This is a genomic window from Methanoculleus oceani (genome assembly GCF_023702065.1).
In the GTDB taxonomy this organism is placed as follows: domain Archaea; phylum Halobacteriota; class Methanomicrobia; order Methanomicrobiales; family Methanoculleaceae; genus Methanoculleus; species Methanoculleus oceani.
Genome location: NZ_QFDM01000002.1, coordinates 1 through 55,898 on the forward strand (window position 1 = coordinate 1; position 55,898 = coordinate 55,898).

Below are 55,898 nucleotides of genomic sequence, written 5' to 3' on the forward strand. Positions count from 1 at the left end.
GTGGACCGTGGGAGAATCGCCATGGGGGGTGGGGACAGGGGAGGGGGGCTCGCCCCCCTCCCCTGAAACCCCTCGCACCCGACGGTGCTCATGCTCCTGCCCTTCGGCCAGTCGCACTCCCCCAGACGCGATATCACCTTGAAAGCCGTGCCAGGGTCTGTGTGACTGAGCGAACACTGTGACTTTGAGCGCTTTCCAACACGGGCAAACAGGAAGGGCGAACAAAAAGGAGATTCAACCCACAAGAAGGGATGTATTACTGTTCCCCTTCCAGCTCTTCCCCGTAGTCCTCTTCTTCCTCATACCCCGATTCATCGTCGTCCTCCGCCGTCATGACGTACCCCGCCACAGCGAGGATAAGCGGCACCCCCACCGGGACGGAAAGCCCCGCCGGGCCGTGAAGGCCGGGGCCGTACTGGGCGACGCAGGAGAGGAGGTAGGCGACGGCACCCCCGGCGGTGAGGAGGGCGAGCGGCCTTCTGATCCCGGCAATCCCGTCATACCGGCGGCAGACGGCGTACCCGGCGGCGGCGAGGAGGAGGGCGGTGCCGAGGACCCAGAGGAGGATCGAGACGGCCGACCGGCCGCCGATGATGCCGGACGCGACGTAGCCAAGGTCGTCGGTGAGGGTGATGAGGTTCGCCCCGAAGCAGGTCTGCTGGTAGCGGAAGAAGGAGCACTGGAGGCCGGCGCCGATGGCGTCGCCGATGACGTAGATGTTCGCCGGGAGGACGAGGGCGGTCGCGAGGAGGGCGGGGAGGAGGGATCTTGTGGGTATGGGCATGCTTTGTCTCCGGGTGTGGGGATGGGCGTTTGGTAGTTCATTGGTTGGCGGGCTGAAGAATACCGCTAGTGCAACCCTGCGACGAACCGGGGTGCCGGAGCGTTCTCTCCGTGACGGGGATGCATGGCTGCCGGGATCGATCAGAGTATGATGCGTCGTCTGAATTCCGTTTCAGGTAAGGGTTCACATTCGGCCTGTCAGGCCCAAAAAAGTGTTTGGGATTAGAAGGTCCTGTCAAGGATGATCTGCTCGGCACCGTCAGACCATTTGCCGACAATCAGGAGCCGGCCGGATGTGCCATCAGCGGGTTCAAAGCTGATCACGTCCCCTACAGAGAAGGTTCCGTTAATCACTCCATCATTGGTATTGTCCACGTCCAGGTGATCATCATCAGGAAGCGTGAAATCAGCATCTGCTGGTTTGACGCCGGCATGCGTGACAGTGATCTCTTGGAGCGTGGGCAGGTCCGAGCCTCCGTTGACGGTTATGACGATGGCGCCGCCGTCCAGTTTAGCCTGCATCGAAACCGTCTTCGTCGTCTGCACGTTCCCGGTCATTCCGAACACGAACGCTGCAATCACCGCAGCGAGGATCACCGTGATGGCGACCATCAGAATAACGCCGATGACCGGCGATACCGCTTCTTCATTCTCTCTGAATTTCATCATACACACCTCTTGACTCCAGCCCCGGATGGGGCTATGGGTCGATGAAACAAACTGATTTTCCATAATATTTATAGATATCGTAGTGATCCGTTCCGGAATGATTTAATATCGTCAGACACGCCTGTTCGAAAGGATCTTTCATAGCATAAACGAGTTGCCGAAAATAACGGACGGACTGGAAATGCCGTTTTGAGGATAATATGAGTTCATCGCTCCCGGTATATATAAACAGGGGCACGACGGCGCTCCCGGGGTGCGGCAGGCGGGCGGGGGTGGGGGAGCGTGCGCGGCACCCGCGGGCTGCTGCCCTGGAGGCCGGAGAGGTGTCTGCGGGCCGCGGCACGGGTGAGCGGAACGGTGCCGTGGATCGGCCGGTCGCCCCCGGGCCGCCGGGCGTTGCAGGACGATGATGAACATCGGTAAGGAGCGAGGAGATGTCCGAGTTCAGGACTTCGCTAATTCTGGCACCCGGCAACGATGCGGTCTCGCGCGACGCCTTAACGTGCGACGTTCCGGTAGGAACGACTGTCCGCAGGATGCGATGGCCCGCAGGGCCGGAGCTTGAGAAACCCGAAGGGTTTCGGACAGGAGTTCGAGAAGCCATCAGGCTTCGAGGAACGGAGCTTGAGAAAACCTGGAGGGTTTTCGAGTTGCGACTGCCGGGACGGTTGTACCGGGCCATCCCCGCACCGGTTGGTCGGGAATTTCCCGCTCCGTCCCCTTCATCCAGCACGATAAATACAGCAAATATTTTATTTTTCAAGTTCCATACTCGTTCCGGGAGTTCACATCATGATCATCCGATTTGAAACGGTCTACGAAGACGGATGCTGGTCTGCTCACGCAATCGGACATAGCATCTTCACCGACGGGAGAGACTTTGAAGAACTCCTCAAAAACATCGCAGAAGCCGTACTTTTGTATTTTGAAGATGAACTCGAACCAGAAGAAGAGATCACAATCCTGACGCAAACAGAGTTACAGGTGCATTCCGTTGCCAAAGCTTCCGGTTGTTAGTAGTTCGGATATCGTCAGGGTTCTTGAGAAACTCGGTTATTCTTTTGTTCATCAACGCGGAAGCCACATCAAAATGGTCAAAGAGACCGACAACAAAAGACACATGATCATCATTCCCCTTCGAAAAGAACAGACGCGACCAACGTTGAACAATATTCTGAACGATATAGCAAACCATAATGATATCACAAAGGAAGACCTTGTTGCTCTATTCCGCTAATTTTTAGATTTTTTTCCTGTAGTGTGAGATTGTGGAGTCCTGACTCCATAATCCGGAGCCGCTACTCCAGGGTCCGGGACAGGAGTTGCCTTTTCAGTGCCGGCAGGTCATGTTCGACCATGTTCCAGACAGCATCCCGGTCGATTCCGAAGTAGTGGTGGATGAGGATGTTTCTCATCCCGATGATGTCCGACCACGGGATACCCGGATTTGCAGTCCTGAATCCCGGAGAGATCCCCCGCACGGCTTCCCCGATGATCTGGAGATGATGGATAACCCAGACCTGTGCCATTTCGTCGTTGTAGAAGTACTCACGGCCCCGGCCTGATACTCTTTCAATCCGGTCGATGGCTTCGATGATATCCAGTACCCGCTCGCGATCGTCTCTCATAGCGGCCGCGCTTCCCGCAAGACCCTTGAGCGGATACGTTCCCGGAGTCCCGCTTCTGTCACGACGTCGACCGGACGATCGAGCAGGAGGGATAGATCCATCGCAAGACCCCCCACGTCGAGAAGACTCCGGTCGGGGTCCAGGTCGATCAGGAGATCGATGTCGCTGTCAGCCCGGGCTTCGTTCCGTGCAACCGACCCAAAAACCCGGACGTTTTTTGCTCCCCTCCGGTGTGCGAGTGAGAGGATCTCGTCCCGTTTCTGGATAAGAAGGGTATAGATGTCGGTTCCCGGGTTCATGTCCTGTAGTAGTTACATTGACGTCGGGTCTATAAATGTTACCCCGGGCCCTGCTCCCGCCACCTCGGCAGCGTCGAGAGGTACTGCCGCACCATCTCCGTTGCCTTCTCGGCCGGTATCCCGAGGTGCGAGGCCATCATCGGGGCGTACTTCCCGACCGCCAGCTCCCTCGTGAGATCGGGTTCGGTGAACCCCCCGTCCCGGTAGCAGTAGGTGCAGTAATCCGTCGAGAGCGAGCCGTCCGCCTCCGTCCCGGCGTCCTCGTCGCGTGCAAGGGGCATCCCGCAGCTCCCGCAGAGGGGAATCTCCCTCCCGGCCCACCTCTTCAGGCATACCAGCTGTTCCCGGGCGAACTCTCCCGCATTTGCGGCGGGGATGCCGAAGAGCTGCGACAGGACCGCGGCGCACTTCTCCGCCATCCCGTCGATGGTGATCCCCGGTTCGGTGAAAGCGCCGTTCCGGTAACAGTTCGCGCAGTAGTCCTTCGAGGGTGCGCCGTCCGCTTCCGTCCCGAAATGCTCCTCTGCGCTCATCGGCATCCCGCAGCTCTGGCACGCCCGTATTCCGCTCGTCTCCATACATATCCTCCGAAACGCTCTGGATAAACGAACGAACCTGACGGTAGATAAATATTTTCAAAATGGCCCCGCGGCGGGAGCCTCCGAAAACCGCCGGCTCCCGCCTTACTCGCCGTGGGGCGGGAACCGGATCGTCATCATGCCGCCGTCGCCGGTCTCGAGCATCGCATCGGGCTGGAGCGCCCGGACGTAGCCGGCGAGGTAGGGCCCGGCCACCCGGACGTCCGCGAAGGTCTCCCGGATCGCCGCTGCCGAGCCCTCGCAGTCGATGGCGATCGTCACGCCCCCGTCGTCGGCTTCAGCGGGCTCGCAGGGGATCCCCCATGTCAGGAGGAGCCCCTCCATCAGGGTGGGGGGGTCGAACCGTTCCTCGGTATGGGCGAGGAGCATCTTTCCGTTCTCTTCGCCGAGCCGCCCGGCGATGGCGGTGACCCGCTCCGTGAGGCCGGAGGGGGCGTCCTCCAGGATTCTCCGCACCAGCGGGCCGGAGACGTCGTGCCGCCGCAGGGACCGGGCTACCTTGATCAACTGCCAGTCCCGGGCAAACGAGATACCGGTGCGCATCTTACCCTCTCAGGATACCGTAGGCCATCACGCAGAGACCGAGGATCACCACGATACGGGAAAAGACCGCCGACCAGGCGATGATGAACGCGTCGGGCGTGAAGATGCTCACGATATCGGCAAACGTGATCCCCACGACCAGCGTGAAAAGCCCGTAGACGAAGAGGAGCAGGGTCGGCTGCCTCACGATCCGGTAGGCGTTGTAGATGACGCCGATCAGGAGCGCCCCTAAAAGAAGCGTCACGATCGCAAGCATCTGCTGCATGGTTTCAATCTGCAATCCATTCATGTTTGTTCCTTGACCTTCCTCACCGAGATGATCGTCTGGATATCCCTCACTCCCGGAAGACCGGAGAGCGGGACGAGCACGCTCCGCTTCAACTCGGATATGTTCTGCACGCGGACCTTCACGAAGAAGTCCCCGGGCTCGAGCACCTCGTAGAGTTCGAGGATGCACGGGAGGTCCCGCATGAACTCCTCGATATCCGGCTTTCCGTCCGGGTGGACCCTGACGTTCAGAAAAGCCACCAGAGTATGCTCGAAACATTTCTGGTTGATGACGATCGTGAACCGTTCGAGGATACCGGCGCCCTTCAGTTTCTCGATCCGTTTGAAGACCGTCGACGGTGCGATGCCCAGCATTGAGCCGAGCTCTGCCATAGACATCCGCCCGTCCCTCTGCAGCTCCCGAAGGATCGCATCATCGATCTCATCCATTCTAACAGTAATTACAAGCACTTGGTTATTAAAATTCCGTATTTGTTTTATATCATGAATTGGTCTTTTTTCATTTCTACTGAATAATGCCAGCTGTATTGGAAATTTGCCGGGATTTTGTCTGACTATGAACAAACGGAAATATCCCCCGGAAACCGGAAATAATCGTCACAGCGTCGCCCGAATCACGAAATATTCTTTCGGCGTCGCCGAAGGATCGTTCCCCCGGGGTTGACGATCCTCACGGGCCCGGGACCTCCCGCCGCCTCCCGGATGGCCGTATCGATGAACTCCCGGGCCGCGGAAAACCCCTCCCGCGCAGGCATTCCCCGGGCAAGGTATGCCGCGAGCGCCGCGGAGAAGCAGCACCCCGATCCGTGCACAGAATAGGGATAGCGCTCGCCGGAGAGGCGCATCTCCCCGTCCCGGTCGACCAGGATGTCGATCGCCGCGCCGCCGGGGAGGTGCCCGCCCTTCACCACCACGGCACGGGGGCCGAGATCGAGGATCCGCCGGCCGGCTTCGGCCATATCCTCGACGGTCGCGACGTTCATCCCGGCAAGCACCTCCGCCTCCGGGATGTTCGGGGTGACGATTGCCGCCCGGGGGACGAGCAGGCCGACGAGATCGGCAACCGCGTCCGCTGCGAGCAGCCGGTGACCCGACGTCGAGACCATCACCGGGTCGATGACGAGCGCGGCCCCCTCCGGCAGGGCCTCCGCGACGGCCCGGACGTTTTCGGCGTTGCCGAGCATCCCGGTCTTCCACGCCCCGATCGAAAAGTCGTCGGCGACCGTCTCTATCTGGGCCCGCACCGCCTCGGCGGGGAGCATCCAGGTCCCCCGCACCTCGCGGGTGTTCTGGGCCGTCACCGCCGTAATGACCGTCAGCCCCCAGACCCCGAGCGCCGTAAACGTCTTTATGTCCGCCTGGATGCCCGCGCCTCCCCCCGAGTCGGAACCGGCGATGGAGCATGCGGCGATCATCTCTGCATCCGTCATTCTTCAATTGTCGGCGCAGATCCGCTTGAATCTTTGCCCGCCACTCCCTTTATCTCATCCCGCACCGACCACTCTTACAATGGATGTAGAAGAGATCAGCCGCCGGCACCTCGCTGCCGGCGCCCCTGACGACGAGATCGTGCGCCTCCTTGCCCGGGACGTGCTCTCCATAAAACACCGCCGCGTGACCCCCGCCTACGCCGAGGCATTCGCCCGGGCGGTCCTCGCCGAAGTGAAGAACTCGACCGGACTTGCCGGCGACCTCTTCGCCTTCGAGCCTTCGGGATCGACCATGGGCGAGTTCGGCGTCGGCTCAAGGGGATCCGGCGACTTCTTCGCCCACCGGCAGCTCGCCCGGATCATCGGCCGGACGGAGGCCGCGGTCGGCGTCGACGAGATGGACGATGCCGGCGCCGTCTGTGCCGGGGGCGACTACATCATCACCACCGTCGACGGGATGCACTCCCGCCTCTCCGACTTCCCCTTCCTCGCAGGGTTCCACGTCACCCGGGCGACGCTCCGGGACGTCTACGTGATGGGCGCAAAGCCCGTCGCGCTCCTCTCCGACATCCACGTCGCCGACGACGGCGACGTCGCGAAGATATTCGACTACACGGCGGGGGTCTCTGCCGTCGGCGAGGCCATGGGCGTCCCGCTCGTCACCGGCTCCACCCTCCGCATCGGCGGGGACATGGTGCTCGGCTCCCGGATGACCGGCTGCGTCGGCGCCGTCGGGGTCGCCCGGCACCTCACGGCCAGAAAACAGATCGCCCCCGGCGACGTCCTCCTCATGACCGAGGGGGCCGGCGGCGGGACGATCGCCACCGCCGCTATCTACTCCGGGTTCCCCGACGTCGTCGAGGAGACGATCAACCTCCACTTCCTCAAGGCCTGCGAGGCGCTCCTCGCGAGCGACGTCCTTGACGGCATCCACGCCATGACCGACGTCACGAACGGCGGGCTCCGGGGCGACGCCTACGAGATGGCGGAGACCGCCGGCTGCCGGATCGTCGTTGTCGAGGACGAACTCCGCACCCTCGTCCAGCCGAACGTCCTCGAGATGCTCGACGCGCTCGAGATCGACTACCTCGGCGTATCCCTCGACGCCCTCCTGGTCGTCGCGCCGCCCGAGGTCGCGCCCGAGATCCGGCGGGTCGTGGAGTCCGCCGGCGTCGCGATGAAAGAGGTCGGCTACGTCGAGGAAGGAGCGCCCGAATCCGTCCTCTCGGTAGGCGGCGAGATCCGGGACTTCACCCCCCGGTTCCGGGAGTCGGCATACACCCCGGTCAAGAAGGTCGTGGACGAAGATAAAAGGGACTTTGAGGAGATGAAGATCGGGGTCGAGCGGGCGGCGGAGGCGGCGCTTGCAAAGAAGCTCCGGATCCTCTCCCGGCTCCGGTCCTCGTGAGGAGAATGGTGTATTCTCTAACACAGCATCTTTGCGACTCTTGTCAGCGGCCTTTGCCCCACCCCGCCCGTGCTCTGGTTTCCTGCAGGGGCATGCCGGTCGGTTGAGAGAGTGTCTGCCCGACGCTATCGGGAGGGCAGGACGGCCGTTACCATAGTGAGGGCTTGCCCTGCCGGAGATTTTTTGGCGATGCGGTCATCAGGGGCAAATTTATATCTCCAGCTCCCGATAGGAGATATTGAACAGCAATGCCCGTCACACAGGATCTGATCCGGGAGAAGCGGTCCAGGATTCTCGCAATAGCCAGGCGGCACGGTGCCAGGAATCTGCGGGTCTTCGGGTCGGTCGCCCGGGACGAGGCGGGCCCGGAGAGCGATCTCGACCTTCTGGTGGAACTGGAGCAGGGCAGGAGCCTCCTCGACCATATTGCGCTCATCCAGGACCTGGAGGAGACCCTTGGGTGCCGGGTGGACGTGGTGACGGAAACGGCGCTCAAGGAGCGGTACAAAAAGCGGATCCTCAAAGAGGCAGTACCGTTATGAGGGACGGGATCGAGCGGCTCCTCGACATCCTGGAAGCAATCGAGGGGATTGAGCGGTATACGGTCCGGGGCAGGGATGCTTTTTTGCAGGACGAACTGGTGCAGGTCTGGATGGTGTATCATCTCCAGATCATTGGGGAAGCAGCCTCACGTCTCCCCTCGAACCTGCGAAACACTTCTCCCGGGGTTCCCTGGAAACAGGTAATCGGTCTTCGAAATATCCTGGTTCACGCATACTTCCGCGTGGACCCTGAGGAGGTCTGGGCGGTCGTGGACCACGATATCCCCGCACTCAGGGCGGAAGTCGTGGCGCTCCTCTCTTTGCTCGGCGGCACAGGAGACGCCGGGTAGAACGCCGCCGCTCCTCCGGTATCCGTTGACGACGGAGGGGAACAGCCCCTTCCCGTCCCCCCTCACGGGCTTTCTGGGTTGACGACCCTCCCCATGAAGAGGATCGTGCCGGAGTCCTTCTCGACGATGAGGAAGACGAACGGGTGGTCCGCACGGAAGATGGGTGCGGCACCCCGCCCGCCTATGACTCCGGTCGCCGCCGCGGCCTCGGTGCCCTCCTCGTTCACGTCGATGAACGCCTTATGGAAAACGCCGGTGACGAAGAGGTCTCTCGTGCCGTCCATCCCCGAGAGGTCGGCGGCATCATTGGCAAACGCCGTGGGCATCCCCATCGCCGCAAGCACTCCCGGAAGAGGATACCCCGTCTCCAGCGTGAACTTCGGGAAAGAGACCCTGACATTCTGCGAGACCAGGGCCTCCCGCAGGCCGGCAAGCCTCTCCGCGTCCAGTGCCTCCTCCGCGGCCGTCAGGTTGTCTTCTCTGGGAAGAAGGACGAGCATCGCGAGTTCGGTCTCGTTCCCGTGCGCGTACGGCATCTCGAGCACCTGGAGGGCCTCGGTCTCTGCGTACGGGTAGACGGCATCCCCGTGCATCATCGGGACAGTCACCGTCGCGTTCGGGGCAACCCGGAACTCCTCATCCGTTGTCTCGTTCACGTCGAACTGTTCGACCCAGGTGCCTTTGAAGTAGATCGCGTTCGTGATCACGAGCCGGGTCAGCGGGTCGATCGAGCCGGGCGGCAGGAGGTCGCGAATCTTCTCTTCGGTCTCTCTCTCCACCCACCTGTTGATCGTCTCCCGCGACCCCCCGGGGTCACTGATGAAGTCGAGGTTCGTGACGTTCGCCCCGTACCAGCGGGTGGCCGTGTCGATGTACGCCGGGAGGAACGGGTAGGTCTCCTCCGCCCAGAGGGCGTTTGCGGTGCGGAGGGTGTAGTTGGCGCTCCCCCGATTGAGGCCGGCATCCAGCCAGGCAAACCCGGCTCTCCGGAGGGTCTTGTTCTCCGGAAGGTGCAGCACCGATGCGATCTCGTCGGCGGTCGTGCCCCGGGCGCCCTCGCAGGTGATCGCGAGGGCTGAGGAGATGCTGTATGGCGAGAAGAAGAGGTTGTCTCCCGCATGCGCCGGCTCGGCCGCGAGGCGCCGGTAGAGGTCGAACGCAAACCGGTTGTTCCCGACCGCCACACTATCGTCGGCTACGGATTCACCGGAGACCGAGGTCGTGTTCAGAGGTGCGGTCCCGCAGACAGCCAGTCCTGCAAGAATGAGCGCCAGAACCAGGATGCCTATTCCGGAGAATATCAGCCCTTTCATCGTTCTCTCCTATGGGTCGTGTCCGGGGAGGGGAGCCCGGTACCTGCGGGATTCCCGCCGTCACCGAGCTCCTTCCGGATAGCCACAGGGATTCTCTCTTCGAGAAGACGATAATACCGGCGAAAGCGTTCGATACCGGTCGAACAGGTTCAAAAACCATAGCGGTCACGTAACCTCTTCACCCGCCGGATCGAGGTGCTGCGCCGCCGCACGTCTGTTCCGCCACCGGGCACAGGCATACGTTATGAGGACGCCCCCGATTACCGCGAGCGCGATCCCGGCAACGAGCAGTTCCACGGGAGCCCCCTCCGGGACCGGGATGCCTCCCCCTCCCGCAAGCGGGGGCACCGGCTCCTCCCGGACCGGCGCGGTCAGGAAGGCCGCGAGGGCACAGACCCCTCCGGCGAGGCTTGCCAGTCCCGCAGCCAGGATAATCCGGATCCGGGCACCGCCGTGCGGCTGCAGGAGGGCCAGCCCCTCCGGCGTGAGCGCGTAGTACACCCAGGCGTGCCCGTCGTCGCCTGCGGCGACAAAACCGGCGTCGGCCAGTCTCTGCAGGTGGTGGTGAACCGTGGACTTTGCCAGGCCGAGGTCGGCCGCAAGTTCCGTGATCGTCATCCTGCGTATATGCAGAGCCTTTAAAATATCAAGCCGGGTCCCTGACGCGAGGACCTCGAACGTATCCTTCGTCAGGACGATATCGGCCGGCTCCATTGGAAAATTGTTCGGGAAAGCGTGATATAACTATTCCGTTATCGTCCACACGGCTTTTCCATGTGGCCGGGTCGTTCGCTTTCTCCTCCGAGTGGAACGGGGGGACACCCCTGCTGCGGCAACCGGCCGGCCGGGCAGTTCGGGGTGCCGGCCTGCCGCAGGGTAGGGCGTAACCTATTCCTCCGGTTTCTTCCCCGCCGCGCAGACGTTATACGCCAGGTACGGCAGTCTCTCCTCAATGATGGGCTCCACCTTCCTTGCGAGGTTGAAGACCGGGTCGGCGAGATTTAAGTGCGCAAACGAGCACCGGCCGACCGAGACGTCCGTAAACCCGGCCTCGCGGAAGAGCCCCGCGATCTCGCTGTTGGTGTAGTAGTGCTCGTCGAAGTGCCCGACACCCACTTTCTTCAGGCCCACCTTCTCCCCCACCTGGTAGGCGATAGGGACGATGCTCGTGAAGACCGTCCGCGAGAGGGTGCAGACGGCGATCCGGCCGCCGGGTTTCAGGACACGGTAGCACTCCCGGAGCATCCCCTCTGCGTCGGGGACGTAGCTGAAGGCGAGCAGGCTCGCGAGTGCGTCGAAGGTGGCGTCCTTAAAGGGGAGGACGTCGGCCGTCCCGACGCAGAACCCGCTCTCCGGACAGCGCTGCCGCCCGTGCCTGACCATCCCGGGGCTGATATCGAGGCCCACCGCCAGGCCGCCCTCCTCGACGTAGCGCTGTACGAAGAGCCCCGTCCCGCACCCGAGGTCGAGGAGGAACCCACCCTTCGGGAGCAGGCTCATCACGTGCTCGGAGATGTGCCCGTGGTAATACTTCCCGCGGCTTCCGTCGTAGCGGTCGTCGTAGATATCCGCGACCTCGTCATAGTGTTGCTGTACTTTCTTCACTGAACACCTCCCGGGCAATCCGGGCAAGAAGTGCATTGATCTGCACGAAATCGTTTGCGTTCTGGCAGAGTTTGAGGTCCGCGTCGGCGAGCGCGACGGCAAGGGCCGGGTGGTTGTACTCGCGCCGGACCACCTGCCGGAGTTCGCCGACGACCTCCCGCGCCGAGAGCCCGTACTCGATCATCAGCGACTCGGCGATCCGGCGTGCGGCGTCGAAGTTGCCGGCCCGAAGGGCGTCGAACGCGGACGCGGCGACGTTCGCGGTCTCCGAGCGCGATACCTCCGCGAGGTCGAGGTCCTTTCCCGACCCGACGGCGATCTGCAGGTACATGATCGCCCGCCGCAGGTCGCCCTGCGCGGCGTGGACGATCAGGTCGAGGTCGTCGGCAGGGCATGCGGCCCCCTCCGCGGCGAGGATCTCCTCGAGGCGGGCGCGGACGACCACGCTATCGAGCGGGGCGAAGAAGAGCGGGAGGCAGCGCGACGCGATGGCGGGTATGATCGCCGACGGCCGGACCGTGACGAAGATGAACCGGCAGGTGGCGCTGTAGCGCTCCATCGTCCGGCGCAGGGCCTGCTGCGCCTCGAACGTCAGGCCGTGCGCGTCCTCAAAGACCATCAACTTGAAGTCGGCGTCGAGCGGGCGCATCGAGGCGTACCACTTCACGATCTGCTTGAAGTTGACGATCAGGCTCCGGTCTTTGCGATAGATCATGCTGAACCGCTCGTCCGTCTCGAGCGCGCTCCTCCCCCTCCCGAGGAGGTCGGCGGCGCTGAAGACGGTCGTGTTCGCCTCCCAGTTCTCACCGTAGAGCCTTCTGGCCAGGCACTCGACGGCAACGGTCTTCCCGGTGCCGTGCGGGCCGGAGATGAGCATATGAGGCACGCTGCCGGAGTCCGCAAACGCCGTAAGGTAGCGGACGACCTCATCCTGCCCGATGATCTCATCGCACCGCTTCGGGCGGTAGACCTCACTCCAGAGCATGGGCCAGTCTCTCTCTCATCTCATCTATTGCCGCCCGGAGAAGATAGGTATTGTCAAGCGAGGCGATCAGATCTTCACCCTCGCCGGGCTCGAGGGACGTGCACGCCGCGGTGATCGCAGGGATGGCACGCGTCACCTCGTCGACGATCGTCAGGGTCGCCGTGCGGGCGGTCCGGGAGAGCGGGTTTAGATCGATCGTGATGACGGTCTTCCCCATCCCCCGGAGCGCCGCGCAGCGGTCCCCGTCCTCGAGCGGCACGAGAACCACGTCGGCGTCCCCGATCCCCTGCGGGAGACAGAGGGCGCGGTCGTGGGAGAGCGGGACGAGCCGTTCCGGCGCACCCGTGAGGACCCGGACGCCGTGCTTCGTAAGAAGCCGGGTGATCTGCGCCATCCGATCCTCCGTCCGGTGGAAGAGGTTCACCTCGACGTCGGCGCCGCTCGCCCGCTGGAGCGCCGCGATCTCCTCCGCCGCAAGCGCAGCCGTATTGCCGTTCACCGATATCACCGCGTGCCGGGCGGACAGAAGCATGGCGGCGGCCGTCCGGGCGGCGAGGGCGGCGCTTCCGGTCGTCTTCTCGCCGATCAGGTAGTCGAACGCCTCCCCGCGCCCGTGGGCGGCAAGCCCCTCCAGGGCGACGACGCCCTCGCGTGCGCACCGGGCCAGCCGCTCGCGGGCGACGAGGGAGTGATAGCGTGGATGGTCTTTTGGAATCATGGTTTCGTCTCGATCAGGTATGCCCCCCGGCGTGCGACCCGGAGGGTGTAGACCTCCCCGAACCGGGAGAGCACCCGCCCGGCATCGTCGCCGCAGGCAAAGACGCCGTTCCCGAGCATCGTCATGCTCGCCGGGACCGTTGCGGCGTCGCAGGCTTCGAGCACCCGCCGCACCTCCGGCGCGATGAGCCCGCTTCTTTCGGCGAACCCCCGCGAGAGGAGGCAGAAGTCGGCGAGGTCGCGCGGGCAGCGGTCGGGAAACGCGGCGGCTATTCGCGCCATCGCCTCCTCCGAGGAGAGAACCGAGGCGGTCGGGAGCGGGCCGAGGCTCACGGCATAGAGGGGCTCTTGTGGGTAGATGCGGGTGATCCCGGCATGGATACCCGGCCCCGTCCGGCAGACCACCCCGCCTGCCCGGCTCGCGGCGACGTCCCCGAGGCCGGACCGATGGATAACCTCGGCCTCGTGGGCGCGGGCGGCGACCTCGTCTTCAGAGAGGCCGAGGTCGAAGAGGTGGTTTGTCGCCGTGAGCGTCGCGAGAAGCGCCGCCGCCGAGAGGCCGAACCCGGCGCCGATGGGAAGCCGGCACTCCGTGGTGACGCCGGCCGTGACCCCCAGCCGTTCGAGGGCGTACTCCACCGGCGGCGACCCGGCGCTCGCGAGATCCTGCCGGACCACCCGGACGTTCGTCTCCGCGGCCCGGACGACCGTCGAGCGCACCCCTTCGTCGATGACCACGCCGGCCCCGACGCTCCCGGTGGTCGAGGGGTCGTCCCCCTCCACGCGCCTGAAGTAGCCGGATATGTGTCCGGGGGAGAAGGCTACAGCAGTCCGGACCATACCGCCGCCGCGACCTCCTCTTTGCTCCCCGCGACGTCGGTGGCCCCGCCGGCGGTTATAATACGGAACGACCCCTCCGCCGCGCCCATCGCCGGGGGGGCGTTCACGACGACCATCCGCACGCCGGCATCAAGCATCGCTCTCGCCCGCTCCTCCTCGTCCCAGCCCAGTTTGAACGCCACCGTCACGGGACGGCAGGCCGCCGTCACCTCGTCGATCACCTTCGGGAGGGGGTCGAGCCGGACGGTCAGGGGCGAACCGCTCGGGATCTTGCCCTCCCGCCGTTCGGGGGCATAGTCCGATATCGCGGCCGCGCTGACGTAGATATCGACCCCCTCGCGGCAGACCGCGAGGACCGCCTCCCGCATCTCCGCGGCGGTCGTGGCGCGGATGTTTCTTACGCAGGGCAACGAGCCGGCGTGCACCACCGTCACCTCGGCGCCGAGCCGGAAGGCCTCGAGCGCGAGCGCCTGCCCCATCCGGCCGGTCGACCGGGTGGTCAGGACCCGCACGTCGTCGAGGGGTTCCGCGCACGCCCCGCTCGTGATCAGGACCTTCTTTCCCGCGAGCGGCCGGCCGGAGACCGCCCGCTCGGCGTGGAGGACGATGACGTCGGTATCGGCGACCTTCGCCTTCCCCTCCTCGACCTTCGGGTCGACGACGTCGATGCCCCAGGAGCGGAGCCGCCGGAGATTCTCTGCGACCCCCGGGTGGCGGTACATGCTCTCGTGCATCGCCGGGGCCGCCACCACCGGCATCCCCCGCCCGAGCGCCGTCGTGGCGAAGGTCGTGACCGTTGTATCGTCGATCCCGCAGGCGATCTTGCCGATGGTGTTCGCCGTGCAGGGAGCGACGAGAAGAAGATCCGCCGCCCCGCCCTCGCCGCAGTAGAGGACGTGCTCCACGAGGCCGGTGATCCGGGTGATCGCCGGCCTTCCTGTCGCGTAGGTCAGGGCGTCGGGGTGGACGATCCCGGCTGCTGCCTCCGTCATCACCGCCTGCACCGTCGCGCCCCGGCGGCGCAGGGCGTGGGCGAGTTTCACCGTCTCCACGGCCGCGATGCTCCCCGTCACGGCAAGCACCACCGTCTTTCCCGAAAGTGTCGTCACGATACCGTCACATCCTGCACCATATGCCACGCGTGCGGGCCGTACTTCTTCACCCGGCGGGAGGTTATCGCCGCCGCAAAGCCTGCTTCCGCCACCCGCTCCCGGATTGCGTCCTCCGCGTCCCCGATGCTGTGGACGTGGAGCACGCTCCCGCTCCGGACGTGGGCGAGGGCGTCGGCGAGCGTCGATTGGGCGTCGAAATGCCCCATCAGGACCCGGTCGTAGACCCCGGAGAGGAGCCCCCGACAGTCCCCGACCTCTGCCGTGACCCGGCCTCGAACGTGGTTTGCCGTAATGTTTCGTTTCAGGTATTCAAAGGCTATTGGATTGATCTCCATCGCGTGGACCCGTGCGCCGCTCCGCGCCGCCGGGATGGAGAAGTAGCCGATCCCGGCGAACATATCGGCAACCTGCTCGCCGGGCCGGACGAGAGCGGCAATCCTTGCCTTCTCCGTACGGTTCCCCTGCGCAAACATCACCCGTGTCGGGTCGAGGACGAAGGTGTAGCCCTGCTCGCGGTGCCGCACCTCGCCGGCGGTGCCGTAGAGGATCTCAACGTCCGGGATGCGCATCGCGCCCCCGAAGTCTCTCACCCTGATGACCCCCCGGGGACGGCACTGCCCCACGATCGCGGCGAGTTCCTCATCCGTCGGCGCGTCGCCGTGGAGCACCGCGATATCCCCGACGAGGTGGTAGCCGCGTCCCCGGTAGGTCTCCCGTTCGGGCAGGTCCGTGTCGGCAAAATACCCCTCCCGGACCGGGACCCAGGCGGTGCCGTCGCGGACGTACGGCCGGCGGGTGCGGTCCACCCACTCCGCGTCCATACAACCGGCGAGGGCGTCCGCCGGCACCTTCCGCGCACGCATGGCAGTCACCCGACGATGACCAGGCGGTCCTGCTCCTCGTCGCGGAGCACCCGGATCGGCTGCCCTTCCACCGGGAACGTCCAGGGCACCGCATTGACCTCCCGCGTCTGGTAGGTCTTCGGGTCCATCAGCCCCACCAGGTTCGGCTGCGTGAAGACGACGAGCGCCGACTCGGCCTCGCGGACGTTCCCGATGAGGCGCTCGACCTCGCCCTCGACGAGGGTCCGCATCGTGCCGTTCTGGAGGTCGAAGACCCGGAGGCGCTGCCCGTCGATATCGCGCACCTCGAAGTAGTTGCCCCGGGATACCGCCACGTCGCCCTTCTGGTAGAACGGCAGCCGAATAGAGTAGGTGATGCGGTAGAGCGCCTTCCCCTCCTTCTCGCCGACCAGCTTCGGGTGGGTCGTAAACCGCCCCCCGAGCGCCCCCGTTATCAACCGGGCGATCGTCTGGCCGAGGTGCTGGGTTCCGACGGTGATATCGACGCCGTCCTTTGAGTCCTCGAGTTCCGATATGAAGGAGAAACGGTCGCCCGACTCCTGGAGAGACTCTTCGGCCTGCTGTGCGATCGTCGTGGCGACCTCGCGCTCGTAGGCGTTTATCTTCCTGCCGGTCGCCCGCACCTGGACGATCCCTTCGTAATAGCCCCCCGAGATGCGGCTGCACCGGTCGCAGGACTCTCTCTGCCAGCGGATCTCGGTCCCGCAGGTCTCCCTGACCGGGACCCCATAAAGGGTCCCTTCCACCTCGACGGTGCAGGCCGTCCTGTTCGACGCGATCTCTTCGGACCGGACGGAGACCTTGAGGTCTTTCGCGTCCTCGTGGATACTGACCGCCGACACCGCCATCTCGGCGATGAAGTCCTCGCGCGGCATCCTGAGGTCCGACCAGGTCCTGCCGCGCTTCTGCGACTCACAGACCGGACAGCAGATGGCGGTCACGTAGGGCACGCAGGAAAGCAGCCGGGTATCCGCGACCCGGCACTGCGGGCAGAGTCCTTCCTCGGCCGGCTGCCCGCAACGGGGGCAGATGCTCGTCTGTATGGTCATGGGTCAGATCCTGAATATCTGGGCATGAGGCACGTCGCCGATCATGATGCAGTCTTCCTCGGCGATCAGCCCCATGGCGATGGCGAGGGCTACGACGCGCTTCCCGATAATATTAACGTTCTCCGCGCTCGCGAGAGCCCCCCTGACCTCTTCCTCGGTGGCACGCTTCGTGCCGTAAAATCCTCCGGTGATGCAGACTTCCACGTCTCCGTGCATCAGGGTGGCGTCTAAGAGCTCGGAGTCGCAGACAGCCACCACCTCACCGGCGCCAGGCATGCGGTGAACTTTCAGGTACATCTCAGATCTCTTGGACGGGAGTCGTCAAAAAGGTGCGCTGTTGTGCTAGAGAAGGGCGATATCCACGCCGTAGGTGCGCGACGGGGTCTCTGCATGGATGCGCCAGGCGTCCTCTTCGGTGATAAGCCCCTCCTCGAGGTACCGGCGCGTGAACCGCGGGACCGACTTCGGCCCGATCACCGCGCCGGGCCTTGAGTTCTCGTCCATGTAATCGCTCTCCATGGTGAATCGCCGCCCCGCCCGCGCAAGCGCGGGGATCTCCTCGTGCCGCGCGATGAAGGAGGGGGTGAGCGGCGTATCGGGCGTCGCGAAGTGCTTGACGACCCGCTCGACCGGGATCCTCGCCCGGCCGGCCATCCCGACGACGTCGGCGCAGGGTCCGCTCTCGGCGTGGAGCTGGACGGCGCAGCCGCACGCGGTCCCGAGTTCGAGCGAATGAAAGAGGACCGCGTTTGAGGCGGCGAGCACCTCCGGCGCGACCTCGTAGTGGGGACGGCCGCTTTTGAGGGCGACGGCCCGGCCTTCCTCGACGTAGCGGGCCGCAAGGTCGAGGCCGGCCATCATCACGGCGGCGGCTTCTTCCAGGCTCATCCGTCCGGCCAGGCGGCTCATCTCCGCCGGGTGGACGCCGAGGACCGGGTAGACGACGAGCCCGGTCTCCCGGACCATCTCCGCCACCCGGAGCGTCGATTCAAAGACCTCCCGGTAGTCCTCGCCCGACGAGGGCTCGACCCCAAGCGACCAGGAGGGCTTCGTGACCAGGAAGATGTGCGTCCCCCCGCTGCGGCGGAAGTCCTTCGCGGCCTCGATCCCCCGGCCGTTTTGCGGGTCGATGTGGATATGGTCGTCAGTGATCGGTATCGCGGGTGGTTTCATGGAACTCGACGATCTCCATCATTGGGTAGTCGTCCTCGAGGTGCATCCGGGCGCGGCAGACGGTCGCCCCGACCCCGGTCGTGATCTCGGCATCGAACATCCGCCCGGCAAGCTCCGAGTAGCCGAACCGGTTCGAGACCATCATGTCGCGGTTCAGCCGGACGCGGATCCCCGTCACGTAGGGCTGCAGCCCGACGGCCTGCTCGATTGCGGCTTCGACGGCAGCGGCCGTCTCGCGGGCGATGGGCGTCCCGACGAACTGGTGGTAGAGGGCGCCGAGCTTGATACCGGCTTCAAACGCCGCTTTCTCGCGGTCGGTGATCATGGTTAGTAGGTTTGTGGGTATGGGAGTAAGAAGGTGCGCCCCGGAGGAGGGCCATGGAGGGATGTGTCCTCCTACCGTCGCAACCGCCTCCCCGCCGCTCACGTCACCTTGATGAAGCCGTGCCGGGGCTCGAGCAGATCCCCGCCGCGTTTCAGCTGCTCGATGGTGTGCTCGACCTTGTCGCGGGAGAAGCCCTGCTGCACCAGGATATCGATGACCTCGTCGACCTTCGCCTGGCCGCCGGAGTCGCCGGAGATGCTCCGGATCGCCTCCTTGACCGACCGGATGATGTCGCGCTGCGACTTCATGACGCCGGTCACGAGCTTATCGATATCGAAACTCCCCGTCTCGGCGTCGTAGGCGACCTGCCGGAGACAGGCGTCCACGATCTTCAAAATCCGGTCGGTGTCCTCCGTATCGACGGTGTTTGAGAGGCGCATCCTGGCGCTCGCCTCCGCAAGCCGGACCAGCGCCTCGAGCTGCCGGGCGGTGACCGGGACGGGCTTGTTCCCGCTCGCGAGGTCCCGGAGCCGCATGTAGTAGGCGATCAGCGCATCCTGGGCCCCGTCGGAGAGGATGGGGAAGCAGGTCCTTTTAGCGTGGGCGATGTACTTCCGGAGAAGCGTCGGATCGATGTCGGGGATGACGGGCGCAAGCGCCCGCTCGATGTACGCCTCGTCGACCTCGGGCAGCGGCGTGTAGGCGTGCTGCTTGATCAGCTCGCCGACGCTGTGTGTCTTGATGATGTGGTGGGCGATCGCCCCGTCGCGCTCGACCTCGGGCTGGTCGGTCATCACGAAGATGAGGTCGAACCGGGAGAGGAGCGACGGGGGCATGTCGATCTGCTCGCCGATCGGGACGAACTGGTCGAACCGCCCGAGTTTCGGGTTCGCCGCCCCGAGGAGCGCGCACCGGGATTTTAAGGTCGCGGTGATGCCGGCTTTGGCCACGCTGATTGATTGCTGCTCCATTGCCTCATGGAGCGCGCTCCGGTCCTCCTTCGCCATCTTGTCCATCTCGTCCACGGCGGCGATCCCCATATCCGCAAGGACCAGCGCACCGGCCTCGAGCGTCCAGCGCCCGTCGCCGAACTCGTCCTTGACCGCCGTCGCCGTCAGCCCCGCGGACGTCGACGACTTGCCGCTCGTGTAGATCCCGCGGGGCGAGAGTTTCACGACGTACCGGAGGATCTGACTCTTTGCTATACCCGGATCGCCGACCAGGAGGACGTGGACGTCGCCGCGGAGGTGGGAGCCGTCCGGCATATCCTTCGCGATGCCGCCGAAGAGCTGGAGCGCGATCGCCTCCTTCACGTCGTCGGTGCCGTAGATCGTCGGCGCAATCGACCGGGCGATCTTCTTGTAGACCAGAGGATCGCGGGCGAGCGCCATGATCTTCGCCTCGTCCTCCTCGGTGATCGAGACCTCCTCGAACTCCTTCTCGGCGATCTCGATCGAGTTGCACTCCAGGTAAATGTCAAAGAGCGTGCTCTTCTGGCCGGAGTTGATCCTCTGCACCGACCGCAGAATGCCGTTCACCACCACACGGTCGCCCGGTGAGACCATCCCGGTGAGGTCGTCGGTGACGTCGATATCGAGTGTCTGGGGCTGTTCGCCGCCCCGGAGGCCTTCGGGGGACTCCTGGATCCGGAGTTTCTGGGCGTCGACGAACCGGCACCGGTTCATCACCAGATCGAGACGGGTCTTGCGCTCGCAGTTCGGGCAGAAGTCGGGCTCGTCGAACCGCCCGTAGCCCTGGGGGACCGGTTCGGTGTTCTTGTTGCAGGAACGGCACCGGAAGACCGCGCTGACGATCCGGGGGCGGACCTCGGTCGTCTTTCTGAGGATCCCCTCGATGCCGATGAACGTGTTGATCTGGTCGGCCCGGATATCCCGGACGTCGGTCTTCTGCGGCAGGTTCGTGAATCGGATGTTGATCTGATCCGGGTCCTGGCCGTCTTTCAGTTTGAGGAGTTTGTTCTGGACGATCGCGTCCCGGATGTCCCCGAGGACCTTGCCCGGGCTCCGCAGGAGCTCGAACGCGAGCTTGTTGTTCAGGATCTTTCTAAAATCGATGGTGAGCGACCGCTTATGAGGGTACTCGCGGGAGAGTTCGGCGAGTTCCCGCTTGAACTGCTTCTTTAAGAACTTCGTCCACTCACCGACGTTGTCGGTGACTTCGACGGTTACCTCTTCGGTCACGGCAAAATCCTCATCGGTGCTGCTCCGCGGCGAGGACGAACCGGGCGAGCAGCGCTTCCATCTGGATATCGCTGCTTGCTCCTTCCGAGAGGCGGAAATCGGTCTCGCCGAGGGCGTCGATCAGTCTCACTTTGAGCGTCCGGTCGATGTCGCGCCGGACCAGTGTGCGGTAGCACTGGTTGATCAGCTCGTTCGGGGCGATGCCCCGGCCGCGGATCAGTTCGGAGAGCGCCTGTTCGGCCTCATCGAACCTCCCCGCAATCGAGAGGTCGAGGAGCTCGTCGATCTCGTCCGGGCGGGCCGTCGCGGTGATCTCGTAGACCGTCCCCTCGTCGATATCGGGCCGGAGGATGGCGGCGCCCTGCAGGGCGTTGATCGCCTTCCTCATATCCCCGGAGGCGACGTAGACGATGGCGTCGAGCGCTCCCTGTGTGATCGTGAGGCCTTCGGCCGCGGCAATCCTCCTGACCTCCTCGATGACCGCCTCCGCATCGAGCGGCCTGAACCGGTAGATAGCGCACCTGCTCTGGATGGGGTCGATGATCTTCGATGAGTAGTTGCACGAGAGGATGAACCGGCAGGTCCGGGCGTAGGTCTCCATCGTCCTCCGGAGGGCGGCCTGCGCGTCCGTGGTGAGTGCGTCCGCCTCGTCGAGGAAGAGGATCTTGAACGTCGCGCCGGCAAGCGGCGACGTCCGGGCGAACTCCTTGATCTGGTTTCTGACAACGTCGATGCCGCGCTCGTCGGAGGCGTTCATCTCGCGGAAGTTCATCTGCCAGGAGTCGCCGAAGAACTCCCGCGCGAGCGCCACGGCGGCGGTCGTCTTCCCGATCCCCGCGCTGCCCGTGAAGAGGAGGTGCGGCAGGTTGCCGGTCTTCACGTAGGATTGGAGGCGCACCACGATATCCTTCTGTCCGACCATCTCATCGAGTCTTCTGGGCCGATACTTCTCTATCCAGATGGTGTGGTTGCCTTCCATTTGCATAAGTATTGGTGCTCGTGCATCGTAAAAGCATCGACATCCCTTCCGGTGATCCTTTTTAGAGGGTTGGGGGTGAATAGATAGGTACGGATACGTTATGGAAATGCCGGGATTTCGCATGGAATTGCGGTCGGGACTCCTGCCCTGGCATCTCCTCGCCCCCCTCCTCTAACGGACGGATTTATGGAACCTGCAGAACGGGTATTTGCGCGGGACTTCTCCGCCGCGCGGCATACGGTGGACTCCGGGGACGGCTCATACGTGGTGACGCCCGGCGGCGCCTGGTGCCGCCGTCTCTTCATCGTCGGCGCTCTCACCGAGAAGAGGGGGGGCGGCGACGTCATGCAGGCCCGGATAGCCGACCCCACCGGCACCTTCAGGATCACGGCGGACTGGCAGAGCCCGGACGCGGTCGAGACCCTCGGCTACATCGAACCGCCCGCGTTCGTCGCCGTCACCGGCCGGGCGACGCTCACCGGAACCGGTGAGAGAGCCTCCGCAACGGTGGACGCCGAGGCGATCAACGTGGTGGACCGCACCGTCCGCGACCTCTGGGTGCTCGCGACCGCCGGCGCGACGCTTGACCGGCTTGATACGCTCAGGGACGGCGGCGACGAACGGGCCGCGGCCGCCCTCCGGCTCTACGGGATCACGGAAGAGGATCTCCGCGAGATGGCCGGGATGGTGCGGATGGCGCTTGCAAGCGTCCGCCCGGATATCTCCCCCGGTGATATCGCGCCCCTCGTCGGCCGCGACCTCCTTCTTTCCGCGCTCGAGGAGGGGGGCGACGCCCGGGGCATCGGGTTCGAGGACGCCGTCGCCGCCGGGGTGCGGTCCGGCCTCTCCGCCCGGGACGCACGCACTGCACTCGAGGAACTCCTCGCCGCAGGGGAATGTTACCAGCCCGCATCGGGCATGATCAAACTGATCTGACACGATATGCACCTTCATTTCATCGAGAACGGCCCGGCCCTCCTGGTCGAACAGGACCGGCGCGTGCTGGTCGTCGCCGACCTGCACATGGGCATCGAATCGGGCCTCGAACGTCACGGCGTCCACATCTCGAGCCGGAGCGCCGCCCGGACCGACCGGGTGATCGCCTGCATCGAGGAGACGGGACCCGACCTCCTCCTCCTCCTCGGGGACGTCAAGCACAACGTTCCGGTCACGAGCAGGCAGGAGTACCGGGAACTCCCCGGCGTCCTCGAGGCGTTTAGGGGCCGCGTGCCGATAGCCGTCGCCCCGGGCAACCACGACGGGGGCATCGGGCGGTTCCTCGAGCCCGGTGAACTCCTGCCCCCCGATGGTGCGCTCATCGACGGCGTCGGCTACCTTCACGGCCACACCCATCCCGCCCCCGAACTCTTCGGCCACCTCATCGTCCTCGGCCATCACCACCCGGTCGTCTCGCTCGTGGACACCGTCGGGTGCGCCGCACGCGCCCGGCCGGCCTACCTCTACTCGGGGCTCGAGGGGCCGTGCGGAGCAGAGACGCCGCCGGGGGACCGCACCCGGCTCCTCTTCGTCCCGGCCTTCAACGAGTTCGCGGGCGGGATCGATATCGGGCGACTGCGGGCGAGCGGGCTTGGCCCCCTCTCCCGGTGCATAGACATGAAGTTCGCGGAGGTGTATCTGGCAGATGGCACGTACGTCGGCTCCCCGGCCACGCTCTGTCCCGCAGACGGCAACAGCTGACCTCCTCGATCCGAGGGTGCGGGAGGTCGTCCGGAGACGCGGGTTCGCCGGACTCTCGGAGGCCCAGGAGCAGGCCATCCCGCGGCTCCTTGCGGGGGAGAACCTGATCCTGGTGGCGCCGACCGGGACGGGAAAGACCGAGAGCGCGATGCTCCCGGTCTTCGACCGGCTCCTCGAGACCACCGGCGCGGGGTTCAAGGCTCTCTACATCACCCCACTCCGGTCCTTAAACCGGGACATCCTCGCGCGGATGGAATGGTGGTGCCGGGAGCTTTCGCTCTCGGTCGGGGTCCGGCACGGGGACACCCCGCAGAACGAGCGGCGGAAACAGGCACTGAACGCGCCCGACCTGCTCATCACGACGCCCGAGTCGCTGCAGGCGCTCTTCATGGGCAAGCGCCTCCGCGAACACCTCAAGAACGTCAGGTACGTCGTCATCGACGAGATCCACGAACTCGCCGACAGCAAGCGGGGCGCGCAGCTCGCGGTTGCGCTCGAACGTCTGGCTGAATACGCGGGGGAGTTCCAGCGGATCGGCCTCTCGGCGACCGTCGGGAACCCGGACGATATCGGCCGGTTCCTCTGCGGGGCCCGGCCGTTCTCGCTCGTGGAGGTGCCGGTCGCAAGTCACCTCGAGATCGGCGTCCGGTTTGCCGGGGAGGACTTCGCCGCCCAGACACGGGCCGTCGGGCGGTGCCTGGACTCGCCCGGGTCCACCCTCGTCTTCGTCAACACCCGGGTGACCGCAGAGGCCCTCGGGCACCAGCTCTATTCCCGCGGGGACGTCGAGGTCCACCACGGCTCGCTCTCCCGGGACGTCAGGGTCGATGCCGAGGAGCGGTTCAGGAAGGGCGAGGTCCGGACACTTATCGCGACGTCGTCGATGGAACTCGGGATCGACATCGGCCACATCGAGCACGTCGTCCAGTTCGGCTCCCCCCGGCAGGTCTCGCGCCTGGTGCAGCGGGTCGGCCGGGCCGGCCACCACCTCGACGCCGTCTCGCGCGGGACCGTTCTTGCGACAGGGTTTGACGATCTCCTGGAGTCGCTCGTGATCGCCCGGCGGGCGAAGGCGAACGAGTGCGAGCGGATCGTCCCGCCCGCCGGGGCCGCCGACGTGCTCGCGAACCAGGTGGCGGCGATCGCGGTCGAGTACGGGGAGATCGAGGTCTCCCGCGTCCGGGAGACGATCGAGCGGTCGGGCGTCTTTGCCGGGTGCGGGCGGCTCCTCGACGATGTCTGCCGCCAGATGGCGGAGCACCGGCTGATCCGGATCGACGGGTCCCGGATCGTCCGGACGGGACGTGCCCGGCGCTACCTCATCGAGAACCTCTCGATGATCCACGACGAGCGGAAGATGGAGATCTTTGATATGGTCTCGCGCCGCACCGTCGGGACGCTCGACGAGTCGTTCGTCCTCGGGTGGATGCACACCGGCGCGGTCTTCATCACGAAGGGCCAGCTCTGGCGGGTGCTCGAGATCGAGGGCGGCAGGATCACCGTCGAGCCGGCGACCCGGGCGAAGGGGGAGGTCCCGTCGTGGGAAGGAGAGCAGATCCCGGTGCCGTTCGCCGTCGCCCGCGAGGTCGGGGCGCTCCGGCGGACCCGGGCGTTCGGCCGCTACTCGGACGTCCCCGAGGCGATCGCCTACGCGGAGCGGTTCATCGCGCGGATGGACGAAGGGAACTACCCGGTCCCCTCGGACCGCCTCATCACCCTCGAGAACGCGGACGAGGGCGTGGTCTGCAACGTCTGCGGCGGGCACAAGGCGAACGAGGCGCTGGCCCGGGCGCTCTCGGTCCTCCTCTCGGCCCGCTACGGGACGACCGTCGGGATCGAGGTCGGCGCTTACCGGTTCCTCCTGCGCCTGCCCGAGGAGGTCCGCTCACTCGAGGTGCAGGAGACCCTCGCGGCGCTCGAACCCGCGCACCTTCCCGGGGTCCTGAAACTCGCGCTGAAACGGACGGCGCTCTTCAAGTGGAAACTCGTGCAGGTGGCGAAGAAGTTCGGCGCCATCGACGCGGACGCCGACTACGAGCGGTTCAGCATCCACCGGCTCATCGACCTCTTCGACGAGACCGTCATCGCGGCCGAGGCCTACCGGGAGCTCTTCAGTAACTCGATGGACGTGGACGCGGCGCAGGAGATCCTCACTGCCGTCCGCGACGGCCGCATCGCCGTCGCTGCGGGAAGGCTGAGCCCGCTCGGGAGCGAGGGGCTCTCGTCGTCGCGGGACATGATCCCGCCGCCGATGGTCGACCAGGCGGTGATCGGGACGCTGATGCGGCGCCTCGAGAAGGAGGACGTCGTCCTCTTCTGCATGCACTGCCGGAAGTGGAAGAGCCGGACCGTCGTGGAGCGTGTCCCTGATAAGCCGCAATGCCCCCTCTGCAGCGCCCGTCTCATCGCGGCGCTGAAACCCTGGGACGAGCAGCTCATCCCGGCGGTGAAGAAGAAGAACAAGTCCGAGGAGGAGCGGGCGATCGAGGTCCGGTTCCTCCGGAACGCAAACATCGTCCTCTCCAGCGGGAAGAAGGCGGTGACCGCCCTCGCCGCGAAGGGCGTCGGCCCGGAGGCGGCGTCCCGGATCCTCGCGACCCTGACCGAAGGGGACGCCTTCTACCGGGAGGTCCTGAAGGCCGAGCGGAACTATGTGAAGACGCATCGGTATTGGTAGGGTTTTATTCAGGCGGGAATTCTGAGAACGGCACGTTTACGAGGCGATTTTTGGGCGTGGTAGTGTGAAGGGGGTCCCGGGGTTTTAGACAAGCCCCGTACAGTGGACCGTGGGGATATCGCCACTGGGGGAGGGGCTGACGGGGAGGGGGGAGCATCCCCCCTCCCCTGTCTCTACCTTGTACGCGGGCATCTGTAACCCCCACCCCGCCCGGCCTCCGGCCTCCTCCTCCGCACCTGCGGTGCTCAAACTCCCGCCGTCCGCTACGCTCCCGGCAGTCGTTCCCCGCCCCTTGGGGCGGGGGCAGTGCGTGGCGATATGCGACCGGCCGAAGGTGCGACGTTCCTCAGGAACGGAGCTTGAGCACTGTCAAGTGCGGGGGCAGGAGCATGAGCACCGGAGGTGCGATGGCGAGGTTCCGCAGGAACCGAGATTAAGCGCCGCAGCACGAGCGCGATCAGATCCGAGCAACAAGCCTTCTTCTGTCCTGAAGAAATCGGCGGGCTTATGCAACCCAGATTACCCGTGCCAGGCGAACTGTTGCCACTCGAAAACGCTTCGCGTTTTCTCAGGCTCCGGCCCTGCGGCCCGTCGCCCGGCAAAAAGAACGTAACAGAAAAAAGGGTTACATTATGGTTTCGAGCCGCTGCTCCAGGAAATCGAGTCCTCTCTTGATGTCCTCGATATTCTTGCCGCCGGTCAGGATGATCTTACCCGAACTGAAGAGAAGGGCGACGATCTTCGGGTCCTCGATGCGGTAGACGAGCCCCGGGAACTGCTCGGGCTCATACTCGATGTTCTCGAGGTTAAGGGTGATGACCACCTTGTTTAAGTTGATGTACCTGCCCATGTCGTACGAACAGACGATGTTCGTGATCGCGACCTGCGGCTCGCCGTAGGTATCGACGCCGGCATCCCGCAGCGACTGCATGATGATCTCGAGGCCGTCATGCAGGTCCTGCTTGTTCCTGATACCGGTGAGCACCACTTTTCCCGAGGAGAATATCAGGGATGCGATCTTGGGTTTCTCGATGCGGTAGACCGCGCCGGGGAACCGCTTCGTATTCAGTTCACAGTTTTTTATTTTATCCGATACGTTTTCGAGGTCGATCGAGTCTGCAATCACCCCGGAGGCAACGATGTTCTCAATTTTCAGTGACTCGTATCCCTTCTCATCCATTGATATGAGTATTATTTTTTGGACCATAATACTAATGGGTAATCTTTATGGCTATTCCGGATACGGAGCGCCCTTCAACTTCGTGAATGCTTTAAACCATAAACGCGCAACTTTTTATTGACCACGTTATGGCAGACGATGAACAAAAACCAGCGTCCTATGAAGACCTCTGCGCCAATTTCACGATAGACGTCCCTGAATACTATAACTTCGGCTTCGACGTGATCGACGCATGGGCGAAGAAGGACCGGAACAAGCTGGCGATGATCTGGGTGGACCAGGAGGGGAACGAGAAGAAATACACCTTCTTCGACCTCATGCGCCTCTCAAATCAGGCCGTCAATATGTGCATTAAATACGGCATCAAGAAGGGCGACCGGGTCATGCTGATGCTCCCCCGGACACCCGAGTGGTGGGTCTTCACCATCGCCCTCATCAAACTCGGCGCGGTCTACTGTCCCGCAACGACGATGCTGACCTCCAAAGACCTGAAGTACCGCATCCAGGCGGCCGACATCAGGATGATCGTCACCATGGCCGAGCACGCGGACAAGGTCGAGGAGATCCGGGAAGAGTGCCCCACGCTCGCGGTCCGGCTCATGATCGACGGCGTGAAGGACGGGTGGGTCAGTTACCCCGTCGAGCTCGACTACCCCGCGCCCTGCTCGCACAAACTGGTGAACCTCCCCGGCATGTATCGGACCAAAGCGACGGACCCGCTGCTGATCTTCTTCACCTCCGGCACCACCGGCGAGCCGAAGATGGTGGTCCACGACCACTCCTACCCGCTCGGGCACATCGTCACCGCACAGCTGTGGCACGACCTGCGCCCCAATGACCTGCACCTGACGCTCTCCGATACCGGCTGGGGGAAGAGCGCGTGGGGAAAACTCTACGGCCAGTGGATCATCGGGGCGTGCATCTTCGTCTACGACATCCGGGGCCGGTTCCACGCAACCGAGATCCTCCCGCTGCTGGAGAAGTACGGGGTCACGACGTTCTGCTGCCCCCCGACCATCTACCGGATGCTCATCCTCGCCGATCTCGACAAGTTCGATCTCGCCGACATGCGCCACTGCTGCAGCGCCGGTGAAGCCCTCAACCCCGAGGTGATCCGGGCATGGCAGGAGGGAACCGGGAGGACGATCTACGAAGGCTACGGCCAGACCGAGACGGTGCTCTGCATCGGGACGCTTCCCGGCATGGAGCCCAAGCCCGGCTCCATGGGGAGGCCCATGCCGGGCTGGCATATCGAGCTCCACGACGACGACGGGAAGGTGGTCGGCGTCGGCGAGGAAGGGCGCATCGCCATCAAACTCGATCCCCGGCCGGTCGGGCTCTTCTCCGGCTACCTGGACAACGAAGAGGAGAACCGCAAGGTCTTTTCAGACGGGTTCTATTACACCGGCGACAAGGCATACATGGACGAGGACGGCTACTTCTGGTTCATCGGCCGCGACGACGACGTCATCAAGTCGTCCGGCTACCGGATCGGGCCGTTCGAGGTGGAGAGCGCCCTCATGGAGCACCCCTCCGTGCAGGAGGCGGCGGTCGTCGGGTCGCCCGACGTGCTCCGCGGGCTGGTCGTCAAGGCCTTCATCGTCTTAAAACCCGGCTACCGGCCCACGGAGTCCCTGGTCAAGGACATCCAGAAGCAGGTCAAGCGGGTGACGGCACCCTACAAGTACCCACGCGTGATCGAGTTCGTGGAGTCGCTCCCGAAGACCATCTCCGGCAAGATCAGGCGGCACGAGCTCCGTGAACTGGAGATGAAGCGGTTTATGGACAACAACTCCCGGGACTCCCCTGCCATCGGGGAGGGCGGGGAGTAATTACCTTTATTTTGTTGGAGATGCTACAGTATTAGGCGCGAGGAACGCCGTGACACGTCAACGGCGGAGGTTCGCCACACATTCGTGCGAGGGTTGCCAAGCCAGGTCAAAGGCGCTGGGTTCAGGGCCCAGTCTCGTAGGAGTTCGAGCGTTCGAATCGCTCCCCTCGCATTTTCTGTTCGTTCTGTTGTTCCAAAAAAAGAGGTAGAGTTATTTGACCCTGCCGAACTCCTGGCTCACGTCTGCTGCGGACTGGAAGGTCTTGTCCTGGAACATCTCGAGGACCTGGATCACCGCGTCGGGTGCGTTGTTCTTCCGTGCGTGGCTGATCAGATCCTGCTTGCCGGCCGGGTAGTCCATGCCGCCGAGGAATTTCTGGAATGCGGATGCGCTCAGCTCCTCAACGGAGGCCGCCTGGGCCGCAGATGCCATTCCGCCTTTAACTGAAGGTCTCTCTTCTGCCATGGTTCTCACCACCATTTCAACTGCATCCCGCATGCGGGACACACGGTCGCCCCATAGCTCTAGTTGAATAAAAATTTTGCTGTCGTTTGGGGCGAAAATACGCGCTATCTGACGAGGGAAGGGTCCGGATCAGAGGTGGTGCCGGCTGCATAGGGCAAGCGGGACGGCCTCTTCCCCGGCAGTGCGCCGGGGAAGGAAATTCCCTGGCTCGTTCATCCGGTCGATGACAGTCGCGTATCGGCCCTGTTCTGCCGCGTGCGGTAACGTTGCTGCAACACGGGCGGTGGGACCGGTAACGGGAGCGTGCGCGCCGGACAATCAGAGGTGAGGTTCCCTTGAACCCCGACTCTCGAAAAAGGTGGGATATTCGGAATACTGTTCTTCCGGGTAAGCGTTTAATACCGCTGGTAATCGCTTCTGGGTCTCGGAGGCCGGGCCTCGTCGATCTTTAAGGTGCGGCCTTCAAATACGGTGTTGTTCAGGGCTTCCTTTGCTGCCTCAGCCTCTTCGGGGCTGGACATCTCGACAAACCCGAATCCTTTGCGCTCGATAACTCTGACGTCACTTACCGTCCCGTACTGGCTAAATAAGTCTTTCAACTGCTCCTCATTTACCGAGTAGGTGAGGTTACCGACGTACAGCTTGCTGCTTTCCATTCAAAGATCCTCTTCACACATGTACGCTCAAACTTTAATTACCCTTCGGAAGGAAAACCGGACGGCAGTTTGAAGGCAACTCCCCCGGTGCAGGCACACACCTGCCGGTCGGGTTGCACGTTCAAGGAGATTGTTTAACGCCCCCGATCCCGGATCCCGGCAGGTTCTCCCGTAGGACAGCGGAGCCCCTGTCAGGGGTATCCGGCACCGGGCATGATACCCTTCCGACCGGAAGAAGACTCCCTGTGCTCCCGGAGCATCCCTTCCCCGCACCCGTCACCGTCCGTCATACCGGCGGGGTTTTGGAGGTGAGTCCCGCTTCAGGTCCGGCAGACGCCTTCGAGCAGATCCCCGGTCTCGATACCCCGGCAGCGCCCGGAGCATCCTGCGATTCCCGGGCTCTTCTCGCCGGATCCCGGTTGTGCCGAGGTTCACGGGACAGATACTTTAATGGTGGCTTGGATCATTGGTATACACCTCTAGTAAATCTTCGGGCGGACTGCACCGCCGCCTGTTACGGAGTTGATTAACTGACGAATACACGAGGATCACAGAACAACGAAAGTGAAGAGATCGTACGCGTACGATTACCGAAGAAGAGAAACCGGGAGATATTCGCCCGGGCCGACCTGATGCTCGGGGCAAACCACATCCGTGTCCGCTGCGAGGACGGCGTGACGCGCACGGGAAGGATCAAGGGCAAGATCAAGAAGCGGCTCTGGATACGCGAAGGAGATCTCCTGATCGTTGTTCCCTGGAGTTTCCAGGACGAGAAGTGCGATATCATCTACCGCTACATCAGGCCCCAGGTAGACTGGCTCAAGAAGCACAACTATCTCAGCCAATAATCCCCGCATTTCTACGCCACGGTTGAGCTACCGTCGCCGGCCTCCGGCAGAACGGAGGTGGGCACAATCCGGGATTCACCCTTCCCGGCGATACTTATTTCTGCGAATCCCGGTTGACGGCGTCCGTCAGGTTTGCCGCGAGATCGGTATGCACCAGTACGAACGTTCTGCTCACCGATGCCGTCACGCTCGCCGTTATCTGCATGGTGAGCATGATGAGCCGCAGGGCGTCCTGAACCGTTCCCCCCTCCCACATCCCCCGGATGCACTGGTTGGCGGTCTGCTTCGTGATATCGTTTCCCAGCACCACAAAGTTGCTTGCCCCGCCCCTTCGCGTCACCCGCAGCCGGGAATCGACGACCTCGGCGATTGCATAACTTCCTACCGTAGCGTACAGCCTCTTCCTCGCGATGGCCGGCCCCTCCGTCTCCGTCACCTCACCGATGAGCACCCCGCCCTGTTGCGAGACCTTGGCTTTATCGTCCCGGACCCGGATTGTCACGCCGATCTCGTCCGCACGTTCCTTCAGGTCGTTGTCGGAAGCAATCGAACCGCTGTAGAGTTCGCGTTCCAGCTCTTCGATGCAGGAATCGTCCCCCCCAAAGGCGATCTCCCGCATATCTCCCGCCATCACGGCGCCCTGTTTTCCGATGAATGCTATCACGAGAGTCATACGCTGAGCCCCCAATCCCGGCATGCAACGGGAAGTTGCGCTCACCCCACTCTCCCGCACCCCGTATCAATCTGTTGATGCCCCTCCGGATAGCCGTCCCATCCGCCGGCTTTGCCGGAAGACGGTCCCCGGGAACCCTTCCGGCAGGCGGTCGGGGCACACGGCGGGTGAAAAACATTCATGCTTTGCCGGGGATGCGTGATGATCTGTTACGCACGTATATATACCCCGATTCAGGGTCGATATAATTATCCTGATTTAAGTATATTATGTTTAAAGGTGCATAAAAATGTCCAGAATCCGTTATATCCTATTTAGAATCCTCGGAATTTAATATTTTACCCTAATATCATTTTTTAGTAAAGAATAAATTGATATACTAAAATGAGAAACTATTCTCCCATGGCTGAAATCTTCTCGCAAGAAGTCGGGATAATGCAGGATGGACTCGCCATCCAGATCCCGATATTCTACAAACTGATGGCGAGCATGCTGACCGTTGCAGTCATCCCTATCTTCATGCTGGGGATCGTCTCGGCAGGGGATACCGGGAGCGTCATCGCCACGCTTGGTCTGCAGAACAGCATCATTGTCCTGACCCTGCTCACGCTCTCCGTGATCCTGATGTGGAGTTTCTATCTCGCAAAGAGCATCACGACCCCCATCGAGCAACTCTCAAAGGTTGCTACCAGCGTAAGCCAGGGCGACCTCACAAACACCGAGATCACGGTGATAAGCAACGATGAGATCGGCGAACTCGCAGTCGCGTTCAACCGCCTGATCAACTCCTACAGGATCCTCGATACCCTTGCAAAGGACGACGCCGAGTAGGAGAAACGGCCGGAGGAGACGCTCTCTTCCCACAAAAAGATGCGGTTAGGCAGGAATCCGGATGATGGACACATTACCAGAGGGAAAGGTCATAGGAGAGATGCAGGCACCGCTCCAGTGGATCTTCTCCCACACGTCCCGCTTTGACGGGGCGGTGCGGATCACGATGCAGGACGGAGAGGGATTCCTGCTGGTGCGGAAAGGAGAACCTCTCGCTGCACACTTCAGACACCCGCTGAAATCTCTGAGCGGGCCGTCGGCATTGAAATACTTCGGCAGTCAGCCTATCCTCGACTTCGGCCTCTGGAAGTACGAGCCCGACGAGATGCAGGAGGCCTTCGCCGTATCGGTAAAGATGCAGGCCCTCCTGCGGCCCGACTGTGAACCTCCCGTGGCCGACCCGCCCGCGGAGAGCGCCAGGCACGGTCCTGTGGCCGGGACCGCGGAGGAGAAGGAAGAGAACTCTCACGACACCCCCTCCGGACAGGAGTCCGATCGGCTCAGGGCGGTGCTGCAGCACCCGGGGGTGACTGCAGTCGCCTGCTTCGCAGACGGCCTCTGCATCTCTTCGGCCGGGGATATCGATGCCGACTATACCGTCGCCTTCGCCGAAGACCTGGTCCGGTGGTCGCTCGCCCTGCAATCGGTCACGCCGGCTTCCGGGGCATTCGTACAGATGACAATCTTTTATCGTGGCGGAAACGTCATCGTCACTCCCTATGGGGACGAGTATCTCTGTATCTTTACCCGGCCGGAGGTACAGTTCGGCCAGGTACGGCGGATGATCCGGGAGATCCAGAGCGGAGCCTGAGCAGATCCCCTGCAGGTTCCATCCCGGATATCGAGCCGCATTGCCTGAACGGACGGTTTTCTGCCGTTCCAATGGTTAGAACAACTCTTTTATAATAGTTGCTCCATTCACCCGCCGTCACAGGAGGTGACATGATGGCAGAAGCGAGGCTTAAGGTGAATCCGGCGACGGTCGAGAAGTACCTGGCCGGAGTGGATTACCCGGCGAAGAGGCAGGACCTGATCGACCGGGCAAGGATGAACGATGCGGACAGGGATGTCATGGATACCCTCGACAGCCTGCCCGACCAGACCTACCACTCGCCCATAGACGTCAGCAAGGCGATGGCCGGGTCCGCGATCGGGTCGCGGCCGAGTTCGTCGTCCGGTGAGGGGGCCGGCCTTGCAACCGGACGGAAGGAGACACGGGGAGGCGGGGAGGCATCGGTCGGCAGAACCACAGCCGTCAGCGCGGCTGAAGTGCAGAAATACCTCCGCGGCATGGACTATCCCGCAGGCATAAGCGAGGTCGTCACCCAGGCGCAGAAGAACAATGCACCCGGGGATGTGCTCGATATCCTGAACAGGATCCGGGACCGGGAGTTCCGTTCCGCCGCCGACGTGAGCAAAGCCCTCGGCGAGGTTATGCAGGCGGCACGGACGGGCAGGTAGGAGTCCCGTTCGGTAACGGATGCGAAATGTGATCGATCCCGTCGAAGCGACCCGTTGGTATGACCGAAGAGAAGAAGAGGGCGAGGCGTGGTCTCGCATCCACCGACGAAGAGACCCGCAAGCGCGTCGCGAAGGCCGGCGGGACGGCGCCGCACGCAAAACGGGGACTCCAGGCCGCTTCCCGCGAGACCCGGCGGCGGGTCGCGCGTGCCGGGGGCAGGGCTCCGCACGAGGCGAGAGGGCTCCAGGCCGCAAGTGCTGAAACCCGGCAGCGGGTCTCCCGCAAAGGCGGCCGGTCTTCAGCCGGTCCGAAGCGCTCCCCGTAAGCCGGGAGCCCCCGGCGCTTCACGCTCTCTTCTCTGTTGACGGAACGAGAAACTCACTCGCTCCATTCCCCGGCTTCTCCCGGCACCTGCGGCTTCCAGGCCGGCGCCCGGGGTTTCGCCGCTGCTGGAATCCGGGCATACTCCGCCCCGGCGCCCTTCAGGAGTAACGGGTAGTACCGGGCGACGTACTCCTTCACCATCCGGCAGGACGAGAACCGGGGGCCGTTGCTCTTGATCGACTCTTTCATCATCTTCACCCAGCCGTAGGGAATATCGTCGACGGAGCGGTCGTAGTAGAGCGGGACGACCTCCTTCTCCAGGAGGTCGTAGATCGCCGCGGCATCGACGGCATTCCTCCCGTCGCAGGCGGCCGTTTCGTCCCCGAACGCCCAGCCGTTTCTGCCGTTGTAGCCTTCGGTCCACCATCCGTCGAGGATGGAGAGATTCAGCACTCCGTTCAGCGCCGCCTTCATGCCGCTCGTGCCGCTCGCTTCCATCGGGGGCAGCGGATTGTTTAACCAGACGTCGACGCCGTGCACCAGGTACTGGGCCACCTGGTCGTTGTAGTCCTCGATGAACGCGACCCTCCCTCCGAACCCGGGGTCCTGCGTGTAGCGGTAGATCTGCTGGAGCACCCGCTTTCCCTCGTTATCGGACGGGTGAGCCTTGCCGGCGAAGATGATCTGGACGGGGCACCAGGGGTTGTTCAAGATGCGCTTCAACCGTTCCAGGTCCTCGAAGATGAGATGCGCCCGCTTGTAGGTCGAGAACCGCCGGGCAAACCCGATCGTCAGGACGGAGGGGTTGAGAAACGCCCCCTCGGCAGCGGGGTTTGGCGCCCCGCCGCGATGCGCCGCCCACTTGATCCGCTCCCGCTCCCGGATCCGGTTGAGGAGTTTCGCCTTCAGCCAGAGATGGAGTTGCCAGAGTTCGGCGTCCGGGACCTCGTCGATGAGTTCCCATACCACCGGGTCGTCGTGATCCGAGAGCCAGTCGGGAGAGGTCGGCCCGATATGCCGGTCATAGAGCGCCTTCATCCGGGTGTTCAGCCAGGTCGGGACGTGGACGCCGTTCGTGACGTAGTCGATGGGCACCGCCGTCTGGGGCCCGGGCCACAGGCACTTCCACATATCGCAGGCGACGGCCCCGTTTGCGCGCGAGACGCCGTTGTGATGTGCCGACGCACGCAGGGCGAACGCGGTCATGTTAAAGCCCGAGGCGGGGCTCTCCGGGTGGACCCCGAGCTGCAGGAACCGGAGCCGGTCGATGCCGAGCGCCCGGTAGTAAGGCGCGAAGTAGCGGTCGATGAGGTCGACGGGGAAGACGTCGTGCCCTGCAGGGACGGGCGTATGCGTGGTGAAGACGGACGTTGCCTGCACTTCTTCGAGTGCCGCCTCGAAATCCATCCCCCGCTCGACACGCTCCCGGACCCGCTCGAGCAGCGCGAACGCCGGGTGGCCTTCGTTCAGGTGCACCGCGGCGTATTCGATGCCGAGTGCGTGGAGCACCTTCCTTCCGCCGATGCCGAGCACGATCTCCTGCCGGAGGCGCTGCTCCAGGTCACCCGTATAGAGCCGGGAGGATATGCCCCTGTTCTCCGGGTCGTTGCAGGGGATATCCGTATCCAGGAGGTAGAGCGGGATCCTGCCGACCTGGACCTTCCGGACGGCGACGTAGATGGGCGGGTCGATATGCGGGACCCGGATCACCAGGTCTTCGCCGTCCGAATCGAGCACCCGGGTGACGGGCGCCGCATCGCGGTCGAGCGGTTCGGTGATGTCCTCCTGCCAGCCGTCGTGGTTGATCTGCTGGTGCAGGTAGCCCTGCGAGTACAGGAACCCGACGGCGACCATCGGAAGACCGAGGTCGCTCGACTCTTTCAGGTGGTCGCCGGCAAGGAATCCGAGCCCGCCCGCGTAGATGGGGAGCGAGTGGTGGAGCCCGTACTCCGCCGAGAAGTAGGCGACCGTCAGCGCAGGACGGCCGGCGTACTCCCCGGAGAACCAGGTCCCGGTGGCGCTCATGTACTTCCTGAACCGGCGCATGACGATGTCGTAGCGGTGGCAGTAGGCGGGATCTTCCGCCGCGCGGTTCAGGAACTCGACCGGAATCTCGCGGAGCATCCGGATCGGATTGTGGATGCTTGCTTTCCAGGCCTGATGGTTCAATTGCTTGAAGAGTATCCGGGCCTCCGGGTTCCAGCTCCACCAGAGGTTGTATGCCAGGTCGACGAGCCCGGAGATCCGCTCCGGGATGTGGCCGAACTGATCGTGTATGGAATTCTCCATGAATCCTGTCCCCTTTTGGATGGTATACTGTCCATGTTTATTATTATATATGTTTGCATATTTTTGTAATAGGGTCGGAAAATGGAAAATAATGGGGGATATATGGTTTTTTGAGAGTGGCGGGGATCAGAACGGCCGCCCCGGCGTACGGCGTGCCGGGTGTCTGCGGGATACCTGAAAGAGGATGGAGGGGCGAGGTTTAATTCCCTGCTGGTCGCTCCGATCTTACCTGTTACATACAATGTGCACGGATTTCCACTGGATATCGCGATTGGGGGTGGGGCTGACGGGGAGGGGGGAGCATCCCCCCTCCCCTGTCTCTATCTCATACCTACCCCTCGTCCCCCGCCCGAAGACCTACGGTCTTCTCAAGCTCCGGACGTCCCGTCCGTCGCACCCCGCCCGGCCTCCGGCCTCCTCCTCCGCACCTGACGGTGCTCATGCGCCGGCCCTCTATGGCCCGTCGCACTCCGCACCTGCGGTGCTCAAATTCCCGCCGTCCGCTACGCTCCCGGCAGTCGTTCCCCGCCCCTGAGGGCGGGGGCAGTGCGTGGCGATTCTCCCACGGTCCAGTGTGTCGGACTTTTTTCATTGTCTCTTGGCTGGTGTATCTTAGCGGTAATCGAAACCCATTTTTCGACCCTGCGCTCACCCCCTCCCATAAATCCCCGTCACCTCGGCAAACTCCCGCATGGCCCCTTCCCCCACCTGCTCCGGCCGGAGCCGCCACTCCCAGTTCCCCTCCGTCGTGCCCGGCCGGTTCATCCGTGCCTCCTCCCCGAGGCCGAGGACGTCCTGCATCGGGATGATGGCGGTATCGGCAGGGGAGAGCATCGCGAGACGCATGAGGATCCGGTGTATCTCTTCCGCGCTCACCGGCCCCCCGATGTAGTGGAACAGGAGGTCCTTCTGGTCGCCGGGGACCTCGTGCTCGAACCACCCCCGGACCGTGTTGTTGTCGTGCGTCCCCGTGTATGTGACGCAACCCTTTGCGATGTTGTGGGGCGCGTGAGGGTTCCTCGCGATGTCGCCGGAGAACCCGAAGGTCAGGATCTTCATCCCGGGGAACCCGAAGTGGCCCATCATCTCGTGAACGTCGGAGGTGATGTAGCCGAGATCCTCGGCAATGATCGGGAGGCACGACCTGCCCCGCGCGAGCAGGGTGAAGAGGTCCCGGCCGGGTGCATCGACCCAGCGCCCGTTCCGTGCGGTCTCCTCGCCGGCAGGCACCTCCCAGAACTGCACGAACCCCCGGAAGTGGTCGAGGCGCAGCCGGTCGACGAGGGCGAGGGTGCGGTCGATCCGGCTCTCCCACCATCGGAACCCCTGCTCCCGGTGCGCATCCCAGTTGTAGACCGGGTTCCCCCAGAGCTGCCCGGTCTCGCTGAACATATCCGGGGGGACGCCTGAGACAGCGGCCGGTTTCTTCTGCTCGTCAAGTTTGAAGAGCCCCGGGTTTGCCCAGAGGTCGACGCTGTCGTAGGTGAGATAGATCGGGATATCCCCGATGATCTGGAGGTGGCGCATGCGGCAGTGATTCTTGAGCACCCCCCACTGGTGGTCGAAGACGTACTGGAGGAACTTCTCCCGGAAGATCCGGTCGGCAAGCTCCGCGCCGTGCTTGTGCAGCGCCTCCTCGTGCCGGTCCCGGATACCGGACGGCCAGTCGCCCCAGACCCTCCCCGAAAACCGCTCCTTGAGGGCCACGAAGATGGCGTAGTCGTCGAGCCAGGAGACGTTGTCGGCAGCGAAGTCCTTATAGCGGAAGTCCGGACCGCGCTCCTTGAACCGCTCGAACGCCTTATCAAAGAGGCCGTTCTTGTAGTCCAGGACCGCCTGGTAGTCCACCCGGTCCTCGGGGAAGCCGGGATGGTCCACGATATCCTCCGGAGCGAGGAAGCCGTCTGCGACCATCTGCTCGGGGCTGATGAGCCAGGTGTTGCCCGCAAACGCCGATATGCTCTGGTAGGGCGAGTTGCCGAACGCCGGGCATGTCGGGTTGAGGGGAAGGATCTGCCAGAAGCGCTGTCCGGTCTCGGCAAGGAGATCCACGAACCGGTGCGCCGCCGGGCCAAGGTCGCCGATGCCGTACGCCGACGGCAGGGACGTGATGTGGAGGAGAACTCCGCTGCTCCGCCGGTTCATGCTTCGCTCCTCCTTACGTCACCCTCACGCCGATACATGCCGCCGCCCTCTCAAAGGCTTCCGCCCACCGTTGTGCATCCCCATCACCCCGGCCAGCACGCTCCCGCATCCCGGCATAGCGCCCTCGCATCCCGATGCAGAGGTTCTGGCTCTCCCATACAGTGAGCGCCAGCCCAAATACTTTCGCACACCGGACGGTGCGGATGATCTCCTCGAGCGGCGCCGGGTCGCAGGATCGGGCCGCCGCTTCCCTGAGAGAGAGCGTAATCCGCCTGCTCGCCGCCTCCCCGAGGGCCGCAAGATCGGGTGCAAGGTCCCGGGCTCTCATCGCCTCTGCGAGCGCGAAAAAGCGGTCCGGGTCGGGGCACCCCGCTCCGAGCATCGCGAGCAGCCGCTCGGTGCAGGCATGCGCCAGAAGATGGGCGGCGGCTCCCGGGGCGGGGATCCCGAGATCATCGAGCGCGTCGATCAGCGCCGCCGCGTCACGGTAGACCGCGCAGACGGCCTCTCCCATCCCGGGCGCGATCCGGCGGGCGATCGCCCACCGCTCCTCGTCGGAGAGGTCGGGTGCCGTGTAGACCCGTTCAAAGGCCCCGGCTGCGGCACCTGCCGGATCAGGACCCGTCACCTCTTCCCACACCGCCCGGAGCGCCGCATCGCCGCCGGGTTCGCGCACGGAAAAGACGATCCGGTCCATCCCGGCAAAGAGCGCGACCGCATCGAAGAGCGCCTCTTCCCCTGTCACCCGGGACCGCACCCCGACGGTCCCGAGGACGCGGCGCCGGCCGGCGGCGTCCGACCGGTAGCGCCAGTCTCCGCGGGCGGCGTACATCCCCGATGCGGCCGCAGGGGGTTCGAGGTCGAAGAGGGCATAGAGGGCGGCCCCTGCCCCGATCCGGTCGAGGTCGACCGCCGCCGGCCGGGCCAGGGCCTCGTAGACCTCCGCGCCGGTCGCGTATCGTGGGTCGTTTACCGGGGCGCGGCGGAGGATATCGATGAACGCCGGCTCGATATCGAGGCCGAGCGTCTGCAGGGCAAGGTCCATCGCCCGCTTTGCGTGCCGCATCACCTGGACGCTCCCCGGCTCCGTGAGGTCGTCGAAGAACCAGCCGCAGCTCGTCTGCATCAGCATCGCCTGGTGCTCGATCTCGAGAAATGCAAGCACCCGTCGCCGATCATCGGGGGAGAGATCGCGGCGGGCGTGCCGTGCAAAGAAGCCCGTCACGGCCTCGTCGAACCACCGGGAAAGGACGAGGGCGACGGCGTCGTCCCGTGCCTCCGCGGGGTCGCGGACGAGTGCCCCGAGCGCTTCCGCGGACCGGGGAGAGAGAGCATCGCGGACCATGACGATCGCCTCCCGGAGCGGTCCGCGCCATGCCTGCGACCACCCGGGATGCGCCCCGCCGTGGCACCCGCACTCCCGCCGCCAGCGCCCGAGGCCGTGGGTGCAGCTCCAGGACGTCCTCTCCCGGACGGCGACCTCATGCGTGGGCGGGTGAGCGTCGAGGTACTCGGGGTAGACCGTGAGACGGACGTCACGGCGCGCCTCGAGGGTCTCGAGGCAGTACGCGAGCGCCATCTCCCCGAACTCACGGTGATGGCCGTAGGTCTCTCCATCGGTTGCGATATGCACGAGTTCCGGGCGCTCTCTTTCCCGGGAGAACGCGTCGAGCAGCCGTCCGGCAAACCGCCGCCCGTCGGAGAGCAGGTCCCCGAACGCAACGTCGCGGGCAATTGTCCCGTCGTAGAAGAAGACGGCGATGCTCCGGCCGGAGGGGAGGCGGCAGAGGTACGGCATCGTCGTATCTACCCGGCCGCCGGAGACGTCCGTCCAGTCCTCCGCCCCGATTGACCTCACCCTCCCCGCCTGGTGGGGCGCGAGGATCGTGAACCGGATCCCCGCCCCGGCCACCAGGTCCAGGGACTCGAGATCGACCGCCGTCTCCGGGAGCCACATCCCTTCGGGCTCCCGGCCGAAGCGTGCCGTAAAGTCGCGGACCCCCCAGGCGACCTGGATTTGCTTATCCCGCCGGGTCGCGAGCGGCATGATGAGATGGTTGTAGCAGCAGGCGATCGCAGAACCGTGGCCGGCGTAGCGCTCCCGGCTCTCCCGGTCGGCCTCGACGACCGCGCCGTAGACCTCCGGGCGGTGCCGCTCGAGCCAGGCAAGAAGCGTCGGTGCGGCCGTGAAACTGATCCGTGAGTAGGTGTTCACGACCTCCTCGATCAACCCGTCCGCATCGAGGATGCGTGCGGCGGTGTTCGGCCCGTAACACTCCGCGGTCACCCGTTCGTTCCAGTCGTGGTACGGCGCGGCAGACCGCTGGACCCCGACGTCGCCGAGCCAGGGGTTCTCCCTCGAGGGCTGGTAGAAGTGGCCGTGGATGCAGACGGCTCGGTCCACGGTCACGCCCCCTCGGGAGCGAAGATGACCGTGCCGAGCGGGGGCAGGGTGAGCGGGAGGGACCACGACCGGCCGTGCACCAAAACCCGCTCCGCCTCCACCCCCCCGAGGTTCCCGACACCGCTCCCGCCGTACTCGACCGCATCGCTGTTGAGCACCTCCTTCCAGAACCCGCCGAACGGGACGCCGACCCGGTAGCCGTAGCGCGGCACCGGGGTGCAGTTGCAGACGACGAGGACGACGTCGTCGGCCGAGAGCCCCCGCCGCAGGTAACTGACGATGCTCTTCTCCACGTCCGAGAAGTCGACCCACTCGAACCCCTCCGGATCGGCGTCCCGCTCGTGGAGGGCGGGCACGCGCCGGTAGAGGTGGTTTAAGTCGGTGACCCACTGGAGGATTCCCCGGTGAGGAGGATACTGCAGGAGGTCCCATTCAAGCCCGGCATCGTGGCTCCACTCAGACCACTGCCCGAACTCTCCGCCCATGAAGAGGAGTTTCTTGCCCGGGTGCGTGAACATGTATCCGTAGAGGAGACGGAGGTTTGCCCGTTTCCGCCACTCGTCGCCGGGCATCTTTCCCGCGAGCGAACTCTTCTCGTGGACGACCTCGTCGTGCGAGAGGGGGAGGATGTAGCGCTCCCGGAACGCGTACCATATGCTGAACGTCAGGAGATCGGGCCGGTACTTCCGAAAGACCGGGTCGAGCACGAAGTAGTCCAGGGTATCGTGCATCCAGCCCATGTTCCACTTCAGGTCGAACCCGAGCCCCCCGGTCGCAGTCGGGGCGGTCACCCCCGGCCAGGAGGTCGCTTCCTCGGCGATGACGAGCACGTCCGGGAAGTTCGCGTGGACCGTGTCGTTCACCTTCCGGAGGAACCCTATCGCCTCGAGGTTCTCCCTCCCGCCGTAGACGTTCGGTATCCACTCCCCGGCGCTTCGCGCGTAGTCCAGGTAGAGCATCGAGGAGACCGCATCCACCCGCAGGCCGTCCGCGTGGTAGCGTTCAAGCCAGAAGACAGCGCTGCTCAGGAGGAACGACCGGACCTCGTCCCTCGCGAGATTGAAGATGTAACTCTTCCACTCGGGGTGGTAGCGCTGGCCGGGGAGGGCGTGCTCGTAGAGGTGCGTGCCGTCGAAGTAGGAGAGCCCGTAGCCGTCGGAGGGGAAGTGGGACGGCACCCAGTCGAGGAGCACCCCGATCCCGCGCTGGTGGAGGTGGTCGACGAGGTGCATGAAGTCCTGCGGGGTGCCGTACCTGCTCGTCGGGGCAAAGTAGCCGAGCGACTGGTAGCCCCAGGAGGCATAGAGCGGATGCTCCATGACGGGAAGGAACTCGACGTGGGTGAACCCGGCTTCAAGCAGGTAATCGGCGAGTTCGGTCGCCAGCTCCCGGTAGTTCAGGGACCGGTTCTCCTCCTCCGGCACCTTCCGCCACGAACCCGGGTGGACCTCGTAGACGGATATGGGTGAGTCCGGCGTGTTCTCCTCTTCCCGGCAGCGCATCCACCCCCGGTCCCGCCAGGTATAGGCGAGGTCCCAGATGACGGACGCGGTCTTTGGCGGGATCTCCCAGAAGTATGCGAACGGGTCGCCCTTATCTACGGAATAGCTGTTATACCTGCTTTTGATGTGGTACTTGTAGAGCATCCCGTGGCCGATATCCGGGATAAACCCCTCCCAGATGCCTGAATCGTCGCTCCGTGCGTGGAGCGGGTCCAGGCCTCTCTCCCACCCGTTGAAGTCCCCGATGACCGAAACTTCCGCGGCATTCGGGGCCCAGACCGCAAACAACGTCCCCCGCGCACCATCGGCAACAGCGGGGTGCGACCCCAGTCTGTCGTGCAGGCGGGAATGGTTCCCCTGCCTGAAGAGATAGACGTCGTAGTCGGTGATGAGGCTCCCCGTTCTCGTGATGTCGGGTAGCACCTGCTGCATGGTCTCGTCCTCCTTGTTGGATATCATCGCAGGCCGCCGGAGAGAAGTCTCCTGTAGACGCCAAGCGTCCTCTCCGTGACGACACCCCACCTGAACTTCTCCATCACTTTCCTGCGCCCGGCCTTCCCGAGTTTCTGCATGTAGGCCGGGTCGTCGATGAGGTGGCAGATCCCCCAGGCGATCGAGTCCGGCCGGACGGGGACCTTGATACCGTTTACGTAGTTGTCGACGTTCTCGGAGAGCCCCCCCACGTCGGTCGCGACGACGCAGCGCTCCGCGCTCCAGGCCTCCGTGAGGACGAGCCCGAACGGTTCGTTTCGGCTCGGGATGGCGACGAGGTCGCAGGCGTTCAGGAGCCGGATGTGGTCCGCGTCGGAGACGTAGCCGAGGAACTGCATGGGAAGGCCGTGCGCCATCCCCTCCAGGTAACCGCGCATATCCCCGGTGCCGGCGAAGAGGAACTGCACGTCCCAGCGTTTGGCGAGGATCTCGGGTATGGCCTGGACCAGGAGGTCGGGTCCTTTCTGGTAGGTGAGGCGCCCGACGAAGAGGACGACGGGCGCGAGCGGATGGATACCGTAGCGTTTCTTCACCTCGCCCGGGTCGAGTCGGGTACGGTAGGCGTCGGGGTCGATCCCGTTCGGGATGACGGTGACCTTCCATTCAGGGACGTTGTAGAGCCACATAACCTCGGTCTTCGTCGAGTTCGAGACGGTCGTGACCGCTTTTGCGATATAGCCCCCGTACCATTCTTTGCCCGATATCTCCTGGAACTCCCACCAGCCGCCGAAGTTCCCCCCGTGCCGCCCGTATTCGGTGGAGTGAAAGGAGAGGACGGTGTTTCGGTCGCGAAGGGCGTGCAGCGCCTCGACGAGGTGCCAGTCGTGGAAGTGGAGGACGTCGAACGCCGGGGCGTCATGGGCGCGGAACGCGTCCACGAGCATGTTGCTCATGGTCCTGCAGTACTCGATGATGTTATCGCCGAAAGGCAGGCAGTAATGGTAGTGGACGTTGTCGAACACCGCATCTCCCGGCTCTCCCCGCGTGAAGAAGTGAACTTCGTGCCCCTTCCGGGCGAGGTGCTCGGCGAGATGGGTCGCCGCCGGCGCAAGGCCGCCCACCTTGAACGTGGAGTGGAGCGACTCCCAGCAGAAGAATGCTAGCTTAAGCGTTTCCATAGTTTGTTGATCCTCTTCTGAATCATCGTTCGAAGTCTCGTGCGGTCGGAGATACCCCAGATCTTCTCCGCCAGTTGCGTATCGCCGATGACCTGGGCGATCCAGCGGTTGAAGTCCTCCCGCTCCACGTGGTACCGGATGACATCGTCCGGGGCAAACTCGAGCATATTTGCGAGTTCCTGCAGGCTGTGGGCGGCGTACCCGGCCGGCCGGTCATATGACGAGAAGTAGAACGCCTTATCCGGGGGGACGCACCGGAGCGAGAGAGCGGCCTTGGGCGACCGGGCGATGGTTGCAGACCGTTCCTCGGCGTGCGAGAGGATCCGCATAAATGAGGCGAAGTAGTCGTAGGTCGCCTGGTGGCTGACGGCGTGAAGCGGTTTTCCGCACGAGGGCGAGCGCATGGCCATCCGGCGGATATGCTCGGTCTCGAGAAGGCAGCGCCAGACCTCCGGGTCCGCGACCAGACCTCCGGCTTCCTCGAGGGCCTCGATGGCGGATTGCTGCATGATAGTCCTCTGCCGGGCAGGGCCGGCGGGCTCCCCGATCTCTTCGTGCGGTGGGAGCCGGGCGGCGTCTGAGGGGCGTATCGTCTCTATCCCCTCCGCGGCGAGGGCGGACGGGAGCGCCCGCAGGAACTCGAGGATGCCCGCCTCGGGGCCGATGAAGTCCCCGAAGATGCGGTAGTCGAGGAAGAGCACGATGCAGTCGCCTGGGGATACGGAGAGCCACCCTGCATACTGGTCGGCCATGAGCGGCCATTTGTCCCATCCCCGCCACGGAAACCGCACGGCAATGTCGTCGGAGAGATCGCAGTGGGCGACGAGGACCGGAAGGCCCCGGTAGGTGTAGGTGTGGTTCGGGTCCCTCTCAAGAGCGGGGCCCTCGCCCCCCTCGATGATCGCCGCCTCGATTCCGGCCCCGGCAAGCGCCTCTGCGGTGGCGGGGGTGATGGGGCAGTCGGTATGTGCAAACGTGGCCGGCTGGACCGAGAAATGCTCCTTCATCAGGTTCCGGTGCATGAGGAGTTCGTCCGTGAACTCCGTGAGGTCGGCAAACTGCCCGGCAACGCTGTGGTAGTAAGTCTGGGCGAGGACCTCGACGTTCCGGTGGGTTGCCGCGTGGGAGAGGAGTTCGAGCATCTCCGGGTACCATGCATCAAGGCGTTCCACCACCGTTCCGGAGATGCTGAAGGCGCACGTAAACCCCTCATCGAGGAGATCGAGGAGGAGCTCCGTCGTCGGCCGGAAGGAGCGGTCGATGACCGCTCCCAGGTCTTCCTTCGCGTCCGGGTTAAAGTAACTCTCTTTTACGTTTCTCTTTCCCTTTACCAGATCAGGTAAAAACCCGGGATTGAGATAGCAGGGATAGTGAATATCGAATCCCAGACAGACCTTTGGTGGATTTGAGCCCTCGCCCGTCATCGGTGGTAGATGGCCGTTTCCGTATATAAATGTCGCCAACCCGGATTACCTGCCGATCTCCCGCCTCCTTCCGGGCTCCGATACCCTGGAAGTGGGGCGGGTACTCTTCCCGGGACGAATCGGAGCGGCCGCGTGCCTGCCGATGTCGCATTGTCCCCCGGACACCATCAAATGGCCGGGTAATGGAGACCTGCGTGAGCACTGACGAGTTTGTCGTGAGGCACGGATCTCCACGAAGGCGATCCCCCACCTGCCCCTTTCCGGGATCTTCGGCGTGGCGTCTTCGAGCCCGGGTGAAGAACTCCCCCGGACCACAACATTCTAAAGAGACCTCCGAGGATTACCTTCCGGGAGTTGGCCGCATGGATTACTTGGAAGAGTTTCCCGTTCTCGTCATCGACGACGAACTGCACTCGGATACCGCAGAAGGCCGGGCTTCGCGGGAGATCGTGAAAGAACTAAAGAAGGATAATTTTCCCGTCATCGAGGCGCTGACCGCCCGCGACGGGGTCCACGCCTTCCTCTCGCACCCCCACGCGAGCTGCATCGTCATCGACTGGGAACTCACCCCGGAGGCCGCGGACGGCATGCTCACCGCGCAAGATGTCATCACTCTCATCCGGGAGAGGAACCCGAACGTCCCGATATTCTTAAACACCGAGAAGCTGGCGATCTCCGCCATACCCCTCTCCGTCATATCCCGGATCGACGGCTACATCTGGAAGCTCGAGGACACCCCCGGCTTCATCGCCGGCCACATCAAGCGGGCGGCAAAGAACTACCTCGCCGACGTCCTCCCGCCGTTCTTCCAGGGACTGATGGACTACGTCGACGAGTACCGCTACTCCTGGCACACGCCGGGGCACATGGGCGGCGTCGCGTTCCTCAAGAGCGCCGCAGGCCGGATATTCTACAACTTCTTCGGCGAGAACGCTCTCAGGGCCGACCTCTCGGCCTCGGTGCCGGAACTCGGCTCGCTCCTGGAGCACTCCGGCGTCGTCGGAGAGGCGGAACGGAAGGCCGCGGAGGTCTTCGGGGCCGACCGGACCTACTTCGTCACCGGCGGCACGTCGGCCGCGAACAAGATCGTCTGGCTTTCGACCGTCACCAGTGGCGACGTCGTCCTCGTGGACCGGAACTGCCATAAATCCGTGATGCACGCGATCATCATGACCGGGGCCGTCCCCGTCTACCTCATACCGGCCCGGAACGAGTACGGGATCATCGGGCCCATCCGCAGCCGCGAGTTCCGTCCCGAGGTGATCGGGGAGAAGGTCCGGGACTGTCCGCTCGTGGAGGACCCGGCAGCGCAGACGGTCAGGATGGCCGTGATCACGAACTCCACGTACGACGGGATCTGCTACAGCGCAGAGAGGATCGAGGAGCACCTGCGGGGCGTGACCCCGTACATCCACTTCGACGAGGCATGGTTCGGCTACGCCGGATTCCACCCCCTCTATGCCGGGCGGTTCGGAATGCACGCGACTGACGAGGTCGGCCCGACGGTCTTTGCCACCCAGTCGACCCATAAGGTCCTCGCCGCCTTCTCGCAGGGCTCGATGCTCCACGTCAGGCAGGGCCGGGGGCCCGTCGACCACCCGCGGTTCAACGAAGCGTTCATGATGCTCACCTCCACCTCGCCCCAGTACACCATCATAGCGTCCCTCGACGTCGCCACCAGGATGATGGCCGGGCACTCGGGGAAGTTCCTCATCGAGGAGGCGATCGAGGAGGCGATAGTCTTTAGAAAGAAGATGGTGACGGTGGCCGAGGAGATCCGGGCCGGTCCCTTCCCCGGCGAGGACTACTGGTGGTTCGCCGTCTGGCAGCCCGACTGCATCATGGATGCGGAGGCGGAGAAGCCGCTCGGGGAGGCGGACGACCTGCTGCTCCGGGACCACGCGGGCTGCTGGCTCTTGAACCCTCACGATACGTGGCACGGCTTCGACGGCATCGAGGAGGGCTACGCCATGCTCGACCCGATCAAGGTGACCATCCTCACCCCCGGGATCGGGCCGGGCGGAAGCATGGAGGAACGGGGGATACCGGCGGCCGTCGTCACGAAGTACCTCCGGGAGAGCGGGATCGTCGTCGAGAAGACAGGGTACTACTCGTTCCTGATCCTCTTCACGCTCGGGATCACCAGGGGCAAGTCCGGGACGCTGCTCGCGGAACTCTTCCGGTTCAAGGCCCTCTACGACGGCAACAGCCCGCTCGAGGAGGTCTTCCCCGACCTGGTGCGGAAGCATCCTGCCCGGTATGCGGGACGGGGGCTCGCCGACCTCTGCCGGGAGATGCACGGCTACCTGCGGGACGGGTCGATCACAGACGTCGTCCGGAAGGTCTACGCGACGCTGCCGGAACCGGCGATGACGCCGGCGGAGGCCTATCGCCGCCTGGTGCGCGGCGAGGTGACGCCGGTGCCCGCGAGCGAGCTTGAGGGGAGGACGGTCGCGGTGATGGTCGTCCCCTACCCGCCCGGGATCCCGGTCATCATGCCGGGGGAGCGGTGCGGTCCGGCCTCGCGGGCGATCGTCGATTACCTCGTCTCCTCGCAGGAGTTCGATACCCTCTTTCCAGGGTTTGAGAACGAGATGCACGGGGTGGACGTCGTGACGAGGGATAGGCGGCGGGTTTACTACGTCTACTGTGTTGAGGAGTGACGGCCGGCGATCACCCGCGCACCCTGCCGCGGGCGAGCGAGGCGAAGATGCCCACGGTGCAGAGGGCGGCAGAGATGACGAACACCGCCTGGAGGCTTGTCATGAAGGGCTCCTGGACTTCCGGCCCGATCCGGGTGGTGCCGATGAAGAGGGCGAACGTGACCGTGGCAACGCCGAGCGAGAACATCATCCCCGTCGTCCGCATGGTGGCGAGCATCCCGGAGGCGAGGCCGTAGAGGGACCGGTCGACCGAACTCATGATGGCGTTCGTGTTCGGGGAGGAGAAGAGGGCGAACCCGAACCCGAGGAGGACGAGGCATGCGATGATGTACGCCATCGGGGTGGTTGGGGAAAGAAGCGTGAGGAGGGCGAGGCCGATGGCGGTGAGCCCCATCCCTGCCGAGGCGATGTACCGGGGCTCGACCCGGTCGGAGAGTCTTCCGGCCGGGGTGGCAAAGAGCGCCTGGACGACCGGCTGCGTGATCAGGACGAGCCCCGCGGTGCCTGGGTCGAGCCCCCGGACCACCTGGAGGTAGAGGGAGAGGAGGAACCCGACGGCAAACGTCGCGCCGTAATTGATCAGGGCGGCGAGGTTGGAGAAGGCAAACGCCCGGTTCGACGAAAGAAGCCCCACGTTCAGGACCGGGCTCGGTGTCCGGGTCTCCCAGGCGTAGAAGACCACCGAGAGCGCCACGCCGGCAATGATTGCTGCAACGCCGATGGGGTCGGGGATGTTTGAGAACCCATACATCACGGCAAAGAGCATCGCGCCGTAGAAGACCGACCCGACGATATCGAACCGTTCTCCGCATGCATCGGCCCACTCCCCGGCAAGGTGGCGTCGGATCATGAAGACGATGTAGATGCCGAGCGGGATGTTGGTGAGGAAGATGCTCCTCCAGGTGAGGAACTCGGTGAGGAAGCCGCCGAGCAGCGGCCCGATGGAGAGGCCGATATAGACGGCGGTGACGTTGATCCCGAGCGCCCGCCCGCGCTCCTCGGGAGGGAAGACCGACGTGATCATGGCGATGCCGGTGCCGTAGATCATGGCGCTCCCCACACCCTCGAGGAACCGGAAGAGGATGAGCATGAGCCCCGACGTCGCGAGCGCGGAGAGCAGGGCCGATGCGGTGAAGACGACCACACCGATGGTGAAGACGAGTTTGCGCCCGTAGATGTCGGCGCACCGTCCGAGCGGGACGAGGAAGATCGCGGTCGCGAGGAGGTATGACGAGGCCACGAGGCTGAGCGAAACGGCGTCCAGGCCAAACTCGGCGGCGATGGATGGGAGCGCGATGTTCACCGCCGAGCCCATGAACGGGGTAAGGAACGCGGCGAGGGTGGCGATGATGAGGACGGTCCGGCGCTCGACGACATCGGGAGTGGGCATGGGGTTTCCTATCTGTTGTACTGGGATTGGGGGCGGTGGAGGAAAAAGGGTTGTGATACGGCGCGTTCCTGGGCCCGGTTGTTAAGTGGCTTGCCTTTTGAATTCGTGCTCTGGGAAGGGCATTAGCCGGGTGCAGATGCGAATGTGGCGATCATTGGCCTGACTGACGGAGATGCGGGAGCTCTCCGGCAGAGGCATTTTGGGTGACCTCCATGGTAGGGCAAGCATTTTTGATGGAGAAATAGTCGGATAGGCAGAAGTTGCCACAAATCCCGATCTAGTGGACCGTGGGAATATCGCCACTGGGGGCGGGGCTGACGGGGAGGGGGCATGCCCCCTCCCCTGTCTCTACCTTATACTCAGACATCCGTAACCCCCACTCCGCCCGCGCTCCGCGCTCCTCATTCGCACCTTCGGTGCTCGAACTCCTGCCGTTCCGGCAGTCGTTCCCCGCCCCCGGGGGCGGGGGCAGTGCGTGGCGATATGCGACTGGCCGAAGGGCAGGAGCAGGAGAAGAGCTTAGACATTGGACTGGTAATGGACGGAACGTCCGGAGCACGAGCCCTGGAGGTGCGCAGTCCGATGGAACTCCGTTGATGGCTGGTCTGAACACCAAACAGCGTTAAGCGGTCTCGTATCAAACCCGGGCACCATCAGCCCCGGGCCAACCCCGAAAAAAGTAATTATTCTTCCTTTAACATCGCGTTGATCGCTGCCGCCGCACGCTTCGCCGAGCCCATCGCCTCGATAACCGTCGCTGCGCCGGTGGCGATATCCCCGCCGGCGTAAACGTGGTGGATGGACGTCCGGCCGTTCTCGTCGACGGCGACGTTGCCCTTCCGCCCGCGCTCGAGCCCCGGGATCAGGGAGACGAGGAGCGGGTTCGGGCTCGTGCCGATCGCCTGGATAACCATGTCCACGTCGAGGGTGAACTCGCTCCCCTCGATCGGCTCCGGGGATGCGCGGCCGCTTGCATCGATGCCGCAGAGGGACATCTTCACGCACTCGATCCCTGTGACGCACTGCTCGCCGAGGATCCGGGTCGGGTTCGTGCAGGTGAAGAACTCGATCCCTTCCTCCTTTGCATGCAGAACCTCGGCCTTCCGTGCCGGCATCTCCTCCTCGCCCCGCCGGTAGATCAGGGAGACCTTCGCACCCAGGCGGCGCGCCACCCTTGCGGAGTCCATCGCGACGTTGCCGCCGCCGATGACTGCCACGCGGGCTCCGTGCAGGACCGGCGTATCGAACTCCGGAAACGCGTCGGCGTGCATCAGGTTCACCCTCGTGAGGAACTCGTTCGCCGAGTAGACGCCGTTTAAGTTCTCCCCGGGAATGCCCATGAACGCGGGAAGCCCCGCCCCGGTCGCGAGGAAGACCGCATCGTAGCCGAGGAGTTCGTCCGTGCCGACGCTCCTCCCCACGAGATGGTTCTTCTTTAACCGGGCACCGAGAGCGAGCACCTGGTCGATCTCCGCCCTGACGACCTCCTTTGGAAGCCTGAACGCGGGGATGCCGTAGGTCAGGACACCGCCGGCCTCGTGGAGCGACTCGAAGATCGTGACGGCGTGGCCGGCACGGGCGAGCTCGGCCGCAGCCGTCAGTCCCGCCGGGCCGGACCCCACGACCGCCACCCGCTTCCCGGTCGACTTCGCCGTCTCGGGCAACTCGGGGTCGTTCTCCCGCTCCCAGTCGGCCACGAACCTCTCGAGCGCGCCGATCCGGATCGGGGTCTCCTTGTTGCCGAGGATGCAGACGCCCTCGCACTGCGTCTCCTGCGGGCAGACCCGCCCGCAGATGGCCGGAAGCATGTTCTGCTCCTTGAGCGCCCGTGCGGCCGCGGGGAAGTTGCCTTCCGCGACCTCCCGGACGAATGCCGGAATATCGATGCAGACCGGGCAACCCTTCACGCAGAGCGGCTTTTTGCACTGCAGGCACCGTTCCGCCTCGGCGATCGCCTCTGCGGGGGAGAGGCCGGTATCGACCTCCTTGAAGTCGCGGACCCGAACGTCGGCCGGCCGGTCACTCATGGTGGTGGCCCCCTTCGCTGCACCGGCACCGGTGCTCCGCAAACCGCTCGAGCGAGGCCTTCTCCTGTCCGGTGTAGATCCGCTGCCGCTGCATCAGTTCGGCAAAGTCGACCTGATGGGCGTCGAACTCGGGGCCGTCGACGCAGGCGAACTTCGTCTCCCCGGCGACGGTCACCCGGCAGGAGCCGCACATCCCCGTCCCGTCGACCATGATCGGGTTGAGGCTCACGTAGGTCTTCACGCCGTAGGGGACCGTCGCGCCGGAGGTCACCTTCATCATGATGGCGGGGCCGACGATCCAGACCCGGTCGATCGTCTGCTCCTCGAGCAGTTTCTTCAGGACGTCGGCTGCAAACCCGTGGACGCCCTTGCTCCCGTCGTCGGTCGTGATATGGAGTTCGTCGCAGGTCTCACGCATCTCGTCCTCGAGGATGAGGAGATCGGCGTTCCGGGCCCCGATGATGCCGATGACGCGGTTGCCCGCACTTTTCAGTTCCTTTGCGATGAGGGGCGTGCTTGCGATCCCGACACCGCCGCCGATGACGCAGCAGGTCCCGTAGTTCTCGATCTCGCTCGGCTTTCCGAGCGGTCCCACGACGTCCTTGATGCTGTCGCCTGCATGGAGCGTCGCAAGCTCCTCGGTCGTCTTCCCGACGGTCATGAAGATCACCCGGACGGCGTCTCCCCTGACCGCGGAGATGGTGAGCGGTATCCGCTCGCCCGCGTCGTGCAGGCGCAGGATGACAAACTGGCCCGCCCGTGCGTGCTGCGCCACCTGCGGCGCACGTATCCAGTATTCGTAAACCCGGTCGGCGAGTCTGGTCGCTGATTCTATCTTATACAACCGCTTCACTCCTGATGATGTTGGTCGTCTCAACGTCAAAATACATCTAACGCTTCGTACATATTGTGACTCCTGCCTCTTTACTGCAGCTACTCGACCTTGAACACTACCCCGGGGCCGACGTACCAGGAATGGATCCGGAGTAAAAAACGCGAACGATTATCCATTAATCCATCATATGGATAGGTATGCGGAGCCAGGTAATCTGGGGGATTGCCCTGACCGCCATCGGCGCGGCGATCACGGCCATAGCGATCTTGGTGCTCCCGTTCCTCCTCATATACGGCGTCCCGCTCATCGCGATCGGCCTCGCGCTGATCATCTGGAAGGGGCGCGAGGAGACCATCGAAGCAATCAAGGAGTGAACAATGATACTGACGACGACTGAAGAAGTGCCGGGTTACGCCGTGGGAGAGGTCCTCGGCGTGGTCTTCGGCAACACGGTACGGACGAAGAACGTGGGAAAAGACGTCATGGCCGGGCTAAAGAGTCTCGTCGGCGGCGAACTCGAGGAGTACACCTCAATGCTCGCCGACGCCCGGACCGAGGCATACAACAGAATGGTCAACGCCGCGCGCGACCTCGGGGCCGATGCCGTGGTGAACATCCGGTTCGCGACGTCCCAGACGATGTCGACCGCGGCGGAACTACTCGCCTACGGGACGGCGGTGAAGCTCGTTCCGAGGAAGTAAGGGTTTTTTTGGATTAGCGGCAGGGGATCCTGCCTTTCTTTTTTGATTGGGGCTCGCGTGGCTGGTTAAGTCTTTCGAAGGCACGTGATGCGCAGTGGGCGTGGTCTCTCCTTTGAATGGAACTCCTAAGTTAGACTGTGGGATATCAACTTTGCAATGAGTGACTATTGAAACTTTAGAACGGTGAAAAGCCCCGTACACTGGACCGTGGTGGATATCGCCACTGGGGGAGGGGCTGACGGGGAGTGCGAACGAGAGCGAGCTTGAGCACCGATAGGTGCGAGGGGGGGCGTGCCCCCCTCCCCTGTCCCTAACGCGTAGAGATCCACACTCCTCGTAGCCCCCACCCCGCCCGGCCTTCGGCCTCCTCCTCCGCACCTTCGGTGCTTAAACTCCTGCCGTTCCGGCAGTCGTTCCCGGCCCCCTGGGGCGGGGGCAGTGCGTGGCGATAGCCGCTGGAAATCCGTCACGGGTTTATGCAACTGACGAAAGTTTGAGTGTCGCAGACGCGAAAGATACGTTCTGCGACGCTAAGTTTGAGCGCCGCAAAGAGCGAGCCCGGAGGGATCGAAGCCCCCCGGTCTCACCTAAAACTTCTGCGTCTTCCTCACCCGCACCGCAACCCCGCGCTTCGACCGGAGCATCTCGTCCGCTCCCATCATCGCCCGCCCGGTGGCGATCGCGAGCGGCCCTTCCACCAGCACCTCGTCGCCCTCCCGTATCCGGGGGTCGCAGCCCGTGATCCCCGGGGCGAGGACATCGCCCTGCGGCACGAACGCGTCGATCCTGACCCGGTACCCCTCCGGTATCATCCGCCACCCATCGAACGTCGGGCGGAAGAGCCCGGTCCCGGGGTCGATGCTGAAGAGCTGCTGCTTCCCCCGGAGCACCGCCATCTGCATGCTTCTGCCCCGGATCTGGAGCCCTTTCGTGTTGATATCCGTCGCGAACTGCCAGGAGACCGTGCCCCGGATGGTGTCGGTCTGCACCCGCCGCTCGCCTGCAAGAGCGTCGTTGAGCGCCCGGAGCGAGCCCGGCGACGTCGGGTGCCCCTGGCAGGTCACCTCGAGGTCGAACCCGCAGGCCTCCGCCGCCATCTCCGCGACGGTGAGCGCTCCGCCCTCGAGGTGGGCGATCACCCTGCGGTAGGGGTGCGCGGCGAAGTAGCGTGCCAGAATGTCGGCGATGAAGGCGCACTCCTCGCGGTCCCAGTAGCCGGTCACCGGCACGTCGTAGTGGCCCGCCGGATAGACCCGCTCGAGTTCCCGGGGCACGAGGCCGAGCGGCGAGGTGACGATCAGTTCGTGCGCCCGCCGGTCCACCGTGTTCACAAAGAGCCGGTGGCTCCGGGAGAGCGAATAGGGCTTCCTCGCCGAGCAGGGGAGGAGGACCGCGACGTCGGTCCGGGTCGGGATGAACCGCTCGATCACCCGATCGGCGAACCGCCGGATCTCTGAGCGGTTCTGCGACTCGGCGGTGGTGGCAAGCATCGGCACCGCACGCGCCACCGGGAGGAAGCGCTCCATAAGAGCGTAGTTCCGGTCGAGGAACCGGAGGATGCCCACCTGTGCGGCGTCCGCGCGGCACCGGGACTCCATCAGCTCCCGGAGCCTTCCGGCCTCGATGTAGTGCCGCACAAGGGCGATCTCGCGGTCCAGTGCCAGGCGGTTGTGCCGCTTGAGGTCGCCGTCCCGGCAGCCTTCGCACCCGCAGACCCCGGTCTCCATCAGCGAGGCGGGGAACTCTCCCTCCGGCAGACAGAACCTCTTCTGCGCGGAGGCAAGGTCGACGGCCCGGTAATCGAAGAGGTCGAATCCCGAGTAGACGAGGAGGCAGGCGGTCGAGGGGAGCGCCGAGGCCGGGGCGTACCACGCGGTGTCCGGCGGGATGCTCTCTTTTAAGGTGGCAAGCCACGTCGCGTAGCTCCGGGGGTTTTTGAGTGTCGTATGCCAGTTTGCGACCAGGGCGCAGTCGCCGGATTCCGCCTTCGGCGGGGCGAGCGGGTGGATCGTCACCGGCTGCCCCTCCCCAGGAGAGAAGTAATTGCTGACGAATGCGGGGTCCGCGGAGAGCGGGACGTTCGAGAGAGGCCGCTCGCGGAGTGCCGGGAAGAGGGTGTCCGTATCGAGCGCGGCCGGGAGGGATACGCTCCTCTCTTCGTGCTCGTAGGTTCCTATCCGCGCAAGGCCGTCGCGCTTCCCCGCCTCATACCTGCTCACGGCACACCTCCGCATCCGGGACCTCTTCGAGGACGAGGCGCGTCCACTCTTCGCCGCACCGGACGGCAAAGCGGCTCTCCGGGTGCGCTTCCATCAGGGCCCGGATCCCGGCGCATCCCGACCGGACCATATCGTCGTCCCACTCCGGGACCTCGCTCTGGCCTACCGGGAAGGTCTCCGCAAGTTCCACGGGGTAGGGGCCGAAGGGAGGCTTGAAGTTCAGCACCGTATCGAACCCGGGGACCTGCCGCCCGTCGAACGAGACCAGCACCCGTTCCCCGAGGGAAATGCGGGGTATAACCTCGTGGAACCGGAGCACCTCCGTTCTCCGGCAGGTCTCCG

At 64.2% G+C, this 55,898-nt stretch carries 55 protein-coding genes and 1 tRNA gene (1 of these 56 running past the window's edge); 18 read left to right on the forward strand and 38 right to left on the reverse strand.

What is annotated here, in order from left to right; genetic code table 11:
• Positions 1–256: 256 nt before the first annotated feature.
• Positions 257–784: a hypothetical protein gene (locus DIC75_RS05170; protein ID WP_250986969.1), complete on the reverse strand. Its 528-nt coding sequence runs from the start codon at positions 782–784 to the stop codon at positions 257–259.
• Between the two features lie 221 nt (positions 785–1,005).
• A complete protein-coding gene (locus tag DIC75_RS05175; protein ID WP_250986970.1) occupies positions 1,006–1,452 on the reverse strand; it encodes a type IV pilin domain-containing protein in 447 nt (148 codons plus the stop codon).
• A gap of 792 nt (positions 1,453–2,244) precedes the next feature.
• Here DIC75_RS05175 and DIC75_RS05180 point away from each other — a divergent pair.
• Positions 2,245–2,469, forward strand: coding sequence for a type II toxin-antitoxin system HicB family antitoxin (locus DIC75_RS05180; protein WP_250986971.1), 225 nt, complete (start codon positions 2,245–2,247; stop codon positions 2,467–2,469).
• Positions 2,447–2,689 carry a type II toxin-antitoxin system HicA family toxin gene (locus DIC75_RS12335; protein ID WP_352151555.1) on the forward strand — a complete coding sequence of 81 codons (243 nt, stop codon included), beginning with the start codon at positions 2,447–2,449 and terminating at the stop codon, positions 2,687–2,689. The genes DIC75_RS05180 and DIC75_RS12335 overlap by 23 nt, the downstream gene beginning before the upstream one ends.
• A 61-nt stretch (positions 2,690–2,750) precedes the next feature.
• Here DIC75_RS12335 and DIC75_RS05185 read toward each other — a convergent pair whose 3' ends face one another.
• From DIC75_RS05185 to thiD, 7 genes are all read right to left on the reverse strand, one after another.
• Positions 2,751–3,080: a HepT-like ribonuclease domain-containing protein gene (locus DIC75_RS05185; RefSeq protein WP_250986972.1), complete on the reverse strand. Its 330-nt coding sequence runs from the start codon at positions 3,078–3,080 to the stop codon at positions 2,751–2,753.
• Complete coding sequence (locus DIC75_RS05190) at positions 3,077–3,379, reverse strand: nucleotidyltransferase family protein (protein ID WP_250986973.1); 303 nt, start codon at positions 3,377–3,379, stop codon at positions 3,077–3,079. The genes DIC75_RS05185 and DIC75_RS05190 overlap by 4 nt, the downstream gene beginning before the upstream one ends.
• 38 nt (positions 3,380–3,417) lie before the next feature.
• A complete protein-coding gene (locus DIC75_RS05195; protein WP_250986974.1) occupies positions 3,418–3,957 on the reverse strand; it encodes a zinc ribbon domain-containing protein in 540 nt (179 codons plus the stop codon).
• Positions 3,958–4,062: 105 nt separating this feature from the next.
• The gene (locus DIC75_RS05200) at positions 4,063–4,521 is read right to left on the reverse strand and encodes a hypothetical protein (protein WP_250986975.1); all 459 of its coding nucleotides are present in this window, start codon (positions 4,519–4,521) and stop codon (positions 4,063–4,065) included.
• A 1-nt stretch (position 4,522) separates the two neighbouring features.
• Entirely contained in the window at positions 4,523–4,810 is a 288-nt protein-coding gene (locus DIC75_RS05205; RefSeq protein WP_250986976.1) for a hypothetical protein, read from the reverse strand.
• Positions 4,807–5,238, reverse strand: coding sequence for an Lrp/AsnC family transcriptional regulator (locus DIC75_RS05210; protein WP_250986977.1), 432 nt, complete (start codon positions 5,236–5,238; stop codon positions 4,807–4,809). Before DIC75_RS05210 ends, DIC75_RS05205 begins: the two co-directional genes overlap by 4 nt.
• A 185-nt stretch (positions 5,239–5,423) precedes the next feature.
• Positions 5,424–6,239, reverse strand: a complete 816-nt coding sequence (thiD, locus tag DIC75_RS05215) for a bifunctional hydroxymethylpyrimidine kinase/phosphomethylpyrimidine kinase (protein ID WP_250986978.1) — start codon at positions 6,237–6,239, stop codon at positions 5,424–5,426.
• A 79-nt stretch (positions 6,240–6,318) separates the two neighbouring features.
• Between thiD and DIC75_RS05220 the strand changes: the two genes are divergently transcribed.
• The 3 genes from DIC75_RS05220 (at position 6,319) to DIC75_RS05230 (ending at position 8,539) form a co-directional block, all read left to right on the forward strand.
• Positions 6,319–7,647 carry an AIR synthase-related protein gene (locus DIC75_RS05220; protein WP_250986979.1) on the forward strand — a complete coding sequence of 443 codons (1,329 nt, stop codon included), beginning with the start codon at positions 6,319–6,321 and terminating at the stop codon, positions 7,645–7,647.
• A 248-nt stretch (positions 7,648–7,895) separates the two neighbouring features.
• The gene (locus tag DIC75_RS05225) at positions 7,896–8,189 is read left to right on the forward strand and encodes a nucleotidyltransferase family protein (RefSeq protein WP_250986980.1); all 294 of its coding nucleotides are present in this window, start codon (positions 7,896–7,898) and stop codon (positions 8,187–8,189) included.
• Positions 8,186–8,539, forward strand: a complete 354-nt coding sequence (locus DIC75_RS05230; protein ID WP_250986981.1) for a HepT-like ribonuclease domain-containing protein — start codon at positions 8,186–8,188, stop codon at positions 8,537–8,539. The genes DIC75_RS05225 and DIC75_RS05230 overlap by 4 nt, the downstream gene beginning before the upstream one ends.
• Positions 8,540–8,601: 62 nt before the next feature.
• Here DIC75_RS05230 and DIC75_RS05235 read toward each other — a convergent pair whose 3' ends face one another.
• The 14 genes from DIC75_RS05235 to DIC75_RS05300 all read right to left on the reverse strand — a co-directional run bounded on the left by DIC75_RS05235 (position 8,602) and on the right by DIC75_RS05300 (position 21,701).
• Positions 8,602–9,852 carry a serpin family protein gene (locus DIC75_RS05235; RefSeq protein ID WP_250986982.1) on the reverse strand — a complete coding sequence of 417 codons (1,251 nt, stop codon included), beginning with the start codon at positions 9,850–9,852 and terminating at the stop codon, positions 8,602–8,604.
• Between the two features lie 165 nt (positions 9,853–10,017).
• Entirely contained in the window at positions 10,018–10,566 is a 549-nt protein-coding gene (locus DIC75_RS05240) for a winged helix-turn-helix domain-containing protein (RefSeq protein ID WP_250986983.1), read from the reverse strand.
• Positions 10,567–10,740: 174 nt separating this feature from the next.
• On the reverse strand, positions 10,741–11,457 hold the full coding sequence (locus tag DIC75_RS05245) for a class I SAM-dependent methyltransferase (RefSeq protein WP_250986984.1): 717 nt from the start codon (positions 11,455–11,457) through the stop codon (positions 10,741–10,743).
• Positions 11,432–12,442: an AAA family ATPase gene (locus DIC75_RS05250; protein ID WP_250986985.1), complete on the reverse strand. Its 1,011-nt coding sequence runs from the start codon at positions 12,440–12,442 to the stop codon at positions 11,432–11,434. Before DIC75_RS05250 ends, DIC75_RS05245 begins: the two co-directional genes overlap by 26 nt.
• Positions 12,429–13,160, reverse strand: coding sequence for a 4-phosphopantoate--beta-alanine ligase (locus tag DIC75_RS05255; RefSeq protein WP_250986986.1), 732 nt, complete (start codon positions 13,158–13,160; stop codon positions 12,429–12,431). The genes DIC75_RS05250 and DIC75_RS05255 overlap by 14 nt, the downstream gene beginning before the upstream one ends.
• The gene (locus DIC75_RS05260; RefSeq protein WP_250986987.1) at positions 13,157–13,999 is read right to left on the reverse strand and encodes a pantoate kinase; all 843 of its coding nucleotides are present in this window, start codon (positions 13,997–13,999) and stop codon (positions 13,157–13,159) included. Before DIC75_RS05260 ends, DIC75_RS05255 begins: the two co-directional genes overlap by 4 nt.
• A complete protein-coding gene (gene coaBC, locus DIC75_RS05265) occupies positions 13,981–15,108 on the reverse strand; it encodes a bifunctional phosphopantothenoylcysteine decarboxylase/phosphopantothenate--cysteine ligase CoaBC (protein WP_250986988.1) in 1,128 nt (375 codons plus the stop codon). Before coaBC ends, DIC75_RS05260 begins: the two co-directional genes overlap by 19 nt.
• Entirely contained in the window at positions 15,105–15,974 is an 870-nt protein-coding gene (locus DIC75_RS05270) for a class I SAM-dependent methyltransferase (protein ID WP_250986989.1), read from the reverse strand. The genes coaBC and DIC75_RS05270 overlap by 4 nt, the downstream gene beginning before the upstream one ends.
• Positions 15,975–15,979: 5 nt before the next feature.
• The gene (locus tag DIC75_RS05275; RefSeq protein WP_250986990.1) at positions 15,980–17,023 is read right to left on the reverse strand and encodes a 60S ribosomal export protein NMD3; all 1,044 of its coding nucleotides are present in this window, start codon (positions 17,021–17,023) and stop codon (positions 15,980–15,982) included.
• 3 nt (positions 17,024–17,026) lie between these two features.
• The gene (locus tag DIC75_RS05280) at positions 17,027–17,320 is read right to left on the reverse strand and encodes a DUF424 domain-containing protein (protein ID WP_250986991.1); all 294 of its coding nucleotides are present in this window, start codon (positions 17,318–17,320) and stop codon (positions 17,027–17,029) included.
• 45 nt (positions 17,321–17,365) lie between these two features.
• Positions 17,366–18,196: a TatD family hydrolase gene (locus DIC75_RS05285; RefSeq protein ID WP_250986992.1), complete on the reverse strand. Its 831-nt coding sequence runs from the start codon at positions 18,194–18,196 to the stop codon at positions 17,366–17,368.
• Positions 18,168–18,521 (reverse strand): dihydroneopterin aldolase family protein, encoded by a 354-nt coding sequence (locus DIC75_RS05290; protein WP_250986993.1) that lies wholly within the window; start codon positions 18,519–18,521, stop codon positions 18,168–18,170. Before DIC75_RS05290 ends, DIC75_RS05285 begins: the two co-directional genes overlap by 29 nt.
• Before the next feature lie 98 nt (positions 18,522–18,619).
• Complete coding sequence (locus tag DIC75_RS05295) at positions 18,620–20,722, reverse strand: minichromosome maintenance protein MCM (protein ID WP_250986994.1); 2,103 nt, start codon at positions 20,720–20,722, stop codon at positions 18,620–18,622.
• 10 nt (positions 20,723–20,732) lie between these two features.
• Positions 20,733–21,701: a replication factor C small subunit gene (locus tag DIC75_RS05300; protein WP_250986995.1), complete on the reverse strand. Its 969-nt coding sequence runs from the start codon at positions 21,699–21,701 to the stop codon at positions 20,733–20,735.
• Positions 21,702–21,887: 186 nt separating this feature from the next.
• Here DIC75_RS05300 and DIC75_RS05305 point away from each other — a divergent pair, with 186 nt between their 5' ends.
• Genes DIC75_RS05305 through DIC75_RS05315 form a run of 3 tightly spaced genes read left to right on the forward strand, consistent with a single transcriptional unit; the run spans position 21,888 to position 26,076 of the window.
• The gene (locus DIC75_RS05305) at positions 21,888–22,637 is read left to right on the forward strand and encodes a hypothetical protein (RefSeq protein ID WP_250986996.1); all 750 of its coding nucleotides are present in this window, start codon (positions 21,888–21,890) and stop codon (positions 22,635–22,637) included.
• Between the two features lie 6 nt (positions 22,638–22,643).
• Positions 22,644–23,399 carry a metallophosphoesterase gene (locus tag DIC75_RS05310; RefSeq protein ID WP_250986997.1) on the forward strand — a complete coding sequence of 252 codons (756 nt, stop codon included), beginning with the start codon at positions 22,644–22,646 and terminating at the stop codon, positions 23,397–23,399.
• Positions 23,344–26,076: a DEAD/DEAH box helicase gene (locus DIC75_RS05315; protein ID WP_250986998.1), complete on the forward strand. Its 2,733-nt coding sequence runs from the start codon at positions 23,344–23,346 to the stop codon at positions 26,074–26,076. Before DIC75_RS05310 ends, DIC75_RS05315 begins: the two co-directional genes overlap by 56 nt.
• Before the next feature lie 625 nt (positions 26,077–26,701).
• Here the strand turns inward: DIC75_RS05315 and DIC75_RS05320 are convergent.
• A complete protein-coding gene (locus DIC75_RS05320; RefSeq protein ID WP_250986999.1) occupies positions 26,702–27,256 on the reverse strand; it encodes a TATA-box-binding protein in 555 nt (184 codons plus the stop codon).
• 128 nt (positions 27,257–27,384) lie between these two features.
• Between DIC75_RS05320 and DIC75_RS05325 the strand changes: the two genes are divergently transcribed.
• The gene (locus tag DIC75_RS05325; protein WP_250987000.1) at positions 27,385–29,088 is read left to right on the forward strand and encodes an AMP-binding protein; all 1,704 of its coding nucleotides are present in this window, start codon (positions 27,385–27,387) and stop codon (positions 29,086–29,088) included.
• An 86-nt stretch (positions 29,089–29,174) separates the two neighbouring features.
• Positions 29,175–29,259, forward strand: a tRNA-Leu gene (locus tag DIC75_RS05330).
• Positions 29,260–29,298: 39 nt separating this feature from the next.
• Here the strand turns inward: DIC75_RS05330 and DIC75_RS05335 are convergent.
• Together DIC75_RS05335 and DIC75_RS05340 are read right to left on the reverse strand one after the other, a co-directional pair.
• Entirely contained in the window at positions 29,299–29,553 is a 255-nt protein-coding gene (locus tag DIC75_RS05335) for a DUF2795 domain-containing protein (protein ID WP_250987001.1), read from the reverse strand.
• A 395-nt stretch (positions 29,554–29,948) separates the two neighbouring features.
• The gene (locus DIC75_RS05340) at positions 29,949–30,209 is read right to left on the reverse strand and encodes an RNA recognition motif domain-containing protein (protein WP_250987002.1); all 261 of its coding nucleotides are present in this window, start codon (positions 30,207–30,209) and stop codon (positions 29,949–29,951) included.
• A gap of 530 nt (positions 30,210–30,739) precedes the next feature.
• Here DIC75_RS05340 and eif1A point away from each other — a divergent pair.
• Entirely contained in the window at positions 30,740–31,057 is a 318-nt protein-coding gene (eif1A, locus tag DIC75_RS05345) for a translation initiation factor eIF-1A (RefSeq protein ID WP_250987806.1), read from the forward strand.
• A 94-nt stretch (positions 31,058–31,151) separates the two neighbouring features.
• On the opposite strand, the gene DIC75_RS05350 is transcribed toward eif1A, so the two are convergent.
• The gene (locus DIC75_RS05350; RefSeq protein ID WP_250987003.1) at positions 31,152–31,730 is read right to left on the reverse strand and encodes an MJ0548 connectase family domain-containing protein; all 579 of its coding nucleotides are present in this window, start codon (positions 31,728–31,730) and stop codon (positions 31,152–31,154) included.
• A gap of 402 nt (positions 31,731–32,132) precedes the next feature.
• Between DIC75_RS05350 and DIC75_RS05355 the strand changes: the two genes are divergently transcribed.
• From DIC75_RS05355 to DIC75_RS05370, 4 genes are all read left to right on the forward strand, one after another.
• A complete protein-coding gene (locus DIC75_RS05355; RefSeq protein ID WP_250987004.1) occupies positions 32,133–32,561 on the forward strand; it encodes a HAMP domain-containing protein in 429 nt (142 codons plus the stop codon).
• A 64-nt stretch (positions 32,562–32,625) separates the two neighbouring features.
• The gene (locus tag DIC75_RS05360; protein WP_250987005.1) at positions 32,626–33,372 is read left to right on the forward strand and encodes a roadblock/LC7 domain-containing protein; all 747 of its coding nucleotides are present in this window, start codon (positions 32,626–32,628) and stop codon (positions 33,370–33,372) included.
• A 131-nt stretch (positions 33,373–33,503) separates the two neighbouring features.
• Complete coding sequence (locus DIC75_RS05365) at positions 33,504–34,022, forward strand: DUF2795 domain-containing protein (protein WP_250987006.1); 519 nt, start codon at positions 33,504–33,506, stop codon at positions 34,020–34,022.
• Positions 34,023–34,081: 59 nt separating this feature from the next.
• Positions 34,082–34,348 carry a hypothetical protein gene (locus DIC75_RS05370; RefSeq protein WP_250987007.1) on the forward strand — a complete coding sequence of 89 codons (267 nt, stop codon included), beginning with the start codon at positions 34,082–34,084 and terminating at the stop codon, positions 34,346–34,348.
• Positions 34,349–34,401: 53 nt separating this feature from the next.
• On the opposite strand, the gene glgP is transcribed toward DIC75_RS05370, so the two are convergent.
• From glgP to DIC75_RS05400, 6 genes are all read right to left on the reverse strand, one after another.
• Entirely contained in the window at positions 34,402–36,636 is a 2,235-nt protein-coding gene (gene glgP, locus DIC75_RS05375; protein WP_250987008.1) for an alpha-glucan family phosphorylase, read from the reverse strand.
• A gap of 648 nt (positions 36,637–37,284) precedes the next feature.
• On the reverse strand, positions 37,285–38,781 hold the full coding sequence (malQ, locus tag DIC75_RS05380; protein WP_250987009.1) for a 4-alpha-glucanotransferase: 1,497 nt from the start codon (positions 38,779–38,781) through the stop codon (positions 37,285–37,287).
• A gap of 13 nt (positions 38,782–38,794) precedes the next feature.
• A complete protein-coding gene (locus DIC75_RS05385) occupies positions 38,795–41,185 on the reverse strand; it encodes a DUF3536 domain-containing protein (RefSeq protein WP_250987010.1) in 2,391 nt (796 codons plus the stop codon).
• Positions 41,186–41,187: 2 nt separating this feature from the next.
• The gene (gene glgB / locus DIC75_RS05390) at positions 41,188–43,146 is read right to left on the reverse strand and encodes a 1,4-alpha-glucan branching protein GlgB (RefSeq protein ID WP_250987011.1); all 1,959 of its coding nucleotides are present in this window, start codon (positions 43,144–43,146) and stop codon (positions 41,188–41,190) included.
• Positions 43,143–44,297 carry a glycosyltransferase family 4 protein gene (locus DIC75_RS05395; protein WP_250987012.1) on the reverse strand — a complete coding sequence of 385 codons (1,155 nt, stop codon included), beginning with the start codon at positions 44,295–44,297 and terminating at the stop codon, positions 43,143–43,145. Before DIC75_RS05395 ends, glgB begins: the two co-directional genes overlap by 4 nt.
• Positions 44,279–45,721 (reverse strand): alpha-amylase, encoded by a 1,443-nt coding sequence (locus DIC75_RS05400; RefSeq protein WP_250987013.1) that lies wholly within the window; start codon positions 45,719–45,721, stop codon positions 44,279–44,281. Before DIC75_RS05400 ends, DIC75_RS05395 begins: the two co-directional genes overlap by 19 nt.
• A gap of 362 nt (positions 45,722–46,083) precedes the next feature.
• Between DIC75_RS05400 and DIC75_RS05405 the strand changes: the two genes are divergently transcribed.
• Positions 46,084–48,384, forward strand: coding sequence for an Orn/Lys/Arg family decarboxylase (locus DIC75_RS05405; RefSeq protein ID WP_250987014.1), 2,301 nt, complete (start codon positions 46,084–46,086; stop codon positions 48,382–48,384).
• Positions 48,385–48,394: 10 nt separating this feature from the next.
• Here the strand turns inward: DIC75_RS05405 and DIC75_RS05410 are convergent, their stop codons facing one another.
• From DIC75_RS05410 to DIC75_RS05420, 3 genes are all read right to left on the reverse strand, one after another.
• Complete coding sequence (locus DIC75_RS05410) at positions 48,395–49,774, reverse strand: MFS transporter (protein ID WP_250987015.1); 1,380 nt, start codon at positions 49,772–49,774, stop codon at positions 48,395–48,397.
• Positions 49,775–50,457: 683 nt separating this feature from the next.
• Complete coding sequence (gltA, locus tag DIC75_RS05415; RefSeq protein WP_250987016.1) at positions 50,458–51,801, reverse strand: NADPH-dependent glutamate synthase; 1,344 nt, start codon at positions 51,799–51,801, stop codon at positions 50,458–50,460.
• Positions 51,794–52,654 carry a sulfide/dihydroorotate dehydrogenase-like FAD/NAD-binding protein gene (locus tag DIC75_RS05420; protein ID WP_250987017.1) on the reverse strand — a complete coding sequence of 287 codons (861 nt, stop codon included), beginning with the start codon at positions 52,652–52,654 and terminating at the stop codon, positions 51,794–51,796. The genes gltA and DIC75_RS05420 overlap by 8 nt, the downstream gene beginning before the upstream one ends.
• A gap of 179 nt (positions 52,655–52,833) precedes the next feature.
• Between DIC75_RS05420 and DIC75_RS05425 the strand changes: the two genes are divergently transcribed.
• Positions 52,834–53,010, forward strand: coding sequence for a hypothetical protein (locus DIC75_RS05425; RefSeq protein WP_250987018.1), 177 nt, complete (start codon positions 52,834–52,836; stop codon positions 53,008–53,010).
• A 3-nt stretch (positions 53,011–53,013) separates the two neighbouring features.
• Positions 53,014–53,337 carry a YbjQ family protein gene (locus DIC75_RS05430; RefSeq protein ID WP_250987019.1) on the forward strand — a complete coding sequence of 108 codons (324 nt, stop codon included), beginning with the start codon at positions 53,014–53,016 and terminating at the stop codon, positions 53,335–53,337.
• 587 nt (positions 53,338–53,924) lie between these two features.
• On the opposite strand, the gene arcS is transcribed toward DIC75_RS05430, so the two are convergent.
• Together arcS and tgtA are read right to left on the reverse strand one after the other, a co-directional pair.
• Positions 53,925–55,556, reverse strand: a complete 1,632-nt coding sequence (arcS, locus tag DIC75_RS05435; protein ID WP_250987020.1) for an archaeosine synthase subunit alpha — start codon at positions 55,554–55,556, stop codon at positions 53,925–53,927.
• A protein-coding gene (gene tgtA, locus DIC75_RS05440; protein ID WP_250987021.1) for a tRNA guanosine(15) transglycosylase TgtA crosses the window boundary here: on the reverse strand, positions 55,543–55,898 show its final stretch. It continues 1,096 nt past the right edge of the window; only the last 356 of its 1,452 coding nucleotides appear in the window; the start codon falls outside the window, past its right edge; its stop codon occupies positions 55,543–55,545. Before tgtA ends, arcS begins: the two co-directional genes overlap by 14 nt.

Bases quoted from the DNA above. Each gene is read 5' to 3' on its own strand.
- DIC75_RS05185 (WP_250986972.1), bottom strand. From the start codon at position 3,080: ATGAGAGACGATCGCGAGCGGGTACTGGATATCATCGAAGCCATCGAC.
- glgP (WP_250987008.1), bottom strand. From the start codon at position 36,636: ATGGAGAATTCCATACACGATCAGTTCGGCCACATCCCGGAGCGGATC.
- DIC75_RS05430 (WP_250987019.1), top strand. From the start codon at position 53,014: ATGATACTGACGACGACTGAAGAAGTGCCGGGTTACGCCGTGGGAGAG.
- DIC75_RS05300 (WP_250986995.1), bottom strand. From the start codon at position 21,701: ATGGAAGGCAACCACACCATCTGGATAGAGAAGTATCGGCCCAGAAGA.
- DIC75_RS05425 (WP_250987018.1), top strand. From the start codon at position 52,834: ATGCGGAGCCAGGTAATCTGGGGGATTGCCCTGACCGCCATCGGCGCG.
- DIC75_RS05200 (WP_250986975.1), bottom strand. From the start codon at position 4,521: ATGCGCACCGGTATCTCGTTTGCCCGGGACTGGCAGTTGATCAAGGTA.
- glgB (WP_250987011.1), bottom strand. From the start codon at position 43,146: ATGATATCCAACAAGGAGGACGAGACCATGCAGCAGGTGCTACCCGAC.
- DIC75_RS05250 (WP_250986985.1), bottom strand. From the start codon at position 12,442: ATGCTCTGGAGTGAGGTCTACCGCCCGAAGCGGTGCGATGAGATCATC.
- DIC75_RS05270 (WP_250986989.1), bottom strand. From the start codon at position 15,974: ATGCGTGCGCGGAAGGTGCCGGCGGACGCCCTCGCCGGTTGTATGGAC.
- DIC75_RS05260 (WP_250986987.1), bottom strand. From the start codon at position 13,999: ATGGTCCGGACTGCTGTAGCCTTCTCCCCCGGACACATATCCGGCTAC.
- DIC75_RS05195 (WP_250986974.1), bottom strand. From the start codon at position 3,957: ATGGAGACGAGCGGAATACGGGCGTGCCAGAGCTGCGGGATGCCGATG.
- DIC75_RS05175 (WP_250986970.1), bottom strand. From the start codon at position 1,452: ATGATGAAATTCAGAGAGAATGAAGAAGCGGTATCGCCGGTCATCGGC.
- thiD (WP_250986978.1), bottom strand. From the start codon at position 6,239: ATGACGGATGCAGAGATGATCGCCGCATGCTCCATCGCCGGTTCCGAC.
- DIC75_RS05320 (WP_250986999.1), bottom strand. From the start codon at position 27,256: ATGGATGAGAAGGGATACGAGTCACTGAAAATTGAGAACATCGTTGCC.
- DIC75_RS05205 (WP_250986976.1), bottom strand. From the start codon at position 4,810: ATGAATGGATTGCAGATTGAAACCATGCAGCAGATGCTTGCGATCGTG.
- DIC75_RS05325 (WP_250987000.1), top strand. From the start codon at position 27,385: ATGGCAGACGATGAACAAAAACCAGCGTCCTATGAAGACCTCTGCGCC.
- DIC75_RS05255 (WP_250986986.1), bottom strand. From the start codon at position 13,160: ATGATTCCAAAAGACCATCCACGCTATCACTCCCTCGTCGCCCGCGAG.
- DIC75_RS05395 (WP_250987012.1), bottom strand. From the start codon at position 44,297: ATGGAAACGCTTAAGCTAGCATTCTTCTGCTGGGAGTCGCTCCACTCC.
- DIC75_RS05210 (WP_250986977.1), bottom strand. From the start codon at position 5,238: ATGGATGAGATCGATGATGCGATCCTTCGGGAGCTGCAGAGGGACGGG.
- DIC75_RS05230 (WP_250986981.1), top strand. From the start codon at position 8,186: ATGAGGGACGGGATCGAGCGGCTCCTCGACATCCTGGAAGCAATCGAG.
- DIC75_RS05305 (WP_250986996.1), top strand. From the start codon at position 21,888: ATGGAACCTGCAGAACGGGTATTTGCGCGGGACTTCTCCGCCGCGCGG.
- DIC75_RS05290 (WP_250986993.1), bottom strand. From the start codon at position 18,521: ATGATCACCGACCGCGAGAAAGCGGCGTTTGAAGCCGGTATCAAGCTC.
- DIC75_RS05190 (WP_250986973.1), bottom strand. From the start codon at position 3,379: ATGAACCCGGGAACCGACATCTATACCCTTCTTATCCAGAAACGGGAC.
- DIC75_RS05335 (WP_250987001.1), bottom strand. From the start codon at position 29,553: ATGGCAGAAGAGAGACCTTCAGTTAAAGGCGGAATGGCATCTGCGGCC.
- gltA (WP_250987016.1), bottom strand. From the start codon at position 51,801: ATGAGTGACCGGCCGGCCGACGTTCGGGTCCGCGACTTCAAGGAGGTC.
- DIC75_RS05220 (WP_250986979.1), top strand. From the start codon at position 6,319: ATGGATGTAGAAGAGATCAGCCGCCGGCACCTCGCTGCCGGCGCCCCT.
- DIC75_RS05180 (WP_250986971.1), top strand. From the start codon at position 2,245: ATGATCATCCGATTTGAAACGGTCTACGAAGACGGATGCTGGTCTGCT.
- DIC75_RS05360 (WP_250987005.1), top strand. From the start codon at position 32,626: ATGGACACATTACCAGAGGGAAAGGTCATAGGAGAGATGCAGGCACCG.
- DIC75_RS05355 (WP_250987004.1), top strand. From the start codon at position 32,133: ATGGCTGAAATCTTCTCGCAAGAAGTCGGGATAATGCAGGATGGACTC.
- DIC75_RS05315 (WP_250986998.1), top strand. From the start codon at position 23,344: ATGGCACGTACGTCGGCTCCCCGGCCACGCTCTGTCCCGCAGACGGCA.
- DIC75_RS05400 (WP_250987013.1), bottom strand. From the start codon at position 45,721: ATGACGGGCGAGGGCTCAAATCCACCAAAGGTCTGTCTGGGATTCGAT.
- DIC75_RS05350 (WP_250987003.1), bottom strand. From the start codon at position 31,730: ATGACTCTCGTGATAGCATTCATCGGAAAACAGGGCGCCGTGATGGCG.
- DIC75_RS05170 (WP_250986969.1), bottom strand. From the start codon at position 784: ATGCCCATACCCACAAGATCCCTCCTCCCCGCCCTCCTCGCGACCGCC.
- DIC75_RS05240 (WP_250986983.1), bottom strand. From the start codon at position 10,566: ATGGAGCCGGCCGATATCGTCCTGACGAAGGATACGTTCGAGGTCCTC.
- DIC75_RS05225 (WP_250986980.1), top strand. From the start codon at position 7,896: ATGCCCGTCACACAGGATCTGATCCGGGAGAAGCGGTCCAGGATTCTC.
- DIC75_RS05340 (WP_250987002.1), bottom strand. From the start codon at position 30,209: ATGGAAAGCAGCAAGCTGTACGTCGGTAACCTCACCTACTCGGTAAAT.
- DIC75_RS05285 (WP_250986992.1), bottom strand. From the start codon at position 18,196: ATGAAACCACCCGCGATACCGATCACTGACGACCATATCCACATCGAC.
- malQ (WP_250987009.1), bottom strand. From the start codon at position 38,781: ATGAACCGGCGGAGCAGCGGAGTTCTCCTCCACATCACGTCCCTGCCG.
- DIC75_RS05235 (WP_250986982.1), bottom strand. From the start codon at position 9,852: ATGAAAGGGCTGATATTCTCCGGAATAGGCATCCTGGTTCTGGCGCTC.
- DIC75_RS05405 (WP_250987014.1), top strand. From the start codon at position 46,084: ATGGATTACTTGGAAGAGTTTCCCGTTCTCGTCATCGACGACGAACTG.
- DIC75_RS05310 (WP_250986997.1), top strand. From the start codon at position 22,644: ATGCACCTTCATTTCATCGAGAACGGCCCGGCCCTCCTGGTCGAACAG.
- DIC75_RS05275 (WP_250986990.1), bottom strand. From the start codon at position 17,023: ATGACCATACAGACGAGCATCTGCCCCCGTTGCGGGCAGCCGGCCGAG.
- DIC75_RS05365 (WP_250987006.1), top strand. From the start codon at position 33,504: ATGATGGCAGAAGCGAGGCTTAAGGTGAATCCGGCGACGGTCGAGAAG.
- DIC75_RS05280 (WP_250986991.1), bottom strand. From the start codon at position 17,320: ATGTACCTGAAAGTTCACCGCATGCCTGGCGCCGGTGAGGTGGTGGCT.
- DIC75_RS05410 (WP_250987015.1), bottom strand. From the start codon at position 49,774: ATGCCCACTCCCGATGTCGTCGAGCGCCGGACCGTCCTCATCATCGCC.
- DIC75_RS05370 (WP_250987007.1), top strand. From the start codon at position 34,082: ATGACCGAAGAGAAGAAGAGGGCGAGGCGTGGTCTCGCATCCACCGAC.